The 57671-nt window shown below is 34.7% G+C and carries 55 protein-coding genes and 1 other annotated feature (2 of these 56 cut by a window edge); of the genes, 3 read left to right on the plus strand and 52 right to left on the minus strand.

From position 1 onward, the window contains the following. From BKP37_RS12055 to BKP37_RS12215, 33 genes are all read right to left on the minus strand, one after another. Nucleotides 1-511, minus strand: partial view of a TraR/DksA C4-type zinc finger protein gene (locus BKP37_RS12055; protein ID WP_071309839.1) — the 5' portion only. Its footprint begins 173 nt before the window's first position; 511 of the gene's 684 nt are visible here — the first part of the coding sequence; the start codon lies at nucleotides 509-511; the stop codon falls past the left edge of the window. A gap of 353 nt (nucleotides 512-864) precedes the next feature. Continuing rightward, the gene (gene ileS, locus BKP37_RS12060; RefSeq protein WP_071309840.1) at nucleotides 865-3624 is read right to left on the minus strand and encodes an isoleucine--tRNA ligase; all 2760 of its coding nucleotides are present in this window, start codon (nucleotides 3622-3624) and stop codon (nucleotides 865-867) included. Nucleotides 3625-4183: 559 nt separating this feature from the next. Then, nucleotides 4184-4452 (minus strand) — a binding site (T-box leader). A 56-nt stretch (nucleotides 4453-4508) separates the two neighbouring features. Then, a complete protein-coding gene (locus BKP37_RS12065; protein WP_071309841.1) occupies nucleotides 4509-5009 on the minus strand; it encodes a DivIVA domain-containing protein in 501 nt (166 codons plus the stop codon). Nucleotides 5010-5172: 163 nt separating this feature from the next. Further along, nucleotides 5173-5946 carry a YlmH family RNA-binding protein gene (locus tag BKP37_RS12070; protein WP_071309842.1) on the minus strand — a complete coding sequence of 258 codons (774 nt, stop codon included), beginning with the start codon at nucleotides 5944-5946 and terminating at the stop codon, nucleotides 5173-5175. 14 nt (nucleotides 5947-5960) lie between these two features. Further along, nucleotides 5961-6221: a YggT family protein gene (locus BKP37_RS12075; RefSeq protein WP_071309843.1), complete on the minus strand. Its 261-nt coding sequence runs from the start codon at nucleotides 6219-6221 to the stop codon at nucleotides 5961-5963. 26 nt (nucleotides 6222-6247) lie between these two features. Continuing rightward, nucleotides 6248-6679: a cell division protein SepF gene (locus tag BKP37_RS12080; protein WP_071309844.1), complete on the minus strand. Its 432-nt coding sequence runs from the start codon at nucleotides 6677-6679 to the stop codon at nucleotides 6248-6250. Nucleotides 6680-6753: 74 nt separating this feature from the next. Beyond that, nucleotides 6754-7431, minus strand: a complete 678-nt coding sequence (locus BKP37_RS12085; protein ID WP_071309845.1) for a YggS family pyridoxal phosphate-dependent enzyme — start codon at nucleotides 7429-7431, stop codon at nucleotides 6754-6756. 15 nt (nucleotides 7432-7446) lie between these two features. After that, nucleotides 7447-8265, minus strand: coding sequence for a peptidoglycan editing factor PgeF (pgeF, locus tag BKP37_RS12090; RefSeq protein WP_084034677.1), 819 nt, complete (start codon nucleotides 8263-8265; stop codon nucleotides 7447-7449). A gap of 175 nt (nucleotides 8266-8440) precedes the next feature. Beyond that, nucleotides 8441-8683, minus strand: coding sequence for a YlmC/YmxH family sporulation protein (locus tag BKP37_RS12095; protein ID WP_071309846.1), 243 nt, complete (start codon nucleotides 8681-8683; stop codon nucleotides 8441-8443). A gap of 284 nt (nucleotides 8684-8967) precedes the next feature. Next, on the minus strand, nucleotides 8968-9753 hold the full coding sequence (gene sigG, locus BKP37_RS12100; RefSeq protein WP_071309847.1) for an RNA polymerase sporulation sigma factor SigG: 786 nt from the start codon (nucleotides 9751-9753) through the stop codon (nucleotides 8968-8970). A gap of 148 nt (nucleotides 9754-9901) precedes the next feature. Then, nucleotides 9902-10621: an RNA polymerase sporulation sigma factor SigE gene (sigE, locus tag BKP37_RS12105; RefSeq protein WP_071309848.1), complete on the minus strand. Its 720-nt coding sequence runs from the start codon at nucleotides 10619-10621 to the stop codon at nucleotides 9902-9904. A gap of 60 nt (nucleotides 10622-10681) precedes the next feature. Beyond that, entirely contained in the window at nucleotides 10682-11608 is a 927-nt protein-coding gene (gene spoIIGA / locus BKP37_RS12110) for a sigma-E processing peptidase SpoIIGA (protein WP_071309849.1), read from the minus strand. 914 nt (nucleotides 11609-12522) lie between these two features. Further along, nucleotides 12523-13650, minus strand: coding sequence for a cell division protein FtsZ (gene ftsZ / locus BKP37_RS12115; protein ID WP_071309850.1), 1128 nt, complete (start codon nucleotides 13648-13650; stop codon nucleotides 12523-12525). Between the two features lie 52 nt (nucleotides 13651-13702). Next, the gene (gene ftsA / locus BKP37_RS12120) at nucleotides 13703-14986 is read right to left on the minus strand and encodes a cell division protein FtsA (RefSeq protein WP_071309851.1); all 1284 of its coding nucleotides are present in this window, start codon (nucleotides 14984-14986) and stop codon (nucleotides 13703-13705) included. 216 nt (nucleotides 14987-15202) lie between these two features. Further along, nucleotides 15203-15556 carry a small basic family protein gene (locus tag BKP37_RS12125; protein ID WP_071309852.1) on the minus strand — a complete coding sequence of 118 codons (354 nt, stop codon included), beginning with the start codon at nucleotides 15554-15556 and terminating at the stop codon, nucleotides 15203-15205. A gap of 1 nt (nucleotide 15557) precedes the next feature. Continuing rightward, nucleotides 15558-16250, minus strand: coding sequence for a DUF881 domain-containing protein (locus BKP37_RS12130; RefSeq protein WP_245712510.1), 693 nt, complete (start codon nucleotides 16248-16250; stop codon nucleotides 15558-15560). 6 nt (nucleotides 16251-16256) lie between these two features. Next, the gene (locus BKP37_RS12135) at nucleotides 16257-16958 is read right to left on the minus strand and encodes a DUF881 domain-containing protein (protein ID WP_071309853.1); all 702 of its coding nucleotides are present in this window, start codon (nucleotides 16956-16958) and stop codon (nucleotides 16257-16259) included. Then, nucleotides 16948-17718: a cell division protein FtsQ/DivIB gene (locus tag BKP37_RS12140; RefSeq protein WP_071309854.1), complete on the minus strand. Its 771-nt coding sequence runs from the start codon at nucleotides 17716-17718 to the stop codon at nucleotides 16948-16950. Before BKP37_RS12140 ends, BKP37_RS12135 begins: the two co-directional genes overlap by 11 nt. Before the next feature lie 816 nt (nucleotides 17719-18534). Continuing rightward, nucleotides 18535-19443, minus strand: a complete 909-nt coding sequence (gene murB / locus BKP37_RS12145; RefSeq protein WP_071309855.1) for a UDP-N-acetylmuramate dehydrogenase — start codon at nucleotides 19441-19443, stop codon at nucleotides 18535-18537. Between the two features lie 22 nt (nucleotides 19444-19465). Continuing rightward, nucleotides 19466-20557, minus strand: coding sequence for an undecaprenyldiphospho-muramoylpentapeptide beta-N-acetylglucosaminyltransferase (gene murG / locus BKP37_RS12150; RefSeq protein WP_071309856.1), 1092 nt, complete (start codon nucleotides 20555-20557; stop codon nucleotides 19466-19468). Between the two features lie 432 nt (nucleotides 20558-20989). Next, on the minus strand, nucleotides 20990-22090 hold the full coding sequence (gene spoVE / locus BKP37_RS12155; RefSeq protein ID WP_071309857.1) for a stage V sporulation protein E: 1101 nt from the start codon (nucleotides 22088-22090) through the stop codon (nucleotides 20990-20992). Between the two features lie 80 nt (nucleotides 22091-22170). Further along, entirely contained in the window at nucleotides 22171-23526 is a 1356-nt protein-coding gene (gene murD / locus BKP37_RS12160; protein WP_071309858.1) for a UDP-N-acetylmuramoyl-L-alanine--D-glutamate ligase, read from the minus strand. Beyond that, the gene (gene mraY, locus BKP37_RS12165) at nucleotides 23527-24504 is read right to left on the minus strand and encodes a phospho-N-acetylmuramoyl-pentapeptide-transferase (protein WP_071309859.1); all 978 of its coding nucleotides are present in this window, start codon (nucleotides 24502-24504) and stop codon (nucleotides 23527-23529) included. Between the two features lie 17 nt (nucleotides 24505-24521). Beyond that, the gene (locus BKP37_RS12170) at nucleotides 24522-25886 is read right to left on the minus strand and encodes a UDP-N-acetylmuramoyl-tripeptide--D-alanyl-D-alanine ligase (RefSeq protein ID WP_071309860.1); all 1365 of its coding nucleotides are present in this window, start codon (nucleotides 25884-25886) and stop codon (nucleotides 24522-24524) included. After that, complete coding sequence (locus BKP37_RS12175; protein WP_071309944.1) at nucleotides 25876-27354, minus strand: UDP-N-acetylmuramoyl-L-alanyl-D-glutamate--2,6-diaminopimelate ligase; 1479 nt, start codon at nucleotides 27352-27354, stop codon at nucleotides 25876-25878. Before BKP37_RS12175 ends, BKP37_RS12170 begins: the two co-directional genes overlap by 11 nt. 362 nt (nucleotides 27355-27716) lie before the next feature. After that, nucleotides 27717-29651 carry a stage V sporulation protein D gene (locus BKP37_RS12180; RefSeq protein ID WP_071309861.1) on the minus strand — a complete coding sequence of 645 codons (1935 nt, stop codon included), beginning with the start codon at nucleotides 29649-29651 and terminating at the stop codon, nucleotides 27717-27719. A gap of 81 nt (nucleotides 29652-29732) precedes the next feature. Next, nucleotides 29733-31952, minus strand: a complete 2220-nt coding sequence (locus tag BKP37_RS12185) for a penicillin-binding protein (protein WP_425424991.1) — start codon at nucleotides 31950-31952, stop codon at nucleotides 29733-29735. 289 nt (nucleotides 31953-32241) lie between these two features. Then, nucleotides 32242-32607: a cell division protein FtsL gene (ftsL, locus tag BKP37_RS12190; protein ID WP_071309862.1), complete on the minus strand. Its 366-nt coding sequence runs from the start codon at nucleotides 32605-32607 to the stop codon at nucleotides 32242-32244. Then, nucleotides 32600-33553 carry a 16S rRNA (cytosine(1402)-N(4))-methyltransferase RsmH gene (gene rsmH / locus BKP37_RS12195; protein ID WP_071309863.1) on the minus strand — a complete coding sequence of 318 codons (954 nt, stop codon included), beginning with the start codon at nucleotides 33551-33553 and terminating at the stop codon, nucleotides 32600-32602. The genes ftsL and rsmH overlap by 8 nt, the downstream gene beginning before the upstream one ends. A gap of 102 nt (nucleotides 33554-33655) precedes the next feature. Beyond that, nucleotides 33656-34087: a division/cell wall cluster transcriptional repressor MraZ gene (gene mraZ, locus BKP37_RS12200; protein WP_071309946.1), complete on the minus strand. Its 432-nt coding sequence runs from the start codon at nucleotides 34085-34087 to the stop codon at nucleotides 33656-33658. A 163-nt stretch (nucleotides 34088-34250) separates the two neighbouring features. After that, entirely contained in the window at nucleotides 34251-35882 is a 1632-nt protein-coding gene (gene bshC / locus BKP37_RS12205; RefSeq protein ID WP_071309864.1) for a bacillithiol biosynthesis cysteine-adding enzyme BshC, read from the minus strand. Nucleotides 35883-35972: 90 nt separating this feature from the next. Next, nucleotides 35973-36359, minus strand: coding sequence for a DUF3397 domain-containing protein (locus BKP37_RS12210; RefSeq protein WP_071309865.1), 387 nt, complete (start codon nucleotides 36357-36359; stop codon nucleotides 35973-35975). Then, complete coding sequence (locus tag BKP37_RS12215; protein WP_071309866.1) at nucleotides 36352-37278, minus strand: 2-dehydropantoate 2-reductase; 927 nt, start codon at nucleotides 37276-37278, stop codon at nucleotides 36352-36354. Before BKP37_RS12215 ends, BKP37_RS12210 begins: the two co-directional genes overlap by 8 nt. 404 nt (nucleotides 37279-37682) lie before the next feature. Between BKP37_RS12215 and BKP37_RS12220 the strand changes: the two genes are divergently transcribed. Next, on the plus strand, nucleotides 37683-38153 hold the full coding sequence (locus BKP37_RS12220; RefSeq protein ID WP_071309867.1) for an N-acetyltransferase: 471 nt from the start codon (nucleotides 37683-37685) through the stop codon (nucleotides 38151-38153). Between the two features lie 360 nt (nucleotides 38154-38513). On the opposite strand, the gene BKP37_RS12225 is transcribed toward BKP37_RS12220, so the two are convergent. The 3 genes from BKP37_RS12225 to BKP37_RS12235 form a co-directional block, all read right to left on the minus strand. Further along, nucleotides 38514-39098, minus strand: coding sequence for an RsfA family transcriptional regulator (locus BKP37_RS12225; protein ID WP_071309868.1), 585 nt, complete (start codon nucleotides 39096-39098; stop codon nucleotides 38514-38516). A 349-nt stretch (nucleotides 39099-39447) separates the two neighbouring features. Further along, on the minus strand, nucleotides 39448-39621 hold the full coding sequence (gene rpmF / locus BKP37_RS12230) for a 50S ribosomal protein L32 (protein WP_071309869.1): 174 nt from the start codon (nucleotides 39619-39621) through the stop codon (nucleotides 39448-39450). Between the two features lie 78 nt (nucleotides 39622-39699). Further along, entirely contained in the window at nucleotides 39700-40206 is a 507-nt protein-coding gene (locus tag BKP37_RS12235; RefSeq protein WP_071309870.1) for a YceD family protein, read from the minus strand. A gap of 260 nt (nucleotides 40207-40466) precedes the next feature. Here BKP37_RS12235 and BKP37_RS12240 point away from each other — a divergent pair, with 260 nt between their 5' ends. Beyond that, nucleotides 40467-41678, plus strand: coding sequence for a nucleotidyltransferase (locus BKP37_RS12240; RefSeq protein WP_071309871.1), 1212 nt, complete (start codon nucleotides 40467-40469; stop codon nucleotides 41676-41678). 130 nt (nucleotides 41679-41808) lie between these two features. On the opposite strand, the gene BKP37_RS12245 is transcribed toward BKP37_RS12240, so the two are convergent. Together BKP37_RS12245 and BKP37_RS12250 are read right to left on the minus strand one after the other, a co-directional pair. Continuing rightward, nucleotides 41809-42855 (minus strand): SepM family pheromone-processing serine protease, encoded by a 1047-nt coding sequence (locus tag BKP37_RS12245; RefSeq protein WP_084034679.1) that lies wholly within the window; start codon nucleotides 42853-42855, stop codon nucleotides 41809-41811. A 1-nt stretch (nucleotide 42856) separates the two neighbouring features. Beyond that, a complete protein-coding gene (locus tag BKP37_RS12250) occupies nucleotides 42857-43639 on the minus strand; it encodes a patatin-like phospholipase family protein (RefSeq protein ID WP_071309872.1) in 783 nt (260 codons plus the stop codon). A gap of 224 nt (nucleotides 43640-43863) precedes the next feature. Between BKP37_RS12250 and ylbJ the strand changes: the two genes are divergently transcribed. After that, entirely contained in the window at nucleotides 43864-45048 is a 1185-nt protein-coding gene (ylbJ, locus tag BKP37_RS12255; RefSeq protein WP_071309948.1) for a sporulation integral membrane protein YlbJ, read from the plus strand. A 376-nt stretch (nucleotides 45049-45424) separates the two neighbouring features. Here ylbJ and coaD read toward each other — a convergent pair whose 3' ends face one another. The 14 genes from coaD to BKP37_RS12325 form a co-directional block, all read right to left on the minus strand. Beyond that, complete coding sequence (gene coaD, locus BKP37_RS12260) at nucleotides 45425-45913, minus strand: pantetheine-phosphate adenylyltransferase (RefSeq protein WP_071309873.1); 489 nt, start codon at nucleotides 45911-45913, stop codon at nucleotides 45425-45427. A 162-nt stretch (nucleotides 45914-46075) separates the two neighbouring features. After that, nucleotides 46076-46627: a 16S rRNA (guanine(966)-N(2))-methyltransferase RsmD gene (gene rsmD / locus BKP37_RS12265; protein ID WP_071309874.1), complete on the minus strand. Its 552-nt coding sequence runs from the start codon at nucleotides 46625-46627 to the stop codon at nucleotides 46076-46078. A gap of 734 nt (nucleotides 46628-47361) precedes the next feature. Next, a complete protein-coding gene (locus BKP37_RS12270; RefSeq protein WP_071309875.1) occupies nucleotides 47362-47637 on the minus strand; it encodes a YlbG family protein in 276 nt (91 codons plus the stop codon). 83 nt (nucleotides 47638-47720) lie between these two features. Then, entirely contained in the window at nucleotides 47721-48167 is a 447-nt protein-coding gene (locus tag BKP37_RS12275) for a YlbF/YmcA family competence regulator (protein ID WP_071309876.1), read from the minus strand. A 57-nt stretch (nucleotides 48168-48224) separates the two neighbouring features. Next, nucleotides 48225-49187: a UV DNA damage repair endonuclease UvsE gene (gene uvsE, locus BKP37_RS12280; RefSeq protein WP_071309877.1), complete on the minus strand. Its 963-nt coding sequence runs from the start codon at nucleotides 49185-49187 to the stop codon at nucleotides 48225-48227. Between the two features lie 1711 nt (nucleotides 49188-50898). After that, on the minus strand, nucleotides 50899-52563 hold the full coding sequence (locus BKP37_RS12290) for a DNA repair helicase XPB (RefSeq protein WP_071309879.1): 1665 nt from the start codon (nucleotides 52561-52563) through the stop codon (nucleotides 50899-50901). 23 nt (nucleotides 52564-52586) lie between these two features. Then, a complete protein-coding gene (locus tag BKP37_RS12295) occupies nucleotides 52587-53009 on the minus strand; it encodes a hypothetical protein (RefSeq protein WP_071309880.1) in 423 nt (140 codons plus the stop codon). Nucleotides 53010-53067: 58 nt separating this feature from the next. Then, a complete protein-coding gene (locus tag BKP37_RS20780; RefSeq protein ID WP_281243059.1) occupies nucleotides 53068-53190 on the minus strand; it encodes a hypothetical protein in 123 nt (40 codons plus the stop codon). Between the two features lie 311 nt (nucleotides 53191-53501). Then, complete coding sequence (locus tag BKP37_RS12300) at nucleotides 53502-53741, minus strand: YlbE-like family protein (RefSeq protein ID WP_071309881.1); 240 nt, start codon at nucleotides 53739-53741, stop codon at nucleotides 53502-53504. Nucleotides 53742-54108: 367 nt separating this feature from the next. After that, nucleotides 54109-54588, minus strand: coding sequence for a spore coat protein YlbD (gene ylbD, locus BKP37_RS12305; RefSeq protein ID WP_071309882.1), 480 nt, complete (start codon nucleotides 54586-54588; stop codon nucleotides 54109-54111). A 114-nt stretch (nucleotides 54589-54702) separates the two neighbouring features. Then, on the minus strand, nucleotides 54703-55788 hold the full coding sequence (locus BKP37_RS12310) for a CAP domain-containing protein (RefSeq protein WP_084034680.1): 1086 nt from the start codon (nucleotides 55786-55788) through the stop codon (nucleotides 54703-54705). A 371-nt stretch (nucleotides 55789-56159) separates the two neighbouring features. Further along, nucleotides 56160-56588, minus strand: coding sequence for a CBS domain-containing protein (locus BKP37_RS12315; RefSeq protein WP_071309883.1), 429 nt, complete (start codon nucleotides 56586-56588; stop codon nucleotides 56160-56162). 93 nt (nucleotides 56589-56681) lie between these two features. Then, a complete protein-coding gene (locus BKP37_RS12320; RefSeq protein ID WP_071309884.1) occupies nucleotides 56682-57308 on the minus strand; it encodes a CAP domain-containing protein in 627 nt (208 codons plus the stop codon). A gap of 110 nt (nucleotides 57309-57418) precedes the next feature. Further along, nucleotides 57419-57671, minus strand: the end of a protein-coding gene (locus BKP37_RS12325; protein ID WP_071309885.1) for an alanyl-tRNA editing protein. Its footprint extends 917 nt past the window's final position; 253 of the gene's 1170 nt are visible here — the last part of the coding sequence; its start codon lies beyond the right edge, outside the window — the gene reads right to left on this strand; it ends in the stop codon at nucleotides 57419-57421.

Below are 57671 nucleotides of genomic sequence, written 5' to 3' on the forward strand. Positions count from 1 at the left end.
TAGAATCTTCAAACACCATCGAATTATCATTAAATTGTGCAACAGACTGCCATGCATCTTCAGCATCAAATTCGGTCTCTCGATAATTATTATCAAAGTTGAATTTATCGAAATTTTCTAATACATCTTCTTCTACTGGTCTTTCTCTGGCAATTTCATTCTCCTTACTGTATTCAATCACTGTACGAGCTGTTGGTAAAGCTTGAAGTCTCTCCAATGGGATTTCTTTCCCTGATACCTCACATATTCCATATGTTCTATTTTCAATTTTTTGTAAAGCTAATTCAACATCTTCAAGTTCTTGATGAACATGTTCATATAACGCAATATCTTTACCTCTCTCATACGTGTCTGTTGCTGTATCTGCAGGATGATTATCATATTGTGATAGTTCTCCTGTTGAAAAAGACATTGTTTCATCTAAGCCGTATCGATCAGTTTCCTTTAACCGTTCTTCTATTCGATTTTTTTCTGCAATCAATTGTTCTTTTATTTGATCATATTTACCCATCTCATTCGCCTCCTTTTGGATAAGAGGGTTTCAAATATAGTTTATCCTCCGTTTCTTTCCTTAGACGAAACAAGATTTACTAAAAAATATATGTTTTATTTAACAAACATAAAAATTCTATTAAATCAAGAAAAGCGCAAGCGCCTTGGTCACGAGCGATAGGCACTGGAAGGCCTTTGACAGAAGCCGCTCTTTGGCTTCCGAAAAGGTCTGAAGTGACCGAGCTCGTAGGCGCTGGAGCTAGACAGCTTCCAAGTTAGAAATTTATAAATTCTGATTAATTAAAAAAGCAAAACAGATTTGAGAAACCTGTTTTGCTTTCACCTTACAGAAAGAAACCTATTACTTTTCGTTTAATAATGAGCTTTTACAATGTCTGTGCAGCTCGAACAAAGCGTAGGATGTTCCTTATCTTTTCCAACAGTTTCAGAAACAACCCAACAACGTTCACATGTTTCACCTGTAGCTGGCTGTACGACAATGGCGATTGTATCAAAACATTCAGCATGTTCAGGAGCTGCAGCCTTATCTCCCGCAATCTCAGCTTTAGAAACAATAAATAATTTTTCTAATTCGTCAATTGACGAAAGCAATTGCTTAACTTCTGAATTCGGATAAAGACTTATAGCAGCTGTTAGTGATTTACCAATTTTCTTTGCATTTCTTGCTGTTTCTAATGATTTTAATACATCATCACGAAGAACTAGCACTTGATCCCATTTGCTTTCAATTTCATCATTATATACAGTCGTGTCCTCTTGAGGCATATCAGTCAATTGAACACTGTCACCATCCATACCTGGGATAAATGGCCACACTTCATCAGCTGTATGTGGCAAAATAGGTGCGACAAGTTTCGTTAACGATACTAACACTTCATACATAACCGTTTGGATTGAGCGACGATTTAAATGCTCTTTATGTTGAATATATAATGTATCCTTTGCAATATCCATATAGAACGAACTTAATTCAATCGTGCAGAAATTATGAACTTTATTGTACACCCCTGCGAATTGATAGTGATCATAGTTTGACTTCACTTCTTTAATAAGTTTATTAAGCTTAATCAAAATGTAACGATCTAATTGAGGTAAGTCATTCAATGCTACACGATCAGTTGTTGGGTTAAAATCGTGTAGATTTCCTAATAAAAATCGGAAAGTATTTCTAATTTTACGATATACTTCTGCAACTTGTTTTAAAATTAAATCAGAAACACGTACATCGGCTTGGTAATCTACCGAAGCAACCCATAGTCGAAGTATATCTGCACCTAATTGTTTCATTACATCATTTGGAACAACAACATTTCCTAATGATTTACTCATCTTTCTCCCTTCACCATCGAGAACGAACCCATGGCTTAAAACACCTTTATATGGCGCTTTACCTGATACTGCAACTGAAGTTGATAAAGATGAGTTAAACCAACCACGGTATTGGTCTGAACCTTCTAAGTAAAGATCAGCCGGACGTTGTAATTCCTCTCTTTCCACTAATACACCTTGATGCGAAGAACCTGAATCAAACCAAACATCCATAATATCAGTTTCTTTTGTAAAGATACCATTTGGACTTTGTGGCGATGTAAAGCCTTCTGGTAGTAAATCTTTCGTATCCCACTCAAACCAAATATTAGATCCATGTTCTCTAAACAAATTGGAAACATGCCCAATTGTTTCATCAGTAATAATTGGTTCATTATCCTCGCTATAAAATACTGGTATCGGAACACCCCAAGCACGCTGTCTTGAAATACACCAATCTCCACGATCTCGAACCATATTGAAAAGTCTCGTTTCACCCCAAGCTGGTACCCACTCTACTTCATTAATTGACGTTAAAAGTTGATCGCGAAAGTCTTTAATTGATGCAAACCATTGAGCTGTAGCTCTAAAAATAACAGGTTTTTTCGTACGCCAGTCATGTGGGTATGAGTGTGTCATAAAAGTTAGTTTTAATAAAGCACCTGCATCTTTAAGTTTTTCAGTTATTGGCTTATTAGCTTGATCATAAAATAGCCCTTCAAAACCAGGCGCCTCATTTGTAAAGTGACCTTTATCATCAACAGGACACAATACATCTAACCCATATTTTTGCCCAACAATAAAGTCATCTTCCCCATGTCCAGGTGCAGTATGTACACAACCTGTTCCAGCATCTGTTGTAACATGTTCCCCAAAGATTACTAATGAATCTCTGTGGTAAAGCGGATGAACTGCTTTTATATTTTCTAATTGTGCACCCTTTACTTTGTTTACAACTTCATAATTTTCCCACTCAAATTCTTTAACAAGTGTTTCTAATAGTGCTGATGCAACAATATATTTCTCGCCATTTACTGCTACTACAGAATACTCCAATTCAGGATGTAAGCATATTGCCAAGTTAGCTGGAATTGTCCAAGGTGTTGTTGTCCAGATAATGATTTTTTCATCACCTGTTATTACATCATTTCCTTCTTTTACATTAAAAGCAACATAAATGGAAGGAGAGCGTTTATCTTGGTACTCAATTTCTGCTTCTGCTAATGCTGATTCAGAAGATGGAGACCAATATACTGGTTTTTTCCCTTTGTAAATATATCCTTTTTTGGCCATCTCACCAAATACCTTTATTTGCTGTGCCTCATATTCTTTATGAAGAGTAATATATGGGTTTTCCCAATCTCCCCTTACACCTAAACGTTTAAACTGTTCACGTTGACGGTCAACCTGATCTAGTGCATACTCTTCACACAGTTTACGGAACTCAGCTACAGTTAATTCTTTGCGTTTAACTTTACCATTCTTTGTTAATGCAGTTTCAATTGGCAACCCATGTGTGTCCCAACCTGGAACATACGGCGCTTGGAAACCTGACATTGATTTGTACCGAACAATAAAATCTTTTAGAATTTTATTTAAAGCATGACCAATATGAATATCTCCATTGGCATAAGGGGGACCATCATGCAAAACATACAAAGGACGATCCTTGGTTCTTTCTTGAACTTTTGAGTAAATATTTACTTCATTCCATTTTTCTTGAATTTGCGGCTCACGATTAGGGAGGTTCCCTCGCATCGGAAATTCTGTCTTTGGCATTAATAACGTTTCTTTATAATCCATTCCACTTGCCTCCATCAATTTATTTCATATTAGAAAAACTTTGATTTCCGCAACATATAGCGGAAGCCTTTGTTTGACTATTTTTTCCTTTAAATGCTAATTTGCATTTCTAAAGTATTAGAAAACTTTACTTTTCACAGAAAGAGCGAAAGCATTGGTTTCACTTTTTCTTTTTCTTTTGATATCAAAATTGGTTTTTAAGTTTTGTAAAACTTGGATTTGGTTGAATAGCAAAATGCGTAGTTTTGCTTTCATTTTTCCATCCATTTAACAAAATTATTTAGACTATCAAGAAAAGCACAAGCGCCTTGTTCACGAGCGAAAGGCACTGGAAGGCCTTTTCGGAAGCCGCTCTTTGGCTTCTGCGTCTTCTAGCATAGCTTCGTAGCAAGCTTCCTCGAAGCAAAGCTGCATAAAGCTAATCGACGAAGGATCTCAAGCAGTAATTGAAGTCCGTTGCTTGACTGAAGTGACTAAACTCGTAGGCTGCTTGCGCTAGACAGTTTCCAAGTTAGAAATTTATAAATTCTGATTATACAAAAAAACCTTCTCATCCCTAAGTAGGGACGAGAAGGTTTACCCGCGGTACCACCCTGATAAACAGTTACATAACTGTTCGCTTAAAATTCGTAACGTGAATGATTCGTCACAGCCTACTAAAACACACTAACTATGTTACCACATATATGTAGAATTGTAGTTGGTATTATATTTCGGTGTGAGGCTCTAGGGTGATATTCCTTTATACAGCTATATATCAGGCTTTCACTGTCCCTAACTCGCTTTTAAATAGCTTGTAAAAAGTACTGTCCCTATCATTGCCTTTTTATGTTCAGATTAATACACGTATTATATGATAAAAAATAATTCAACGTCAAGCAAGTTTAGCCTTCTCTGACTAATTCATTTCTTTCATCTGAATCAGATTTTGTAATATCTTCCCAATCATCACTACCCAGCAATTCCAATTGGGCTTCAATGAGCATTTTAAACCTTAATTTATAAACTGAAGCTTGCTTCTTCAACTCCTCAATTTCTAAAGCAATTTTTCGTGATTTAGAAAGAGAATCATTAATAATTCGATCAGCATTTTTTTCAGCTTCTTTAATAATTAACTGCGCTTCTTTTTGAGCATTTCGTTTAACTTCTTCTGCTGTTTCTTGGGCAATTAAGATTGATTTATTAAGTGTAGTTTCAATATTTGAAAAATGTGCCAATCTCTCATCAAGATCTATTACTTTATCTGCAAGTTCTTTTTTCTCACGAAGAACTATTTCGTAATCCTTAATTACTTGATCTAAAAATTCATTGACTTCATCTTCATCATATCCACGGAAACCTCTATTAAATTCTTTATTATGAATATCTAATGGTGTTAAAGGCATATATGCCACCTCCAAATATTAATCACAAATCACAGAAAAACTAAGATGTTCGTTATTATTCGTGTACTAAATTTCTAAACTTTAAAGTTATGATAACTGTACTTTTATAGGCACACACTTAATCATTCGACAAAAAAGAATAAATACCTCTAGGAAATTACAATTATTTTCGTAATCCAACATCAAGTCGCCATTTATCTTTTTTGGTTTTACCTTGGATGGTTATTATTTTACTTCTCCCTAACCCACGAACAGATAAATAATCACCGTTTTGAAGTTGGTAAGCCGGATGCTCAATAATTTTCCAATTTACTTTTACTCTTTTGTTATCAATAAATGGTGTTATTTTCGACCTTGATAACTGATAAATTTCTGATAGAACAACATCAAGTCGGAGAGAACTAGCAGTGATTGTCCTTTCAAGCCATTCTTCAGTTTGTAATACTAATTTTGAAAGTGGAATACTGTCTAACTTAATAGAAGCTCGTCCAATAGTTTGAAGGTTAGCTTCAACATAGCTACTTATTTCAGAGGCAACAATTATCTGCACCTGATCTTGAAGTATATTTATATCACCAAACTTTTCCCTCTTTAAACCTAATCCCATCAAAGAGCCTAAAAAGTCACGATGTTCTAGCGTTAAAAACTTATGAGGATAATTGATTTGAAAAGCAGCTAACTGAAAATCCTCATCTTGTAGTTCAAGATAAGGTGGGAATAAAAAAGCTCTTTTACGCTCAGCTGTAATATTCCCACCGAAAAAAGCTAAACGAATATCTTCGTCCTGGCCAATAATTGTTTTCACAATTTGTTGTTCACGCGGATCTAAAAAGTCTGTTAACTTATGTACATAACGCTCTTTGACAGTTTCTTTCCACTCTAGTACTTGATCAATAAACGGACGTTCTTCCTTTCGAAAATGTTCATAAATACTCATTGTGTGAAACCTTATTAAAATATTGAGAACAGAGCATGAACACCATAAGTTGCAAAGTTTAAAGCAACGATAGCAACAATTGGAGAAATATCAATCATCCCAAGCGGTGGGATTATCTTCCTAAAAGGAGCTAAGTAAGGTTCAACTATTGATCCAATAAATTGACCAATCGAAGACTCTCTAGCATTTGGAAACCAAGACATTAAAATATAGGCAATGACAACCCAGGAATATAGACGTATTAGTTGAATAATAATACTTTCAATTGCACCCATTTTTACTACCACCTAACTTTTTATATTTATTCAGATATAATTTCTGAGATTGTACCTGTAACATCAACGTTATCAGGCGTACAAAGGAAAATGTTTGCACCCAGCTTTTGAATATCTCCTCCTATAGCATACACTGTTCCGCTTAAAAAATCGACTATTCGTTTTGCTTGGTCATGACTTATCCGTTGCAAATTAATAACAACAGCTTTTCTATTTTTTAAATGATCAGCAATATCTTGAACCTCATCATATGTTCTTGGTTCAATTAACATCATTTTTGCAGATTTTTGTACACTCTGTAAACTAACAATATTATTCTTATCAGATTTTTTTTCTTGTTTACGTGTTAAATAATCTTCTTCCATTACTTTTTGTTCGCTCTGAGTAGTTTCATATTCATACTCATATTGATCATCTTCTAACTCAAAAAAACGTTTGAATTTAGTTTTCATGCTCATTTCCGGCTCTCCTTTATCCATTTTCCCTTTATAGACGAATTTAGAAAATAAACCACTGATATTAACTTATTAATCTAGATTTCTTTTCCTACTAACGAAGTACCAAGTCTTATATATGTTGCTCCTTCCTCGATTGCGACTTGAAAATCGTTAGACATCCCCATAGATAGTTCAGCACAAGGTGCATAAGGAAGTTGTAGTGCTTGTACTTCTTTTTGAAGTTGTTTCAGGCTAGCAAAATATTTTCTTGTCACTTCTGGGTTTTCTACATAAGGTGCCATAGTCATTAATCCGACCACTTCAATAGATGGAAATTGATACAGCTCAGAAATAAAAGGAATAACATCTTTAATATTCAGCCCATGCTTAGTTGCCTCTTGTGAAATGTTCACTTGCACAAAACATTTAACCTTTTTCCTCGCTCGCTTTTCGATCTCTTTTGCTAGAGAGAGCCGATCAAGAGAATGAATATAGTCAAATTGCTCAATAATTTCCTTCACTTTACGAGATTGAAGTGTCCCAATAAAATGCCATGTCGCCCTACCATTTAAATTTTGCCATTTTCTCAAGCCTTCTTCTGCTCTATTTTCTCCAATATGTTTAATTCCAGCTTCAATTGCTTCCATTGCCCTTTCATCACTAACATATTTTGTAACTGCAATGATTTTTACATCTTCTACATTTCTTCCAACTCGTTGACAGGCGACTTGGATTTCATGCTGAATTTCTTCTAAATTTTCTTTTACTGTCAACGTAACTTACCTCCTTTACTTTCTACCAATATAACTCATCATTCTACCTGTTTGCTGATTACGACGATAAGAAAAGAACGTTTTTGAATTTTTGTATGTGCAGTAGTTTGATACAAAGATTTGCTCCTCTTTTATTCCAGTCGCCAAAAGTAGTTGCTTATTTAAAAGTTTTAAATCTAATAAATATTGATTGGTATTAACTTTTATATATGGCAATTGATATTCATCTACTATTACTTTGTTTACTTCATCAATAACATAATCATCAACTTCATAGCTTTCTTGCGAAATTGATGGGCCTATTGCAACATAAATCGAATCCAAAGAAACCTTTTCAACTTCCGTCCACATATGAACCATATTTGTTCCAATTTTCCCAACTGTCCCCTTCCAACCAGCATGCGCTAATCCGATTAGTGCATTTGAAGGAGAGTAAAAATAAAGTGGTACACAATCAGCATATAAACTTGCTAACAGCACATTCGCTTCTTTAGTATAAAGTCCATCAGCTCCTTTTATTACACTTGCAATATCCAAAGTTCCAGAGCCACAATCTTTTTGGGATATCTTTTTTATTTTGTTACTATGAACTTGTTCAGCAAATACCCACTTTTCTAATGAAATTTTCAAATCTTCTGCAACCTTTTCTCTATTTAATATTACTTTTTGTTCATCATCTTGAACATGAAGACCTAAGTTTAACGACTCATAAGGTTTTTTACTAACACCATTATTCCTTGTTGAAAATCCGACAATTAGTTTATCGTCAAACTTATTAAAGGGTTTTATTGTTAAAATACTACTATTTAACGGGATAAAATGTTCATTTTCCATCAACTTCACTTCCTTACTCAACCATTAGATACCTATGTAAAAATGGAAAGCCTCATTTATGTATAGAAGTAAGTATTAGATCTAAAATGAGACTAACCAGCATTTGTAAATGCGGAACATGTCAATCTTTTTTTATTCTAACATATTTTTCTATTTCCCAATAGAGTATCTCATCTTATTTATCTTCTAGCCTAACCAAAATTACATCAGAACCAATCTTAACGATATTCGCCCACGGAATTACTATTTCCGATTCCTTCCCCCCTAAAAATGTCAACATTCTACCTGTTCCACCAATGATAAGAGAATCAACTGTACCTTCTTCTAGGTTGATATCCAAATCCCCAATATGTCCTAACACCTTCCCGTTAGATACATTTACAATCTCTTTTGCCTGAATTTCTGATATTTTGATCATGCCCTCTCCTCCAATCCTTTTCATATATTATTTATATGTACGAGTGGGCAATATATTTACTTTTCCTTTCCCTTGAATAATCTAACAAAACCAATAAAGCTGAACTATGTAGAAGTTTTTCTTCATCACCACTGATTGTTAGGTTAACTAATCTCCAGGTCAAAGAATAAGTAATCAAAAGCTTTCACTGATGAAAGTTAATCGATCTATATCAGCAGTTAATCCACCGCCTAAACCTTAAACTTTCTTATAGTATAAAAAAAGAGGTAACCTTTTAGGTTACCTTAAGCTTTCGCATGTTTATTCATTTGTTGAATAGCAGCTTTCTCAAGTCTAGACACTTGCGCTTGAGAAATACCAATTTCATCTGCTACTTCCATTTGAGTTTTACCTTGAAAAAATCTCATATCTAAAATCATTTTTTCTCTTTCACTTAATCTTATCATTGCTTCTTTCAAAGCAATTTCTTCTACCCATTGTATATCTTTTTGTTTGTCATCACTGATCTGATCCATAACATAAATTGGATCCCCACCGTCATTATAAATTGGTTCAAACAGTGACACCGGATCTTGAATTGCATCTAGTGCAAATACAATATCCTCTTTTGGAACATTTAACACTTTGGCAATTTCTTGAATCGTCGGTTCTCGATCACGGCTTTTCTCACTCATTAAGGAATCTCTCACTTGTAAAGCCTTATAAGCAATGTCTCTTAATGATCTTGAAACTCGAATTGGATTATTATCACGTAAATAACGTCGAATTTCACCTATAATCATTGGTACTGCATAAGTGGAAAACTTTACATTTTGACTTAAATCAAAATTATCGATGGATTTCATTAGTCCAATACAACCTACTTGAAATAAGTCATCAACATACTCTCCTCTGTTGTTAAATCGTTGAATTACACTTAAAACTAATCGTAAATTTCCGTTAATTAGCTGCTCCCTTGCATAAATGTTACCACTCTGAAGATCTTCAAACAGCTCACGCATTTCTTTGTTTGTCAATACAGGCAGCTTGGATGTATCAACACCACAAATTTCAACTTTATTTCGTGTCAATTCTTTCCCTCCTTACAGGAGTTGTTGTACAAGTGTAAGTATCTCCTCAGGTGGGAAAAATATGCATTGACTTATGAGACTTAATCATAAAGATTATGTCTAATGATTGGTAAATAAGGGGTTTAACCCCAAATTTTTTTTTTTCTTATTAGACCATTTTATTAAACTCTTTTCTTAAGCGTTTAATTATCCTTTTTTCTAATCTTGATATATATGACTGCGAAATTCCAAGCATATCAGCAACGTCTTTCTGTGTTTTTTCTTCATCCCCTGCTAGTCCAAAGCGTAATTCCATAATTTGCTTCTCTCTATCATTTAGAGTATGAAGTGCTTTAACCAATAATTTACGATCTACTTTTTCTTCGATACCTTTAGTAATAATATCATCTTCTGTTCCTAAAACATCGGAAAGTAAAAGTTCATTTCCATCCCAATCAATATTTAGAGGTTCGTCAAAGGAAACTTCTGAACGTATCTTATTATTTCTGCGTAAATACATTAATATTTCATTTTCTATACACCTTGAGGCATATGTTGCTAGTTTAATTTTCTTCTCAGGGTTAAAGGTATTTACAGCTTTTATTAACCCTATTGTACCTATACTAATTAAATCTTCAATGTTTATGCCAGTATTTTCAAACTTTCTAGCAATATAAACAACTAAACGTAAGTTACGCTCGATTAACATTGATCTAACTGCTTTATCACCACTAGGCAATTTGCTTAAAAGATGCTCTTCTTCATCCTTAGAAAGCGGCGGTGGTAGAGCTTCACTACCCCCTATATAATATATTTCATCTGCCTTTAGACCTAACTTCATTAGTAGTTTGTACCAAATTAATGTTAGTTTTAATTTAAGCTTTACCATGTATGTACCCCCTTATTTCTATCTTAATAATCTACATCGACAAAAATAGAACTACTATGATTACGCTAAACGCTTCTTACCTTGAATTAGCATCTGCGGATGTAAAATACATTGGAAATCACCTTCTGAAGATAAATTCGTAAAATTTAGGCCGACGATTGCATTACTACAATCTAACTCCTCTCCACTTTCATCAGTAATCATAACTTTATTTGGCTTTATTCCAATAATAAATTGGTTTACTTGGCCAACACCTCTATACGGTATGATAGAAAGCTTTTCTTCCCATTCCTTTCCTATTGGAAAATTAGGGTCACCAATCATTTCTGGATTTTTTGCCAAGTGAACCATATTTTTAGGGAATTTATCTTGAAGATGACTCATATCTATTATCATAACAGGCTTCCTTGTTATAGGATCTTGTAGTTGGTTACCACTATCTATCAAACCTTTAATTGGTAAATAGTGTTCATTTATAAACAGGTCCACATGAACAATTTCATCATACTTGATTTTTCTAACTTCAATTTGTTCCAAGCGCTTCTTTGAGAAAATCCAAATTAACGGAAATCCAACAATCAGTAAAACCCAACTGATTGGAGTCCCAAAACCAGTAGATTTTGTTGTCACTACTCCATTCAAAATAACCATTTCGTTATTAAAGAAATAATGTAACGCTATTAATCCACCCCCACAAATAAAGCTAACGAAATAAAATGTAAGGAGATTTTGAATAAAATAAGAAAACCGCTTGAATCCAAAAGAAGTTACAACAATCACTATAGAAAATAACATTTTAAACATTGGGTGATAATAAAGTGTACTAAGTGGAGTCAGCACTAAGAAAATTACACTAGAAGCGACCATCGCTCCAGTAATCATACGCCACTTTACTAATTTTCTTTTTAAGACAAGACCCGTCAATAACAATAAAAAAAGATCAATACAGAAATTTAGAAACCATATGACATCTAAATATATCGCCATATGTGCTCCTTTCTTTTTGCTTATTATTGTGTAGTGAATTTGTTAAGCTAAACAAAAATACCTACCAACAATAACGATATTGTTGGGTGCATATAATGATTTAGCCAATAAATATATTTTGTTCATTCGTTCAATTCTTTAAGAATTTGAAACTAGTATATATCAGATCATATTTATAAGTCTGTCAGTTTATGCCGATAAAATTGCAGAAATTTTAGTTTTTTTTCAGTTAAATTGTCGTCTTCGTTTTCATAAATTTCCACGAAATTAGCTACCTGTAATTTAAAACTATTCAACGAAGCTTCAATTCACTATGTGCAGTGTAGTTACCGATGTAATAAATATTATTGAATAAAACCTTATATACATATATCTTTTTTCTAGCCTACAAGAAAAGTGTAAGGCGCCCGCCTATCGGCGACAAACACTGGAAGACCTGCTCGTAGCGGTCGGGTTTTTGACCGAAAGAGAAAGTCTGAAGTGATCGAGCCGATGGCGCCTGGAGCTAGACAATTTCCAAGTTAGAAATTTATAAATTCTGATACTACAAGAAAAACGCAAGCGCCTTGGTCACGAGCTGCTGCTCCTGTGACACTCTGTTTACTCAAGAGCAAAGCCGCTTCGTGGCAAGCTTCCTCGCAGCAGTGTTTTGTGCGACGAGTAATCGCAGGAGCAATTGTTTTTCGTGCGACGAGTAATCGCAGGAGCAAAGCTGCATGAAGTTAATCGACGAAGGATCTCAAGCAGTAATTGAAGTCCGTTGCTTGACTGAAGTGACCGAGCTCGTAGGCTGCTTGCGCTAGACAGTGACAAGTTTGAAATTTATAAATTATGATACTGCAAAAAAGGCTGATTCATAGGTGTCTTTTGCTAAGAAATAGACACTTATAAACCAGCCTTTTCATTTACTAAATTTAACGACTCCTACGATTTCTTAAAAAAGTAGGTATATCCAATGTATCAACCGACTCTTGCTGTCCTTGTGGTTGTCGTTCAACAAATGTATGTTCTTCTTGTTGCTGAGCAGTCGGTTTTTTCCCAAGGTTTGACTTTGGCTGTTGCTGCGGTTTTGGAGTTCCTATAGTATCTTGATCTTTAAAACCAGTTGCAATTACAGTAACAACAATTTCATCCTTTAGGTTTTCATTAATAACCGAACCAAAAATCATATTTACTTCTTGGTCGGATGCTGATGAAACAATTTCAGCAGCTTCATGTACTTCATATAAACTTAAATTTGTGCCACCAGTAATGTTCATAAGAACACCTTGAGCCCCATCAATAGAAGTCTCTAATAATGGACTTGAGACAGCTTTTTTCGCTGCTTCTGTAGCGCGATTTTCTCCAGTAGCAACACCAATTCCCATTAATGCAGAACCTTTATCACTCATAATTGTCTTTACATCTGCAAAGTCAAGGTTAATCAAACCAGGTGTAGCAATTAAATCTGAGATACCTTGAACACCTTGTCTAAGAACATTATCCGCTTCGCGGAAAGCTTCTAACATTGGTGTGTTTTTATCTACGATTTCTAACAGACGATCATTAGGTATAACAATTAACGTATCTACCTTTTCTTTTAAAGCTGAAATTCCACCCGCAGCTTGATTTGATCGCTTTCGTCCTTCAAAGGTAAACGGGCGAGTAACAACACCAACAGTTAAAGCTCCAATCTCTTTTGCAATTTCAGCAATAACGGGAGCCGCTCCAGTTCCTGTTCCACCACCCATACCAGCAGTGATAAATACCATATCCGCTCCAGTTAATATTCCTTCTAACTGCTCCTTGCTTTCTTCAGCAGCCTTTTTACCAACTTCTGGATTCGCCCCCGCACCTAAACCTCGCGTAAGCTTTCCTCCTAATTGTAATTTATGCTCAGCTTTGGATAAGTGTAGTGCCTGAGCATCTGTATTTACAGCAATGAATTCAACTCCTTGTAATCCGTTTTCAATCATTCTATTAACGGCATTACTTCCTCCGCCGCCAACTCCAATTACCTTAATCTTAGCTAACTGGTCCATATCCATTTCAAACTCTAACATATTAGGTCCCCCAATCAATCATGTCTCCACAATAAATACACTTCAATATTAACTACTCAAAAAACACTTTAAATAATTTCGAGAATTTCTTCTTTACTTCCTTGCTTTGTGAACCATCTTTCACTTTAGCAGGTACTTCTTTTCTTTCAGGCTTTTCCATTTGTTCAGGAAACATTCCTAAAGTAGCTGCAACTTCTTTCCCTTGAATTTTCCCATTACGATGAGCAAATTGAATTAAGCCAACACCAGTTGTATACTGTGGTTCACGTACACCAATATAATCTGGAATAGCAATTCTAACACTATTTTGAAGAACTTCTCTAGCCAATTCAAGTAAGCCTGGTATTTTTACTGAACCACCAGTTAAAACGTAACCACCCGGTAAATCTTGGTAACCAAGTCTATAAACCTCATTTTCTATTATTTGTAGAATTTCACCTATTCTGGGTTCAATGATATAGGAAAGTTCATATTGAGAAAATTCCTCTTTTAAATCACTACCAATTTTAGAAACTTTAAACGTTTCTTCTTTTGAAGATAATTCGATATAACAATGTCCATATTTCGTTTTCACTCTATCGGCCTCTTCAGAAGAAACCCTGAGTCCGATAGAAATGTCATTTGTAATATGATCTCCACCTACTGGAATTACAGAAGTAGCTTGTAGACTACCTTGCTCAAAAATTGAAACCGTTGTTGCTCCCCCACCAATATCGACAAGAGCAACGCCTAATCCTTTTTCATCCTTTGAAACGGCTACAGAGCCAGCGGCTAATGGTTGTAAACAGATATCTGCAATACTTAATCCTGCCCGTTCAACACATCGAAGTAAGTTATGTAAAATTGTTTTTGACCCCGTAATGATTGTTCCTTCCATTTCTAAACGAACACCAATCATACCTCTTGGATCTGTGATTTCATCTAAACCGTCAACAATGAACTGCTTTGGAATAACATCAATGATTTCTCGTTCCGGTGGTATAGAAAATACTTGTGCCGCATCAATGACTCTTTTAATATCTTCTTCACCAATTTCACGATCAGGGCTAGACACTGCAACTACACCATGACATAGTTGTAATTGGATGTGGTTACCCGAAATACCGACTATGACATTTTCTATTGATAAACCTATCATTCGCTCGGCTTGGTCCACTGCACGACGTATTGAACGAACAGTCTCATCAATATCAACAATAGATCCTTTTTTTATTCCTTCTGATTTTGCGTTACCGACACCAATGATGTTTAATGACCCGTTTGCAATTTCTCCAATGATTACACGTACATTGGATGTACCGATGTCTAAACTTACATAAGTCTCCTTGTTGTTCATTCTTTGGCACCTCCTTCAATAAATAAGCTTGTCTGTCTATTAGTTTCATTTTACCCCAATATAAGGAGCTAAACTTTAGGAAACATTAGGAAATAAAAAGTATTTCACTTAATTAAGATACTATTCAACAAATACTTTTCATTCCCTTTTTTTTTACAAAAATATTCTAATTATTTTTAAAAATTTTTAATAAATTGTAGATTTTCTACATTTCATTTATATTTTCTCCCGTTTGGTCGTCAATCTAGACAAAACAAGTCGCCTTATTACTGCAATATTATTAAATAAACGAACACCAAACGCGAAAATAGCAGCTAAGTATAAGTCTACACCAAGATGAACACCTAGAAAAGCTAAACTTGCAGCGAGAATAATATTTGAGAAAAAACCTGTCACAAAAACGATTTCTTCAAAAGTATTTTGAAGATGGGCTCTCATCCCTCCGAATAATGTATCAAGTGCTGCTAAAACCGCAATCGATAAATAGCTAGAATATGCATCTGGTATTCTTAATTCTGTCCAAAATCCTAAGAGAAGGCCTATAAGAAGCCCAAGGAATGGTAACCACATATTATGATTCCTCCTTTATTGGCTCTAAATACCGAACTCGTATTGGTTGGTCGTAACCAGGTAGTGTTGTAAAGTTAATGGGAGTAGAAGTAAGAGTTAAATTCTCAATAGCAAAATACTCTACAGACTGTGAAACGATCATTTCATGATGAAGCTTCTCAGCATCTGTTGCTAAAACCTTTATTTCTAATGGAATATTCGGTATTCTTCTAGCATTAATGTGTGTCACTCCATTAACATCCCGAATAGCAGAAGTCGAGATAATCCGCTGATTCCCTACAGCAATATCTGTTGCATTATAAATATTGAGCTCATTAATTAAAAACCTTAATAGATGAGGGGGAACTGTTTGCGGAACATAACTATAATCAGAATATATCGGTTTAATTTCTAAAATGATTCCTTCCCCACTTACCGTGGTTAGACCTGCATTCTTTTTCAAATCATTTAAGGCATCAATCATTACATCTTCTACATTATCTTGCTCAGTTAATTGATTTAACAATGATAATTGCTTTTCTATTTCTTGATTTAATTGTTGTTGACGCTCTTTTTCAATCCGTAAATCTTGCCTTAATTGTAAAATATCTCGGGTATCTCGAACTACTGGCTCTTTAGTTGTTTTAAATTGAATAGCAACCATAAAGCCAATAATTGTCGTTACTATAGCAAAAATAATCATTCTATCCTTCACAAAATCTCATCCTCTCTCTGATAAATAAGGATCCATCATAAGTAAATCCTTCTTTTCGATCTTCACTTCAATTTGATCAGAGAGCAATTGATCCCTAATACCACCAGGTAAATGCAAAGAGTCGAAAAGTTTATCAGCATCACCAATCGCAGTTATGACAAAGGGAGCAAAGGATGTATTTCCATCTATTCGAATAACCGGTCCAACACATTGAATATATGAGCCGTGAGAAATTCTTTGCCCATTAATAGCAATGGCTTCTGCCTGAGTTACTAGTAATTCGTGAATGACCTTTTGAATATGAAGTTCATGCACAATGTAAAAATTGGGGTTTTCTCCATCTGGAACATAATCTGCATCCCTTAAGGTTACTTCAATACCTGGCCCTTTTACCCCAACTGATCCTGTTACCATTCTCAAGCGTTCAAGATCTTCTACTAAATTAAAATACGTCCTTTCTTGGATTGCAATTTCCTCTTCAATGGTATTAATCTCAGCTTGAATTGCCCTTAATTCTTCAGACAAATTTCTATTTACTGATTGCTCAAAAAGAACTTCGTTTCTTAATTCATCTTCTTTTTTCCATTGCCCATCAGTAATAAATTGACTTTTTGGAATTTCATTCGCAAATTGATACGATAAAGCTATTATAAAGCCAGTAATAATTAAAATAAATGAGAGGATGACGTGATTGCCCTTAACCTTCAATTCCTTCTTCCTCCCCATTATCGAATTGTTCAAAATAAGGATTCATTCTCATATGAATAACACCTTTATTATTTGGATCTAACTCTCTAACTATAGCAGGATAAGCCGTTATTTTTTTGGAAAAACGGCGTATCGTTGAACTAACGTTAAATCCGTCGTTCATATAAAGAGAAATTCTTAGAGGATCGTTTTCAACAGGTGTATAATATATTTCTGATATACGCTGTATGATACTTTCTGGCAGCACACTTAGTTCAGCCGCCATTTCAGATAAGCCACCTTCTGTATTAAAGCCAATTAATAATGGCGCGTCTGAAGGAAAGTGGTTTATGGCATCCTCTAATATTTTTCCAGTATCTAAGATAGGGAAAAAATCCCCATCGACTGCTAAGTAAGCAACTCTAGTATGTTCTTTCACCTTGATTTGGATAGTACTAGGAAATTTCCTATTGACTATTATTTCGTTTATTTCATTTAGTGTGGTTAAATCCCCTACTATTTTTTGCTTATCAATTCCCCAAAAGCTTGTCCTATCATTTAGACCACTTATACTTATTATTTCTTTATCTGAAACATAGCGATTCCCTTCAACTACAATAACTTTCACATCACTTAACGGAGATTGGAAATATATCACAGTAAGTAATAGTATAAAAAAGATAGACAAATAAAAAATCAAACGCCTATTTGCTCTTTGCCTTCTCAATTCTTTAAGTTTAGGAATACGGTCTTCAAGAGTAATTACATTCTTCTCATCCATAACAAACCTTCCTTCATCGTATGCTTTGTTCCACAAGAAAGCGCAAACGCTTTGATCACGAGCAGCTGCTCCTGTGCCACTCCGTTTGCTCAAGAGCAATTGTTTTCCGTGCGACGAGTAACCGCAGGAGCAATTGTTTTCCGTGCGACGAGTAACCGCAGGAGCAAAGCCGCTTCGAAGTAATCCAAGTAGTAGCTAGTAAGTTTTATACTTTCTACCTTGTAAAACAAATGATAGTTCTACCGGTAATTTACATTATTGATCTTTCATATTGATAAAATTATCAACTACCATTTTAGGAGCATACTAATACAACAACTCATAATATTATCTTAGCTTCTCTTTCTATAGTAGACAAGTAAAAAGAACAGTTTTTGATAAACAAGAAAAGCGCAAGCGCCTTGGTCACGAGCAGCTGCTCCTGTGCCACTCCGTTTGCTCAAGAGCAATAGTTTTCCGTGCGACGAGTAACCGCAGAAACAAAGCTGCATGAAGCTATTCAGAGACGTTATTCAAGTAGTCATTGAAGTCAGTAGCTTGACTGCAGTAATCGAGCCGATGGCGCCTGGAGCTAGACAGTTTCCAAGTTAGAAATTTATAAATTCTGATTATGTTAGAAAAGCTTAACCTATCGCCAAGAACGGCATACGAATATATGCCGTTTCTTGTGCTTTTAACTATTAAGAGAGAACTCGTTCTAGCTTCGCTAGAACATCGGAAATTCAGATGGAGTCTCAACTCCACCTGAATGGAAGTTCCCACCTACGCTACGCTTAGAGGTGGGGGTCTATGACCCTTAAGTACAGATCAGTTTGATTAATTTCTATTTCCAACTAACTCGACTTCCGTTTTGAGCTTTACTTGAAATTTGTTATAGACAACGGTCTTAATATAATCAATTAATTCCAGGACATTTGTTGCAGTTGCACCACCGATGTTTACTATAAAGTTAGCGTGCATTGTAGAAACTTGAGCTCCTCCAATTGAATATCCTTTTAGTCCCGCATCCTCAATTAATTTTCCAGCATGATGTGGTAACGGATTACGAAAAACACTTCCACAACAAGGATAATCCCACGGCTGTGTTTGTTTTCGATATTCTTTGTTTTTTTGAATTTCAGCAATGATTTTTTCGCGATTACCACTTTTCAATTGAAAAAACGCTTCTAAACATATGCCATGATCTTTTTGCAAGCGAGAAGTTCGGTAAGAAAACTCCATTTGATCATTATTGTAACACTTTACAGTACCATCTTGGTAAAGGATTTTTGCTTTTGTTAATATAGTAGAAATGTCCGATCTATGCGCACCTGCATTCATAAATACAGCTCCACCTACTGAACCTGGAATTCCACCAGCAAACTCTAATCCAGATAAGCCTTTCTTACTAATAATTGTTGCAAGCTTAATTAGCGAATGACCTGCACCTACTCGAATTTCATCTCCATTTATCTCTAAATGGTCTAATACATCGCTTATTTTAATAACAACCCCATCAATTCCTTTGTCAGAAATCAACAAATTTGAACCTCTTCCGATAATAAATACACCAAGACCACTTTCTTTTGTTAAAGAAAGTGTTGTAACTAAAGATTCAATACTGTTTGGTATAATTAGTACATTAGCCGGACCACCAATTTTCCAAGTTGTATGATTAGCCAAAGGTTCATTTACTTTCACTTGGCCTACGTTTGCTTTTCGAAGTCTTTCAATTAATAAATCCATAACATCCTCCCGCCGTTCCTAATTATTTCATAAGCTGTTTCATTAGCTCATAAATCTCTTTTGCTGCATCTGGTTTACCTAGTTTCAAAGCAGAGTTATGCATTTTTTCCCATTTTTCTTCATTTAACATTAGTTGATCAATTTCTTTAAGTAAGATTTTTCCAGACATCTCTTTTTCAAGCTTCAACACAGCCGCCCCATGTTCACTTAAAGCTCTAGCATTCTTTTCTTGATGGTTGTTTGTTACATATGGACTAGGGATTAAAATACTAGGTAATCCAATAGCTGTTATTTCTGCTAATGTTGTCGCTCCTGCACGTGCGACAATCAACTGAACATTTTTAAGTACTTCAGGCATATTATGAATAAATGGTTCAATTTTTATATTTACTGGATTACCGAGTTTTTTCACTTCAGCCATAACGTGATCGTAATGAACATCACCTGTAACGTAGAGAAACTGATAGTTTCTGGTACCAGCATCCTTTAATACTTCTAAAAATGCGTCGTTAATAGGTTTTGCCCCACGACTCCCCCCAACAATAAGAACTGTTTTTTTGTTTTTATTTAATCCTATTTCGGCAAGGCGGTCTTTTACATGAACTAACGCTGCTTCAGTAGCCCTTGGATTACCTGTAAATACAACCTTTTCATTTGGAAAGAACGAACGAGAGTCTTCAAAAGAAATAGCAACTTTATTTACGTACTTACTTAAAAATTTATTTGTAAGTCCTGGAACACTGTTTTGTTCATGAATTATTGTAGGTATTCTCAGTTTTGTAGCTGCAAATACTACTGGTCCACAAACATACCCACCTGTACCAATCACAACATCCGGACTAAAGTCTTGAATAATCTTTTTTGATAATGAAACACCTTTTAAAAATCGCAAAACAGTTTTAACATTGTCCACAGAGATTTTCCGTTTAAAACCAGTAATATGAATCGTTTTAAAAGGAATGCCCTCTCTGGTTACTAACGTACTTTCCAATCCTTTTTCTGTACCGATATATAAAAATTCTGCCTTAGGCTCAATCTTTTTTATTTCGTTAATTAGGGCTAATGCAGGGTAAATATGTCCTCCTGTACCTCCGCCACTAACAATAATTTTCATAATAACCAAACACCTCCGTAGAAATACGAAAAGCATAAGCGCCTTGATCACAAAGCTACACTGTAACCATTTGACAGAAGTCGCTTTTGGACTTCCGAAAAGTGGTTAAGTGACTAAACTCAAATGCACTGACGCTAAACAACCTTCTAGCTTAACAAATATTATACTTACTTACCTCAGTGAATTTTCATAACTACATTAACCTGCCTGCCACATTAAGCTAAATCTAATTAACTTGTGGTGGGTAAGATCAGTACTATGAATTCCCTTAACCATTATAATGCTTTTCATCTCTCCATTATATCTTAATTAAGAGACAAATATCACTATAATAATAGAATAAAGCCCTTTTATTTTAAAGGGCTCTATCCAAAAATATCGTAGTAAGCCGAGCAGCTTATTTTATAAAAACCATTAATTTTATTTATTGTTTTAATACCGAGCATATCGACTTATATTTAACAACACGCCTACGGCTACGAGCATTAATGTTAGGGATGATCCACCATAACTTAAAAACGGTAGTGTAATTCCTGTAACAGGCATTAATCCAATTACTACTCCGATGTTTATCATAACTTGAATGGCTATCATTCCAATAATTCCAATAGCAAAAAGGCTACCAAATAAATCCGGGGCGCCAAGAGCTATGCGTATCCCCCTCCATAGTAAAACACTAAACAAAAGGATCACAAACGTTCCACCAATAAATCCGAGTTCCTCTGAAAGAATCGCAAAAATAAAATCAGTCTGAGGTTCAGGTAAATAGAAAAATTTCTGTCTACTTTCCCCTAACCCTAACCCCATTAATCCACCTGGACCAATCGCATATAACGATTGGATTATTTGAAAGCCACTTCCCAAAGGATCTGACCAAGGGTCTAGAAACGATGTAATACGCTTAATACGATAGGGTGCAGAAATGATCAACGCTGCAAAGCCAACTACCCCTATCATTCCTAAACCAATAAAGTGACTTATCTTTGCCCCAGATACATAAATCATAACAATACATGTACCTACCATTACGGCACCAGTTCCTAGATCAGGTTGGAGCATGATTAACCCAAAGGCAACCATGACAAATGAAAGTGATGGTAAAAGGCCTTGCTTAAATTTTGTGATCTTCTTTTGATTTTCTGATAAATATTTTGCTAAAAATGCAATCATTGCAAATTTCATAAATTCAGAAGGTTGAATAGAAAATGCCCCAACCCCTAACCAACTTCTGGCACCACCTCTTACTAACCCCACCCCAGGGATTAATACCACGATAAGTAAAATAAAACAAACAATGATAATCAGTTTTGAGTGTTTACGCCATGTCCAATAATCAACATTCATTATAATAAACATAGCTAAAACACCCAAACCAGCAAAGAAAAGCTGCCTTTTAGCAAAAAAGAAAGCATCATCAAACTTATAAGTTGCCCAAACAGCACTAGCACTATAAACCATAATCATCCCTATTGTTAATAAGGCGAGTGTTGTCATAATTAATATAAAGTCTGGTGTTGATTTCGTTTTAGGCAAAGTGGAACACCTCATTCATTCTTGAATTTGGGCAAGCCCCTATACCTATGTGTATGCACTCGAAAAGAAAACATGTCCATTTATTTTTCTAAGTTATGTACCGCCTCAATAAATGTATCGCCTCTTTGTTCAAATGTTTTAAACTGGTCCCAACTCGCACATGCTGGAGATAATAAAATGACATCGTTCTTACTTGAGCTATCGTACGCTTCATTCACCGCTTCATTAAGATTATTGACGGTTTTAATGAAACTCAACCCTGCTTTTTTGGCTGCATTCGCAAGCTTTTGTGCCGTTTCACCATATAATACTACACCTTTTACTTTTTTAAGTGTAGGAATTAAATCATCAAATTCATTTCCACGATCTAGGCCACCCGCTATTAAAATTACAGGATCACTAAAAGCAGAAATAGCAACCTTTGTTGCAAACATATTTGTAGCCTTTGAGTCATTATAAAATTTTCGTTCATTAATAACTGTTACAAATTGGGTTCTGTGCTTCACTCCAGCAAATGTCGAAAGAACTTCAACTATTCTATTATTTTTTGCCCCTGCAAGTTTAGCTGCACATATGGCGGCTAATATATTTTCTAAATTATGTGCTCCAGGAAGAACGATTTTGTCTAAAGAAATAATTTTTTTATTTTGAAAATAAATAGTGTTATTTTCGATATAAGCCCCGTTTTCTACTTTCTTTTTCACCGAAAATGTCACTCTATTTCCCGTTACTCCTTCAGATAATCTAACTACATTTGGGTCATCTTCGTTTATAACGTAGTAGTCTTCTTTTGTTAAGTTAGCAAAGATTTTCGCTTTCGCTTCGCCATAAGCTTGTTTTGTTCCGTGATAATCTAGATGTGAATCAAACAAGTTTAAGAATACTGAAATTTTAGGATGAAAATTTTCAGTACCCATTAATTGAAAGCTCGAAACCTCTGTTACAAGAACATTATTTTTAGTGGCAACTTGAGCTACCTCACAAGCTACAGTTCCTATATTACCAGCTAGTAAAGGTTTTCTTTCACTTTCTTTTAACATTTCAAAAATAAGAGTAGTTGTCGTAGTTTTTCCGTTTGAACCTGTTATCGCGATCATTTCCGCTTCAGATATGATGGAAGCAATTTCTAGTTCAGTAATTACGATTATCCCTTTTTCCAACGCCTTTTTTATTAAGGGATTCGTATATGGAATCCCTGGATTTTTAACAACGAGTTCAAAATCTTGATCTAGTAGTTCCAAAGGATGTCCGCCACATATTACTTCAACTCCTAACTCTTGAAGTTCACGTGCTTGAATATTCTCTTCGATAGGTTTTTGATCGTTAACAACGACTTTAGCTCCTAGTTTATGGAGAAGTTTACTAACTGCAACCCCACTTTTAGCTAGACCTACAACGAGCACCTTTTTTCCAGTGTAAAATTGTATATTTTTCATTTAAATCCACACCTCTAAGTAAATTCCTAGTACAGCAAATACTAGACCAACAAGCCAAAATGTTACTACTACACGCCATTCAGACCAACCCGATAACTCGTAGTGATGATGTAGAGGGCTCATTTTGAAGATACGTTTGCCCCTAGTCTTAAAAGAAATTACTTGAATAATAACCGAAAGAGTTTCAATAACAAATACACCGCCAATAATAACAAGTAAAATTTCCATTTTTGTTAAAATAGCAACAGCTGCAATGGCTCCCCCTAATGCAAGAGAACCTGTATCTCCCATAAATACTTTTGCTGGATGTGCGTTAAAGACTAAAAAACCTAGAACACCTCCAACAACAGCTGCGCAAAACATAGCAATGTCCATTTGTTCAGCGTTAAAAGCAATTACTGCATAAGCACCAAATGCAATTGCTGCCGTTCCCGCTAACAAACCGTCTAAACCATCTGTTAAATTGACTGCATTTGATGCGCCTACCAACATAATAATGATTAACGGTAAATATAAAATTCCAATGTCAATTCCCAAATCTGTCCCAGGCACATTTATAACAGTAGAGAACTCTAGTTTCTTAATTACTATATAAAAGATTGTAGCAATTATTAATTGACCAAGAAGCTTTTGTTTTGATGTTAAACCTAAGTTACGTTTTAACACTACTTTAATAAAATCATCTAAAAAGCCTAATAGTCCAAATCCTAAAGTAACGAGTAATAATAAATAGATTTCAACTGTTAAAGTTAAAAATTGACCAATCATAAACACAGTTGCAATAGCAATTGCCCCTAAAATCATTACACCACCCATTGTAGGGGTTCCACTCTTTTTTTGGTGCGATTTCGGCCCTTCTTCCCTAATACTTTGACCAAATTTTAATCGTCGCAAAAACGGAATAATGATTGGTGATAATATGACTGATACTAAAAATGCAGTAATTAACGTAAAAAATAATAGCTTTTCTGCTGGCATTTTTTTATCCCCCTTTCCTACATATATAGGGATGTAGCAATCGTTTCAAGCTTCATACCACGAGAAGCTTTAATAAGGACGATACTGCTATCATTTACTATATTTTTAAGGTTTTCTAGTAATTCTTCTTTTGATTTAAATGAACTTATTACAATGTTATCAGTGTTTCTTTCTAACAATGCTTCACTGATCCAATTTCCTTTTTCACCAACCGTAAAAAGATGAGTGATCGGTGAAGTTATACTTTCACAAACAGAACGATGTAGGTTTCGTTCATCTATTCCGAGTTCATACATATCACCAAGCACAAGAATTCGTTGATCAAATTCACCTAAATCTTTAACAGTTTCAATTGCTGCCTTCATAGAAGTAGGACTTGAATTATATGCATCATTGATTATAATAGATCCATTGATCCCTTGCTTTTTTTCCATTCTCATTCCAGTTAAAATACAATTATTCAACCCTAATTGTATTGTATGTTCACTTAGTCCTAAATATTTTCCTACAGCTATTGAATATGTTGAATTTTTTACATTATGCTTCCCTAAAAGTGGAAGAACAAAGTCATATTTGTTATTTAAAGAAAATTTTGAACCGCTGGCAGTTTGTTCTAGGTTTGTAATTATATAATCGTTAGTATCATTATAACCACACTTTATTTTATTTAAGTCAACGTGATGACTATTCAAAAGCGGTTCGTCTCCATCATATATTAAAACACCATTTTCTTTTAATCCATGAATAATCTCAAACTTAGCTTGAGCAATTCCGTCTCTACTCCCTAATTGCTCGATATGCGATTCACCAATATTCGTAATAATAGCAATGTCTGGTTGAGCAATATTACTTAATAGAGAGATCTCTCCAAAATGATTCATTCCCATTTCAAGAATCGCGACCTCACAATCATTAGGCATCGCTAGAATCGTTAAAGGAAGCCCTATATGATTATTAAAATTCCCTTGTGTTTTATGAGTCCTAAAGGTAGTGCAAAGTACTGCTTCAAGTAAATCTTTAACCGTCGTTTTTCCATTACTGCCTGTAACACCAATGACTTTAGGACTAACCTTTTGTAAGTAATTTTTAGACAAATTTTGTAGAGATTGCAGGGTATCTTTTACATAAATTACCAGAAATTCAGATTCAAGACCTTCCGGAAGTGGTTTACTCTCATCCCATAATGTAGCAACCGCTCCACTTTCGATAGCTCCAAACAGAAAATCATGCCCGTCAAAACGTTCCCCGATAATTGGAATAAACAGCCCATTTTGCACTTTGTTTCGGCTATCGATAAATACAGACTCAATTATTGTTTCGTCGTTCATCTCCCCTCTAAAATTAGAGGAAATTCCTTTTAGCATATTTATTTTAAAACTCATTATTTAACAGCTCCTTAACAGCCTCTTTGGCAACAAGACGATCATCAAAGTAGATGGTTTCATGACCAATTGTTTGATATGTTTCATGACCTTTACCCGCAATAATAATAACGTCATTTTCTTTAGCATTTTTTATTGCGTGTGTTATCGCTTTTTTTCGATCGACAATAGTAGTATTTAAACTATGTTCAGTTAAACCAACTTCCATATCTTTTATAATTTGATGCGGATCTTCACTTCTAGGGTTATCAGACGTTAATACTACATTATCAGCTAACTCACTAGCAATTTTCGCCATTAATGGTCGCTTTGTCTTATCCCTGTCCCCACCACAGCCGACTACGACACAAATCTCTCCTGAAGCAAATTCCTTCACTGTTTTTAATACATTGTCTAAACTGTCTGGAGTGTGTGCATAGTCAACAATAATCGTAAATGGTTGTCCACCATCTACTGGTTCAAATCGTCCGGATACACCTTGTACTGTTTCTAGAGAATTAAGGACTGCTTGAATAGGTATACCATCTACTAGACATGCCGCCATTGCTGCAAGAGCGTTATATACACTAAACTTACCAATCATTTTTAACTGAACTGTAGCTTCTTTTCCAAAAGCATTGACGTCAAAAGAAGTTCCTTGAGAAGTTATTTTAATGTTTGATGCCCGTACATCACATTCTTGGTCAATACCGTACGTGACGATTTCGGCTGCAGTCATCTTTTCGTATTCACTTGATGCAGGATCATCGATATTGAGAACTGCAATTTTTCTTTCTTTGTTCAAATATGTATTACCTAATTGAGCAAACAATAATCCTTTTGCATTTTGGTATGCTTCCATTGTTTTATGATAATCAAGATGGTCTTGTGAAAGATTTGTAAAAACTGCAATATTAAAGTCACATCCCCTCACTCTACCAAGATGAAGGGCATGGCTTGAAACTTCCATAACAGCAGATTGTACACCATGGTCGACCATTTTTTTAAAGGTTTGTTGTAATGAAATAGATTCAGGGGTTGTATTTTTTGTTTCAATTGTTTCATCAGCTATTTTCATGTACATCGTCCCTATAAGACCTGTTGTAATACTTGCATCCCTTAATATTTTCTCAATTAAATGTGTGGTCGTAGTTTTACCATTTGTTCCCGTCACTCCAATTAATGACATTTTGCTAGTTGGATGGTCATAAAACACATTTGAAATAATAGCCATTGCACGCTTTGTATCTTTAACTAGTACTACTGGCACACCTACATCTAGTGGCTTCTCAGCTAAAATCGCAACCGCCCCATTTTCAACAGATTGCTTGGCAAAATCATGTCCGTCAACTGTATATCCATCAATACAAATAAATAGACTACCGCTTTTTACTTGTCGGGAGTCCATCTCTACTGATTTGATAACTGGATTTAGAGAACTGTTTTTTTCATATTGATACAAACAGCTAATAAGATCATCTAGGTTCATCATTTTAATTCCCTCTCATTCGTTTACTTACTACCTAGCGTAGCATATAAAACTAATTTTTAAACTTCCAATTTGGATGTTGCATCGTTTATTTTTATAAAAATAAACGATGCAACATTCAACTTCTTTATAAAGAGGATGCAAACGCAACATTCATTACCTGCCATCCTCTTTTGATTGTAATCATAAAGCTGAACTTCTATCGATGAGAGTTTTCCTTCATTCCCCACTGATTGTTAGTTTAACTTATCCGCCCTTAATGGGCAGTTAATCTTCCACCTAAACTTTTCGATTTTCTTACGTTTTGAGGTGGAGGTCTTACTGGTCCTTAAGAGCGGGATAAATAAACACATAGATTTATTTTAATCTTCACTTTCTGTTTTGTCACCTAATAAAATTCGTATTGTAGAGTATTGTTTAACCTTTATCCCTGGATCAGGTGACTGTGCTAATACCATATCTCCTTTTCCGCTTACATCTAACCTTAATTCGTAATAGGCTTCATTGATATCTTGTCTCGTTCTCCCAACTAAATCTGGAACCTCAATTAATGGTTCATCGGTCCACAGACGTTCTTTTTCAATTTGATCCTGTCTTTTTTCTACGTTCATCGCTCTTAAACTGTCTCCGATAATCTTCCCAACAATTGGTGCCGCAACAACTCCACCAAACTGAACAGTCCCCTTTGGATTATCAATAGCTACATAAACAACAATTTGCGGATCATCTGCTGGAGCAAAACCGATAAATGAAACAATATGGTTATTCTCTAAATAACGACCACCTTGGGCTTTTTGAGCAGTTCCAGTTTTTCCACCAACACGATAACCATCAACAAACGCACCTTTTCCTGTCCCTTTTGCCACAACATGTTCGAGTGCATAACGGACTTGTTTGCTTGTTTCCTCAGAAATGACCCTTCGTTTAAGTGTTGGTTCAGTAACATCTAAAGCCACATCAGTAACTGGGTCAATCCACTCTTTGGCAATATAAGGTGTATATAAATACCCACCATTTATTGCCGCAGAAACTGCAGCAACTTGCTGTAAAGGTGTAACAGAAACCCCTTGACCAAAGGCGGTAGTAGCTTGCTCCAACGGTCCAACTCGGTCCCTGGTAAAAAGAATTCCCTTCGCCTCTCCTTGGAGGTCTATACCGGTCTTTTCCCCAAAACCGAAGCTTTCTATATAATCAAAGAGCCGTTCTTTACCCAATCGTTCCCCTAAAACTACAAATCCAGGGTTACAGGAATTCTGTACGACTTCTAAGAAAGTTTGATGTCCATGACCACCCTTTTTCCAACAATGTAACCTGTGACCAGATACTTCAATAAACCCGGGATCATTAAATGAATCTTCCAATAAATCAACCTCCCCTTCTTCAAGTGCCGCAGCAAGGGTAATAATTTTAAAGGTTGAACCTGGTTCATATTGCATCCATACAGGTTTGTTTTGGTTATATATTTCTGGAGGAACATTGCGGAAATTTTCCGGGTCATAATCAGGCCTGCTTGACATCCCTAAGATCTCTCCAGTATTTGGATTCATTGCAATAGCAATCGCCCCGTCCGGATTGTAAATAGCTTCAGCTATATCAAGTTCCCTTTCAATAATGGTTTGTACATTTGTATCGACTGTTAATCTTAAGTTTAAACCATCAACAGGTTCTTGATATTCATCAGCTAGATTCGGCATTCTCCTACCTTTAGCGTCAGAAAAAAATGAGACGTACCCTTTTTGACCACTTAGTTTCTCATCGTAATATAATTCAATTCCAGTTAAGCCTTGATTGTCTATTCCGGCAAAACCAAGTACATGCGATAGGTAATTTCCAAATGGATAGTGTCGTTTGTTATCTTCAGCTATATAAACCCCTGGTATCCCTAACTTCCTAACCTCACTAGCTAGTTCATTGCTAATCTTTCTACCTTCAGGATTTATTCTAACGATGGATTCTTTTTTTGTTAACAAACTATAAATCTTTTTTTGATCCATCCTTAAAACATTTGCTAATTTCTCAGAATCTTCAACCGCATTTTTTATTTGCCTTGGTACGATTAATACTGACGGTGCACTTACATTAGTCGCTAAGGGCACACCATTCCGATCTATAATTTCTCCACGTTCCGCTTCAAAAGGAATATTTCTACTCCATGAATCCTCTGCACGATCTGTTAATTCATTACCTAAAGCAAACTGCACATAACCGAGTCTGATGACAATTACTAAAAAGAATAGTAAACCGAAAGTCAAAACGAAAACTAATCGTCTCCGTACAGTAACATTTGAAACACGCACAACTACATCCCCCTTATTAGGTCACATTTGTAGGCTTGTTTCAATGTATGCTTGTACGTCAATAATTAGACCTTTATCTCACTAATCTATTTGGACTCCCTCTTCAGTTTCCTCTATTTTTTCAGCTTCAACTTCCTCATTGTAAAATACATTTTCAGTAACTCCATTTGGTAACGCAAGTTCAATGGCAATGTAATCACCTTTTTCAACAGTGTGATTACTAGGAATACTTTGTTTCGTAACAAAACCAGATCCAATAAAGTTCGCATTTAATTCTAAAATGGTTGCTAATTTCATTACATCGCGTAAAGACCATCCCTTAATATTGGGCATTTTATAAGTGTTACTATCAGTAGCAATCATTACCTTTTCACCAGGGATAAGCATAGTACGGCCAATCGGCAGTTGTTCCTCAACCTTATCACCTGATCCTAGCACAATTGCCTCTACTCCAATTTCACGAAAATGCGCCTTTGCACTTTCAATACTTTCACCTACATAACTCTTAGTAAGGACACCTTCCTCCACGACGAGATCATCTTGACTAACTATAGCACCAGGAGATATATTTAGGTACTGCAAACTATGTTTCATTATAGTAGTGAAAATTTGCGATACTGGGGCTGCTCCCGGCTCATGTAGGTCTAATTCAGGACGGTCAACTGCTACATATACGATCAATTGAGGATCTGATTTAGGTGCCACCCCCAAAAAAGAATAAATATATTGTCCATGCCCACTTAAATAGCCTCCACCATTAGGATTAGGAATTTCAGCTGTGCCTGTTTTCCCAGCTATCTCAAACCCCTCTATGTAGTATGGTTTACCTGTACCCGCTGGAGAATCTACAACAGATTCCATTAATTCAAGCACTTGAGTTGCCGTTGTACTTGAGATAGGTTCACCCACTATTTCAGGCTCAGTACTTTCAATAATTTCTCCTGTATTCGGATCAATAATTCTATCTATGACGAAAGGTTTCATCATTTTTCCACCATTAGCAATAGCAGTTACTGCTTGGATTTGTTGAATAGGTGTAATAGCTGTTCCTTGACCAAAAGCTGTGGTTGCAGCATCAATCAAATAGGAATCCGCGACGAGACTATTTACTTCATTTGGTAGGTCAATTCCGGTAGTATTACGGAATCCAAATTCATTAATGTAATGAAAAAGTCGATCTGGTCCTAATTTTTCTAACGCGAGTATTGAATAAGCTACGTTAGATGAACGTTGGAAGCCTTCATCAAACGGAATTTGCCCCCATCCCATTCCTTGGTTATGGTCACGTACTCTTCTACCACCAATCTGATAACTACCTGACTGATAATATTCATCACCTACATAAACCCCTTCTTCAATTGCTGCAGCTAATGTAAAAATTTTCATTGTCGAGCCAGGCTCAAACCTAGAAGAAACCGTAAAGTTTGTGTAATTTGTAATTTCTTCGTAAAAATTCGGATTAAAACTTGGACGATTACTCATAGCAAGAATTTCACCAGTCTTAGGATCTGCAACTACAGCCATAATCCTTTCGGGATCATATTGTTCTTCAACTTGAGACATCACTTGTTCTAAGGCCATTTGGATATTAGAGTCGAGTGTTAAATATATATCAAACCCATTCTTCGGCAATTCGATAATTTCATCAATATTAGGTAGTTTAATCCCTTTACGATCACTTAAGTACTGAATAAATCCGTCTTCTTTTACTAAATAATTATTTAGACTACTTTCTAAACCCATTCTAGCCTTGGACATATCCCTCTCAGTGTAGCCAATTACATGTGAAGCAAATGTTTGTTTCGGATAATACCGACGTGGTTCTTTTCTGAAGTTAATACCTTGTAAATTCAGTTGCTCTATTTCCCTTTTTTTCTCTAAACTTATATTTTTAGTCCCAGGACCAAGTTCTACTTGAAAACGTCCTTCATGAGATAATAGTCGCTCTAATTCTACAACAGATCTATCTACAATTGGAGCCAACTTTTCAGCTGTCATCCGTGGGTCTTCAACACGATTTCTTGAATTCACATCTAAAATTGCTTCGATTGTATAGGACGGGATTTCTTCAGCGAGCGCATCCCCAAACCGATCATAGATTGTACCCCGTTTACCCTCAATCGTTTGTTTTCTTGTCCATCGATCTTCCGCTATAGCTTCGAGCTCATGCCCCTTTACTGCTTTTTTCATTTGTATGTATCCGACCCTTGTAACCATAACAGAAAAGATCAATAAAAAAACAATTAAAACTACCACTGCTCGAACGTTCATTTTATTTAATTTACTTACAGCCAAGATCATCACCTTTATTTTCTTAATTTAACTATAGCGCAAGATAGTCACTTTAGTTTGATATTTTCTTTACGTATTTAACAATACTAATGAAAAACAGATTCGTCATTAGAAATCTTTTCCATTGGTTATTACTATTAAAAGTACACCATTGCTGTGTTTATACCTTACCGGATTAAAGTATTTCTTTTCAGAACTATAGATACCGCTAAGATTACCCTTTTCCTATTGTTTTCGTATTGAAGTAGGGGAATTACTATTGGTGAACTAAAATGAAAAACTAGTCCAAAATACCGAACTAGTTTTGCACAACCTTTACATTTTTATCATTTAAAGACATTCCAAGCTCGTTAGTAGCAATATGTAGTATTCGATTCGGAGCTGAAAGCTCTGTCACTTGTAACTGGAGAGCTTCGTTATTAGTAACTTGAGCACTTATAGATCTTTCAAGAGTGTGAATTTCGCTATTGACAATATAAATTGACGCGAAAGTAGAGATAACTAAGTACGAGGCAAAAACTAAACCAGCTACAGTCGAAAAATATAAAAACTTTTCCCCTGATGTTATGCGTAGTTTTCGCTTTATCTGAGGTTGATTTTGTTGTTGATATTCTGTAGTATCATATACCTTTTTTCTTTCTAATTTTCTAGCAAGATTATTCATTTGACGTTACCTCCTTTTGTTTTTCAGCAATACGAAGTTTGGCAGATCGAGAACGTTTATTCATTTCTACCTCTTCTTCTGATGGAATTATTGGCTTTCTTGTCATTAACTTTAGAATAGGTTCATAACCTTCCGGAATAATGGGAATATCCCTAGGTAGTTGCGGGCCAGTACTTGCTTCTTTAAAGATTGTCTTACAAATACGATCTTCTAAAGAATGGAACGTAATTACTGATATTCTACCGCCTTTAGCAGTAATTTCAATTGCGCTGTGCAATGCATCTTCAAACGCTCGAAGTTCATCATTAACGGCAATTCTTATCGCTTGAAATGTTCGTTTCGCCGGATGCCCTCCCGTCCTTCTCGCGGGCGCAGGTATAGCATCTTTAATAATTTCTACTAACTCTCCAGTAGTTTTAATACGTTGGTTTAAACGGTAGGCTTCAATTTTTCTAGCTATTTGTTTAGCGAATTTTTCTTCCCCATACCTTGAAATAATCCTCATCAAATCATGAAATGACCATTCATTTACAATTTCCTCAGCAGTCAATGGAGAGGATTGATCCATTCTCATATCTAACGGGGCATCATGATTATAGCTAAACCCACGCTCTGCCTCGTCTAATTGGGGAGATGATACACCTAAATCAAATAATACGCCATCAACCTTATAAACCCCACGCAACGACAACTGCTCTTTTAAATGACGAAAATTACTTTTAACAATAGTAAACATACCATCATATTTCTTAAGTCTCTCTTCTGCATGTTTAATTGCAATTTCATCTTGATCAAAAGCAAATAAATGCCCTTCACTTGAAAGTTTGGACAAAATTAATTCCGAATGACCGGCTCCTCCAAGTGTACAATCAACATACACTCCATCTTCTTTTATATTTAACCCTGCTACGGCTTCTTCTTTTAATACCGTTATATGTTCGAACATATTAACACCTTCTTACTATTTTGTACTTCTTAGGTTGTGACAAATAAGAACTGTTTATCCAATCGTCTAGAAACCTAAATTTTTCTGTTTAATATTGGAAGTCTACAAATCAAAATCAACGATCCCTTCAGCAATTTCACTAAAAGATTCCTCTGACTCAGCAAAATATTCTTCCCAAATCGACTTACTCCAAACTTCCACACGATTAGAAACACCTATTACAACACATTCTTTTTCTAATTTTGCGTATTGCCGGAGTGGGGCGGAGATATTTACCCTACCTTGTTTATCCAAATCACATTCAGATGCTCCTGAAAAGAAAAAGCGCGTAAATGCTCTAGCATCTTTTTTTGTAAATGGTAAGCTTTTCAATTTTTCTTCTAGTTGTTTCCATTCACTTTCAGGATAAGCAAATAAGCATTGATCTAGCCCTCTGGTAATAACAAAGTTGGAGCCTAGACCTTCACGAAATTTTACAGGTATTATCATCCTACCTTTTTCATCTATCGTATGATGATATTCTCCCATAAACATGTGAAGTTCCTCCTCCCCCCACTTTCTACCTCTAAAATACCACATCCCCCCACTTTCTACCACTTTATTTTTAAATTCTTTCAAACAAAAAAAAATCCTGCTTCATTACAGGATTTTCTTTCGTCATATTTTTTCCATATCAAAATAAATTCTACTATTTTTGTCACTTTAAATAGATTAATTTGTGTTTATCATTCAACTCTAATTTTAATTCTGTCATTCTTTCAACAAAATCAAGACCATGTTCATTTAAATAACGCAAGATGTTTAAACTACGTTCTTGAAAACCATTATTTGGAAACAGATTAGCATCGATAAGAGCAAACTTAAGCAGTTGCTGCTCATATTTTTGTTGCAGACTTTTTTCAATTTTTCTCGCTAAGAAAGTAAGTTCTCTTTTTATGATTAATTCATTTTTAAGAGCAAGAGCTTCTAATCCTTTGTCATATCTATTAACAAGATCTTTTAGTGGTTGATGGAGATCTTCCACTTCATCTAAAACTTCGTGAAGAGTCTCATTAATTTGATCTTTTTCATCCCAGAGAGTCAATTCATTTCGCCTTTTAGAACTACCATTAGTAATAGCGTCGATTGCAGATATGTTAAATTCCTCTAGCAATTTATTTACTTGCGGGCTAACAATCGTCATTGATAGGCGTGGAACAACGGGTGGCATTTTTAGTCCAAACAAATGAAAAACTTCTTTTAGTGTAGCCCAGTAAGCAATTTCCCCCGGTCCACCTACAAATGCTAATACAGGCAAAAGGAGTTCCTGCATTAGCGGCCTAGTCACCACATTATTACTAAAGTTTTCTGGTTGTTTTTCAACTAGCTGCAAAAGATCTTCTTTAGAAAACTGACAAATTCCTTTTTTGTCACTAAACATATTAGCATCAATTCTTTCTAACAATAGGCGACTCCCTTTGTGGTGGTAAAATAAATGTGCACTATTCTCCCCACGCTCAATAGGTTCGCCATAACCTTGATTATATAGGGCATTTGCACTTTGTAAAAACTTATCATTTATCTGCTCATTATTCAAAATCATTTGTTTCAAATATGGAATTTCTAATTTTCTAAGTTCCGGATTGTGAGAATCAAGTAAAACGATTCCACTATTTTTAAATAATCTATGAACAAGAAAACTGAAAAAATCTACGTAATTCTTGCTTTTCGCAATAATTTTGTTAAGCTCTGATAATAACGTATTTGTCACAGAAGTTTCTATACCATCCAGAAAAACTTCCTTAACAAAGCTGAGAACCTCATTTTGTTCAAGGTGCAAATCAGAAACCGATTTTTTTGCATTATTTTGTTGATCTACTTTACGCTTGTGCAACTTACTATCACGACGAATGCTAAAAATATGATTAATTTCTTCAAAATCATGATCTTCACCGGCTATCCAAAATATTGGCACTACAGGCACAGAGAGTTTTTCTTCCTGTTGTTTTGCTAACTTTATAATAGTAATAATTTTATGTATTGTATATAGTGGGCCTGTTAATACCCCTGCCTGTTGTCCACCTACAACCACTACTGATTTAGGATCTAATAACTTTTTAGCATTGTGAACAGTTTCATTTGAACAATTATATTTTTTATTAAATTTTAATAAATGCTCAAACAGACAACCTCTTTGAAAGTGTAACTTTGATAACTCATTATACCGTTGTGTATATGGATTATTTTGATAAGAGTAGTCAAAAAAAGACTGAACAAATTGATCATTAGATTCATTATATTGTTCCATTAACTTTGATTGATTTTCCAATAAACATTCTACGATTTTCATCAGACCTACACCTCCTTTTTTGCAAATTTACTTAAATAACTTAGAGTATAGCAGACCATTTTCATTTATTCCAATAATTTCCCTTATTTATCATGTAATCATAAATATGCGTGAAAACAACCCGTAAATGCTAAGTAAAAAATATACGATCAAGAAGAGAAGAAAGTTTAATCGCCATATTCCTTTTATCAATTTCTTCAATTCAATGTCTTTATATAATTTCCAATGTATAATAGTAAAAATGATTGCAACTATTAAGATAGCTATTAATATTAACCAAAATAAAGAAAAAGCCCATAATTCATATGCAATGTAGTAGACAGCAAAAATAAATAGTATCGTCGTTACATCAACGGCTAATTTTATCGAACGTCTTTTATTTTTGGTAGTTTTAACCGAAATAATATAAACAAAATAAAAAGCTAGTAATGGTAACGTAACAAAAGTTGCTACTATCCAAGCTAAAGCGTTACTCATAGCCCCCCTCCTCTCTTTGCAATTCCATACCTTTAATACTGTTATAAAGAAATTGATTATAGGGTAGGTGAACACCTGATTTTTTTGCCTTATCTAATATAACACCCGTAATTGCTTCTATTTCAGTTGTCCTACCATCTTCTAAATCCTTAAGCATAGAAGAACGATTTTGACTAGTTTTATGACAAATTTCAATTATTTGTTGCCAGTCTTCTTCTGTGCACTTGTAAATTGATGAAATTTCTTCAAACAACAACTTCATCGTTTCAAAATAATAATTATTTGTAAGTAACGAGCCATTTGTTACTTTATAAATAGCTGTAAGAGGATTAATAACACCATTTACAACAAGTTTTTTTTCCATAATTTCCATCCAATTATCATGAACTTCCGTCAGGAAACCTACTTCTGATAACCTTTTCCAAATATGTACAGGGCAGTTTCCATTTTCATTTTGGAAATAACAACCTATTTTCAAAACTCCTATGCCCGTATGTTTCACATCCGTCGGAGTCTTTTTTAATGCACCATGCTCAACAATTCCAACATAAACATTATCAGCTTTACTAATAAGTTTATTTAAATCCTTAATATGACTCATCCCATTTTGCATAAAAACGACTGTACTAACCTTCCCTTTTAAATTTTGTAGCGTAGACAAAACTTCGTTTAGATTGTATTGCTTTACCGCCAAAAAAAGAATATCATCATTGAATTCCTTTATTTTTGAAAATGTAACACTTTTTACACTAACCCTCGTCAGACTCATTCCACTTTCGAGAGTAACCCCCATTTTATTTATCTTGTTTGCCTGTTCATCTGTTTTTGTATAGATTGTCACATGAAAACCACTTTTTGATAAGTAACTGGCCAGAAGCAGCCCTACCGATCCACCACCTACAATTCCTACTTTCTCCAAAGAATCTCCACCTTATTGATGTAATATCTCAATATTAGCATATTGACTATCAAGAAACCGAAAGAAAATGACATGATTTTTCTGATATATTAATATATTTTTTAAAAGGGAAAACGAGTGAATAAAACTATTCCAATAACTTGGCCAAAGAGAACTCGTTAGCTTCGCTAGAACATCTGAAATTCAGATGGAGTCTCAACTCCACCTGAATGGACGTCCCCACCTACGCTACGCTTAGAAGTGAGAGTCTATGACCCTTAAGTACAAATCAGTTTGATTAAACTACACCTTTACGGGATGAATTAGTTCTATGAACTTCATTAACTAATACCTCACTCTATTGTAAAACAAGAAGGTCAAATTTTTCTACAGTAAATCTTAAAATGTTATGGAGGGAGTTAAGCATGGAGCACTTTGAAGTTAAACGTTTACTCATCAACTATAAAACATTAGAGGAATTCGAAAACTTTAGAGAGTATGGGTCCCAAGAATTATCAATGAAAGAAGATTTAAGAGCTAATATCATTGAGAACGATAGCGAATCTCCTTTTTACGGTATTTATTACGGAAAAAAACTTGTAGCGAGAATGAGCGTTTATCGTATAGACCAAAAATATAACCGTTATTTCAAACCAGCTCAAGATTATTTAGAGTTATGGAAACTTGAAGTTCTTGAACCATATCGAGGTAGGGGGCTTGGAAAAATTTTGGTGAACTATGTAAAGAGTTTTAATTTACCAGTAAAAACTAATGCCCGCCAACGTTCTGATGAATTTTGGGTAAAAATGCATTTCCAACCTCTAACATACAACGAGGAAAGAGACCGAGGAGAAAATCCTTACGTTTGGTTCCCAAAAGGTGTTTCAGAACAATAAGAGGCGACGAGGAGAGTCTAAAGTCGTTAGAGCAATAGAGCTACCCTTCTTTCTAACATCAGAATTTTATACTTTTCCTTTTAATAAAAACATGAAACAAGGATGACCATTTTAACGTCATCCTTGTTTCATGTTTTTATTAGACAAGTACTTTGATCAGGAGCAGTTTTTGTGCGACGAGTAACCGCAGGAGCAAGTTTTTTTCCGTGCGACGAGTAACCGCAGGAGCAATAACGCAAGCGATACTCCAAGGAGCTTTTTCAATTAGTAGGGAAAATTAGTACCTCGACTAAACGACAGAGCTACTAAACGCCTAAAGCTAAACAATTCCAACTATATAAAATGAAACTTTTCTAAATTTTAAGTAACTGACATTTTTTTCGCACGATCCATAATATCAATTAATAGCTTGTAATCTTGTTTCATTACATCATAATCACTTACAAGTTTTGACAATTCACTCGTAATTCTTTCATTTTCACTAGTTAGCTCAGTTATCTTTTCCTTCAACTTTTTATTTTCTTCAGCCAAACTCTGATTTGATTCGAGTGCCCCTTTATGTGAAGCTAGAAATTCAATAACATCTTCCATACTCATACTTAAAGGTTGTGGCACAACCTCTTGTGCCTCACTTTCAAATCCCGACACCGACACATCAGAAATTTCAGTTGATATTTCTTCACTGAATTCTTGGATACTATCCTCTAATTTATTTTTCTTTAAACTTTTTCTTTGCTTTTTTGCAATGGCGATAGCAGCCTTATATTTCTTTCGAATACTTGAATTCCATCTAAAACCACAAGCAGCAGCAGTTCTTGATAATCGCTCTCCTACTTCTTCAAAAGCAGCCAATTGGGTACTACCTTCACGAATATGTCTTAAAACGACTTCAGCTAACACTAAATCCTCATCATTAGTCCAGGCGTCTTGACGAACGATAGACATCAAATCCCTCCAATAAAAAAATCCTTTTTACTATCTTTATGCAAATACTAGATAAGATAGACTCTTTTACCTTTTTATCTATTAAAGAATTATTACCTATTTAACGGCATTTATTCAGAAGGGATCCCGCTCTAAATACGAGTATTAAATCGTTATCATATTCAAGTTTATTTATCCTACTCTTAAGGGCAGTAAGTTAAATTAACAATCAGTGGGAGATGATGGAAAAACCCCACTGATTGAAGTTCAGCTTTAGAGCTCAACTATAAATAGTAAAAAGACAGGAAGGGATCCCTTCCTGTCTTTTATCGTAGCGTAAATAAGCTTCACATTTGTTCACTTAAACTTATTATTTACTTACAACTTCATTTCCTTTATAAGACCCACATTCTTTACATACACGGTGAGCAAGTTTTAATTCACCGCACTCTGGGCATTTTACCATTCCAGGTACTTCTAATTTAAAGTGAGTACGACGCTTGTTTTTACGAGTTTTTGATGTTCTACGAAAAGGTACTGCCATTATTCCCACCTCCTTAAACTGTTATTAAATATGTTAAAACGAAGGCCGGAATTGCCGGATACTTCTTTTTTAAACACATTACTTGTCGTCAAAGAACTTGGCTAAATCTGCTAAACGCGGATCGATCCGTTCTTTTTTGTTTTCTTCTGTCAAAAGTTCCCAATCATTCCCTGATTGTGGGGCATCTCCTTTTAAACCTTCACTAAAAATTTGTAAAGGTATCTCTAAAAGGATTGCTTGTTTGATATAAGGTAATAAGTCAACTATATCATTCTCAAGCTCATGCACATCGTCGTCACCTTCGAATCCTATCCAATCGTGTAACTTAAATGTTTCAATTGTTTCAACTTGAAAAGGAAAAGGTACATCTGCAAGTGTTCTTGAACAAGGTAAAACCATCTCTCCCTTAATTGATAGAGAAAAAGTAATCGAATGATTAGAAAAATTTCCTTCACCTTTAACATGTACGAGTGAAATATCTTGAATATCGTTATTAGTCTTTTTTAAATCACTAACGTCAACCATTTCATCGATATTTATACCCTTATTCTTTAACGTGTTCAGTTGCTGAACTGACCATTTCATCATTTTCACCTCAAGACAACAAAGGTAATTATAGCCTTCGAAAAGTATTTTGTCAACCTTTCTTCTTTACACTACTTCTCTTTATTTATTATAGTTTTTTCTGTTAATTATACACAAAAAACCACCAACGAGAATTTTATCATATTATACTACAATTTTTAAGACTTATTTTAATTTCTATAGTTGAATTTTTTATAAGTATTAGCTTTATACTATTTATTTTCGTATAATTTTAGACAAAATAAGAAAGGGGTGTAAGAATGAATGTTACTGGTGTTGTAGTTGAATATAATCCCTTCCATAACGGTCATAAGCTTCATATAAATGAAACAAAACAAATTACCGATGCAGACCTAATTGTAGCAATAATGAGTGGGAACTTTTTACAGAGGGGAGAACCTGCACTTATATCTAAATGGGCGCGAACGAAAATGGCGTTGAATCAAGGTGTAGATATTGTTTTGGAGCTTCCATATGTTTATGCTACTCAGCATGCTGAGTTATTTGCTAACGGCGCGATATCAATATTGAATGGATTTGGCGCTAATTCTATCTGTTTTGGTAGTGAATCTGGAGATATAAAAGATTTTCATAGACTTATTACATTTATTAATGAGAATGAAACTACATATAAAGAATCTATTCGCGACGCATTAAAAAAAGGGAATAGTTACCCAAAGGCCTTATCCTTTGCATTTAAAAAGTTAAAAAATCACAATCAGGTTTTAGACTTATCACTTCCCAACAATATTTTAGGTTACCAGTACGTGAAAGCGATTTATGAACAAAAAGCAAATATAAAACCATTTACTATCAAAAGAAGAGAAGCGCAATATCATGATAAAGAAATTCCAAAACAATCTATTGCCAGTGCCACTAGCATTAGAAAGAAGCTAGTAAAAGAACAAGATCACCTTAATTCTATTAATCATGTTGTACCTTCAACTACTTACGATGAATTAGTTCAATATCGTAAAATGTATCATAACTTTCAAGACTGGGAACGATTATTTCCTTATTTAAAGTATAAAGTACTTACATCTTCACCCATCGCTTTGGCTAACATATACGAAGCTGAGGAAGGCCTTGAAAACCGATTATCACAGACCATAAATGAAGCAACAAGCTTTCAAAGCCTCATGGAAAAAATAAAAACAAAACGCTATACATGGACCAGACTACAACGTTTCTGTTTACATACGCTTACAAATTCGACCAAAGAAGAAATGAGTGCCATTAATGATACTACACCTTATATACGCGTATTAGGAATGAATCAAAAGGGGAGAAAATATATTAGCAGCCAAAAGAAGTATTTAGAGCTACCATTAGTATCAACAATTTCAAAGATAAATCACCCTTTTATCGACATTGAAAAAAGAGCGACTTCTTGCTACTCACTAGGCTATAGCCCGATTATCCAAGCAAAATTAATAAAAGAGGAATATGCCCACCCACCTGTCATTATTTAAAAAAAGCGCAAGAAACCTGTAGCTAGACCGTTTTCTAACTTCAGGAATTTATTCTTATTATTAAGAATAAAGAACCTAGAGTATCGAAATAAACTTTTCAACGTTTATTTCGACTCTAGGTTCTTTATTATTATTTCGGGTCAAGGTTTTCTAAGAATGTGATGGCATCCTCAAATGAGTCAATAGGTACGATTTCCATTTTACCATTTATTAATTCAGATGCTTCTAGTGCTTCTTGATAATTAGAAGTCGTTGAGTTAAACTCATTAGGCGCAAAGAAAAAATCAGCACCTACACGCTCCGCTGCAATCACTTTTTGTTTTACTCCACCTATACGTCCAACTTCCCCTTCTTCATTAATTGTTCCAGTTCCCGCGATGTTATAGCCTTTTGTTAAATCTTCTTCAACTAATTGATTATAAATCTCTAGACTAAACATAAGCCCTGCAGAAGGACCACCAATTTTTTTAGTATCTATTGTAACATTCGGACTAATAATTAGTTCCCTTTTTGTAATGGGGCTTGTGATCCCAATTCCCAGCCTTTTTCCTGTTGGATCTACTTCCTCAGGAAAAGAAGTAACAAATAGTTCAACTACAGATTTTTGTTCATCCCGAATAATGGTTAATGATACTTTATTATTTTGTTCTTGATCACCAAGTTGTGCAAGCAATTCGTCAACGGTCTTAACCTCGGTATCATTAACAGCAACAATCAAATCCCCTAATTCTAAAAGGGCATAAGCAGGCATATCTTCAATCATCCCTGTTACTAAAACACCATAATTTTGAAAGTAAGCTTCTTTACCTGCCTTTTGATAAGCTACGATCGTCGCAATATCTTGTGAAGAACTCATCATCAATATTTGTCTTTGGTGATATTCCTGATCTGTTTCACCACTTCTAAGGATGAATTCCTCATGAATCAACTCTCTAGTATCGCTTATCTGAGCCCACAAATAATTTACTATATTTGCCTTCCCCATACGTACAGTTGTCAGCATAAAAGTCCCTTCATCTTCATATCCACCCTCTACTTCAATAATGGTATTTAGTACGTTTGCATCACCAGGTTTTGAAAAGTAATATGGCAAATGGTAAAGATTTAAAAATAGTATGAAAAACAAAATAATAATCCATCGTTTTTTTATGAAGGGGGGTTTATTAATAGTTGACATATTATTTCTCCTTCCAGTTCTCTATCAACAATTGAATTTCAGGGAGTTTCGTTTTTGCAGCTTCCACACCTTCTTGAATAATTTGATCAACATTTGTGAAAGCTGTAGAACTATATTGATTTATCATTGGTTTTATCATAATATCACTATCTATTTCATTAATGCGAATCATTTCTTGCTCCATTATTTCCATACTTCGCATGATTACATCGAAAATAGAGGTTATTTCAGGCTCAACTTCTAAAAAAGATACATCGACAGCAATAGTAATGTCTACATCCATTTTTTTAACTTCCGTTACTGGAACTCTATCTACTACCGCCCCATCAACTAACAGTCTACCATTACTTTTTTCCGGAACAAAAATACCTGGAATTGAGATACTTGCTCTTACCGCCTCAGAAATATCACCATGAGCAAACACAACTTTCTCCCCTTTTAATAAATCAGTGGCAACAATTCGTAAAGGTGGTGTAAGCTCTTCAAGTGTTTTACCTTTCGATAAAATTCTAATTAATTGTTTTACTTTATCACCAGAAATAAGTCCCATTTTCGGAACAGTAAAGTCCACATAATATTTTCTCCTGAAATGAAGGGCCATTTTTGCCATTTGTTGAGGGGTGTACCCACATCCGTAAAAAACTCCCACTAATGCCCCCATGCTACTCCCCGCAATACAATGAATTGGCACTTTCGCTTCTTCAAGTACTTGAAGGACTCCTATATGAGCGAAGCCTCTAGCACCACCTGAACCCAATGCTAAACCAATTTTCGGCTCGGCCAATTTACCTTCCTCCAATCTCGCCAAAAAGCATTTATTTTTAAATGATTATTTCTTTTTATTCGCACATAATCATGATTTATGAAATTATAAATCATCTTATAAAAATCATATGGTCTAAATTAATCTCCTATACGTATATTGAATAATAGGACATGTACTAACGTAAAAAATAAAGGGAGGCAAGGCCGTTGAACGCCTCAAAGTTAAAAACTATTATCCTAGCAATGAGCGCAACCATTATGGCTGCGTCTTTAATGGCTTTTCCAAAAGAATCATTAGAAGCATCAATTCGAGGACTTACCATGTGGTGGGATGTGGTTTTCCCATCCTTACTACCTTTTTTTATTGTTTCAGAATTTTTAATAGGCTTTGGAGTAGTTAGTTTTATCGGGAGCTTACTCGAGCCACTAATGCGTCCTCTTTTTAGAGTTCCAGGTGTAGGAGGGTTTGTTTGGGCCATGGGCCTAGCTTCAGGTTACCCTGCTGGTGCAAAACTGACAGCTAGACTTAGACAGGAAAATAAACTTACAGCCATTGAAGCAGAAAGGCTAGTATCGTTTACAAATTCATCAAACCCATTATTCATTTTTGGCGCGATAGCCGTTGGTTTTTTTAAAAACCCTGCTTTAGGGATTTTATTAGCAATTTCTCACTATTTAGGCAACTTCTGCGTAGGTCTATTAATGAGGTTTCATGGCAGAAGTAAAGAAAAAAAAATGACGAAACAAACAGCAAATAAACACCCTTTGAGGACTGCTTTCCATTTACTACATCAAGAACGCTTAAAAGACGGACGACCAATCGGTAAAATTTTAGGGGATGCGGTTCAATCATCTGTTGCCACCTTATTAATGATTGGTGGTTTTATCATCTTATTTTCTGTTCTTAATCAATTACTATCACTGTTGGATATTACAGCATTTTTATCAATATTCATTACAGTTATTTTTACTTTTTTCCAACTTCCAAGCGAACTTAGCTTACCGTTTATTTCAGGTATTTTTGAAATCACATTAGGAAGTCAAATGTCTAGCCAAACAACGCAAGCAACACTTTTTCAGCAAGTAGTTGTTACAAGTTTTATTTTAGCTTTTAGTGGTTTTTCTGTTCAAGCGCAAGTTGCGAGTATTCTTGCCGAAACAGATATTCGTTTTAAACCTTTTTTTATCGCAAGGCTGTTCCATGGGACTTTTGCTGCTTTTTTCACGGTTATGTTATGGGAAACATTATATGTCAATCAACAAGCTAAACTAGATAGTCATGCAATCCCTGTTTTCCTACAAACAGATACGTATTCATCCTTAAATAAAGGTTGGGAGTTAATCGTCCAGTATGGTTCACTATTTACCCTGTTTATGTTAATGGTTTATATCTTGCTTACCGGTAAGAAATTACTACAAAAAGTCTAGTTAGTCTCACTAAGAGAAAAGAAGCGCTCTTCACCTTCCGATAAGGTATGAAGTGAACGAGCTCGTAGGCGCTGAAGCTAGACAGTTTCCAAGTTAGAAATTTATAAATTATGATTATAATAAAAAAAGCAGGCTAAATTTTCTATAATAAATTCGCCTGCTTTTTTATAGTATTTTTCATAATAAATTCTTGCCCCGCATAAATTTAGCACTTTACTCAGTTAATCTAAATTTATAGTATCCCACTCTTAAAGGTAGAATATGCCCCAACCAAAACGAAGAAATCAATTCCTTTAGGCGAGGGAGTAACTAACCTAAAGGTCGGATAAGTTAAACTACCAATTAGTGACGGATAATGGAACCTCCACTGACTGACCTATTTTATAGTTATGTATTTTTCTTTCAAAGCATTTTCAACAACCTCAGGAACTAAGTCTCCTACCGGTGCATGATACTTTGCAATTTCTTTAACAATACTTGAACTTAAATACGAGTATTTGTTATTAGTCATCATGAAAAAAGTTTCAACACTCTTATCGAGCTGTCTATTAATTGAAGCCATTTGCATTTCATATTCAAAGTCAGAAACAGCACGTAACCCTTTAATGATCGCACTAGCTTCCTTCTCCTTAACATAATCAATTAAAAGACCGTAGAAAGAATCGACCTCTACATTCTCAATATCCTTTGTCACTTCTTTTAATAACTGTACTCTTTCATCTACCGTAAATAACGGTTGTTTACTACGATTATTTAGTACAGCTACAATTACTTTATCGAAAACCTTTGCACCTCTAGTTATTATATCTAGGTGCCCGAGTGTAACTGGGTCAAAACTCCCCGGACATACTGCAATACTAGCCATCTTAGTAACCCCTTTGTATTATTTTATCTGTTATTCAACATTTGACCTTTTAAGGCAGTTCTCCTCCACCTAAGTTCCCTTTAAGAAGTTTTGAAGCGAGGACTTACAACTCATTAAAATTTGGCTGCAAATTAATTAGTATTATAAACTACATGGCCTAACTTACATCATTTTATAGATAGTAATCCCTGTGTCTCCATAATGCTCCTGTCGATAACACGAAAGATTATCTATTGATGAACTTAAAGATACATTAGCATCATGTTCAGTAACTATGATCCCGTCCTGAGATAATAAATCATTTTTGGCAATAAAGTCGATTTCATCTTCTAGACGTTGCTTCGCATAAGGGGGGTCCAGGAAGATGAGGTCAAACTTTAGTTTTCTTTTTGCGATTGCCTTCAGCGCTCTCATAGCTTCATTTCGATAAACCTCTACTTTATCTTCAAATCGACAATTTTTTAAGTTAAGCTTAATAATTTCAACTGCTTTTGGATTTTGATCAATAAAAATGACGTTATCAGTCCCACGACTTAGTGCTTCAATTCCTAATCCACCACTACCTGCATATAAATCAAGAACCTGTCCACCTTTAAAGTAAGGGCCTATGATATTAAAAATAGACTCTTTCACTTTGTCTGTGGTAGGCCTCGTCAAGGTTCCAGGAACCGCTTTTAAAGGTCTTCCTTTACATGTACCAGATATTACTCTCAATGAATTTCACACACCTTATACACTTACGTTTTACCATATCTTTCCCCATCCTAACATAAAAGATGAAAAAGCTTAACAAAATTTTAAGAATCAATAGCTATTTAATGAATTTCATGAATCATTAATCAAACTGATTTGTACTTCAGGGGCATAGACCCCCACCTCTAAGCGTAGCGTAGGTGAGAACTTCCATTCAGGTGGAGTTAAGATTCCATTTGAATTTCCGAATGTTCTAGCGAAACTAGAACGAGTTCTCTTCTCACAAGTAAGTATTATATCTTCTTGCGTTGAACTACGTAACTAGAAATAAATTTATGTAGCTCATATTTGGAATTATGAAATACAATCAATTGAAAGAAAATTGCAAATAAATTTATTGGAGGTATATAACAATTCCTATTGGTCATAATAAAATTAGCAACGTGATTAACTCATGTTGCTGACAACCGCGGAGAAGACTTACGTTTCCCCATAAGTTCTTCCTCCGGTTTCTCCTCTCCCATAGCCTTGTGCAAAAACAAAATTCAATAGCTGATTTTTGTTTTGCCATTAGGCACCTCGTAGGTAATCCTACGAGGATTTTTTTATAAGATAGGGAAAGCTAAAATTTTTGAAGTTGGAAAGGTGTTTAGCTCTCAAGCATTAAACGTAAAAAATAGTTAGATAGGTGATAACACCAGCGCTAAACAAATAAAGACTGCCCACTACTTCTGGCCAGTCTATTTTCTAGTATATTAAATACCCATTTTATAATCGTATTCTTTTGCTTTATCAGGTCGGGCATTTTGAAACTCAGTTTTTAAATATGGTCGCATCGATTTACTAACTAATTTAACATAATGGAGCGACTGAAGACGTTCAATCGTATCATCGATTGTCGACTCATCACAATATAAAACAACATACTTCATGCGTTTAGATGAATAGTGGACATTTCCATATTTTCTCATTTGCCTTACATATTTTAATGAGTGTAGCCAGACTGCTAGACCGATTCGGTTTCCTGTCATTTCCATTACTCCTTTTTTTTCACATCAACCAATTTTAGTCTAACATGACTCCTTTATTACTTCAACATTATCTTACATATTTCCTACTTACAACCACAACTACCACCTGCGCCACAACCACCACCACCACCACAAGACATCGAGTCAAAAAATGGGTTTCCTGTAGGCACTTTTATTTTATCTGAAACCGCATGCGCGATCATCAAACTAATTTCATTTAAAAGCTCCTCAAGCTGCTTTTCGGCTTTTTTAAAGCTTGCAATTGGATCGTATAAGTCCAATTTCCGTTTCATTTCTCGTACTTCTTTTGATAAAGTGGCGTAATCTGGATGATACTTACCAAAGCGTTGTACTTCTTCAAATTTATCTTTTAGCTTATTAAACTCCCAGATCATTTCTTCTGCAGTAAAATCCATTTGGAGAGCTTTTTTTGTTGATTTATACTGGTGATACTGTTCTGATTGTAAGATCATATCTGCTAAAGTCATTGAGTCAGTAATTATTTCTGTATGTGTAGCAACTTTTAACATAACAACCCTCCTCAAAGATTAGATTATAACACGTTTCATAATTGAAAGCGAATAAGACTATATCTTAATACAAGCTTTGTTTATTAATGTACAATCATCACGCTCTTCTAGGTCTTTCATCAATTGTATAAGTGCTTCATCTTTCTTCTTCGCTTCAATCATTACATCGATGTGTTCTACACTTCCTTTTACCTCATTTAAAAATCTCATTAATCTTTCTATATTAATATAATCGTGATGACGTTTGTCATTTTCATTTTCTTTTGGTGAAGATATATGAATTTTTAAAGGAAGTGGGCTATGTTCCCAAGTTTGAACAACACGGTCCCAAATTTCAAGAAAAGAAAAAGATTCTGGTTGATTGATATCATGATGATGAAGATCTAACACAACAGGGATTTGTAATTTCTCACCTAAGTAAAGAGCATCTTCTATATGATAAACGGTATCATCATTTTCAATAATAAGCATTTGTTGCAAAATTTTAGGTATTTTTTCGAAGTTTTGTATAAAATCTTCTAAGCCGTTAACTTTCCCAACTTTTGCTCCACCTATGTGAAGAACACAACGATGAACAGGGTTAATATTCATACCCTTTAACAATTTATAGTGATAAAGTAACGTTTCAAGAGAGCGTTTCAGAAGCTCCTCATCTAGATTATTAAGTACGACAAAATGGTCAGGATGAAAACCTAACCTCATATCATATTTATGTATAAAGTCACCTAATTCTTTTAACATTGGTAGTATGGCCTTTTCAAATTTCCATCCTTGTGTATTAGGGTGGTTAACTAATGGGACAAGCTTTGAAGATAAGCGAAAAAAGGTAATATCTAGAGATAAATTATGTTTTAGCAGACGTAAACAATTTTCAAGATTTGATATCGCAATTCTTTCTAGTTTTCGAATGGCAGCATCTTTATCTTTAATTTGTTCAAATTGCTTTACAGTCATTGTTTGGGATGGCGAAGCATTTTTTAATTGCACACTCATAGCTACATATCCAAATCTTACGTACACATTAAAAACCACCTTTTAATAATAAGTATCTCTAATCAAAGTCCTAGTGGATGTACAATTGCTAGTTTAGAAATAGAGGAAAAGCTTACATAATCATTTTCATTTGATTTAATTTCATATGTTCCATTCTTAATACAAAGTTTTATTGGGAATAGTTTTATTTTATCCTCATTTGTTAATTGTATTTGTATTGGTAATTTTAAAACGATCGCTTGTTTTACAATCCTTTGTAAAACTCTTTCTTCGTAAGCAGTTAATCTAAACCATTGCTTAGGTACTTTCTCTATTTCAGGTAGGGTAGTACTCATTTGTGGAAATTCATTTATTATAACCAACTCTTTATTCTCACTATATATTGGTTTACTTTTGTTTGAATTCACAATCACTACCGATAATTCTTTTAATAAGTTTTCAAACTTTACTTCCAAATCCTTTTCTATAAGGATCCCCTCTTTAGTTAAAAGGATCCAACCAGACCATTTTTTTACAATATAACTCCNATAGAGCTTTTCGGTTACCGCATAAAAAATAATATTTTCCTTTTTGTTCACTAGTTTCTCTTTTTCTTTCCATTGCACCAAAAAATGTCTCCAGCTTTCCACTGTTATTTTTGGTAGATACTTTTGTAAACACTCAACGAGAACTTCAATATCACTTTCTTCTTGTAAGGAATGACGTATCGTTTCTTTATTAATAATAATTTCAGCCATTGACTCCCAATCTCGAATTTCTCCCCAATAACAAAATGTCCAAAGATCACTGTTATTTACGTAAATAGGTATAAGAAACTGCAATATTCCACTTTCTATCCCCTTGAAATCACTCATATGACCGATGTCATCATTTGACAAATATACTTTTTCCTCATCAATAGTAATAACCTGAAATAACTTTAACTGCTTTAAAACATCATAAATACTATCAACAATTTGAATATCATTTTGTTTTAAGTATGAAACTATTTCACGAATAGGTATACCTTTCTCGTTAGAATAACGAAAGATAACCCAGTTTATAAACATTGCACTAAATGAATTTTTAAGTAATGATATAATGAAAAAACGAGCAATTTTCTGCTTGATCTCCATATTCGCTTGCTTAAAAAAACGTGTACAACTTTCTTCAACAATGAAGTACTGATTATTTTCTTTTTTCACTAAACATTCATCCTCAATAAAACCAAGTAGTAGTGCCCAATCCACGCCTTTAAATTCTTGTTTTTGTATGTTATGTAAGTCCGCTAACCGTTTCACCTTTTTTTCCTTGATCAATAATAGCAATTCCAAAATGTAATAAAGGTATTTTTTCGTACTTAAGGTACTTTTTGAATATACAATATCACCTGTGTTGTGGAATGTACTCTCAAAGTAACTTTCAACAACTTCAATTGGCATAACAAAGCTTTGTTCATGCTTTTTTATGTCAACTTTAAACAATAAACCTTTTTGGCGTAACAAAAGAAGAGCAAGCTTCTCTTCAGCTGTTTGCTCTTCCTTTTCGGTAGTACACAAATATGCATTGTACTTATTGATGAAAGAAATCATATATTTCTTTTCAAGGTCACTACACGACTTTAACAAATTTCTTCTATAGTCCTGATTCAGTAACCGTTGATCCAAGTTATTTGTTGTTGTAATTCCGATTAAAATTTCATCTTGCTTTTTAATTATATTGTCTTTAACACTACTACTTAATTTTTTTAAGCATTGTTCTAATGTAATGATAACCACTCTTCCACCTCATATGTGTATCCTTGTTCTAACATAAAGAGTTGACGCCGACTAGAGCATTCCTCTTCTTTCGTATTTCGCGTTACAATAGAATAAAAGTAAGCTTCGTTTGTGTTCTTTTTTGGTCGTAATACTCTACCGACTCGTTGTGCTTCTTCTTGTCTAGATCCAAATGCCCCGGATATTTGTATAGCTACTTGAGCATCAGGTAAATCTACTGCAAAATTCGCTACTTTGCTGACAATAAGTACTGGTATATCCCCACTACGGAATTTATCGTATAAAATCTCTCTTTCCTTTTGTGGTGTCTTTCCAGTAACCATAGGTAAGTCAAGCACCTTAGCCACATTTGTTAGCTGATCAATATATTGTCCAATAATAATTGTTGGTTGTTCTTTGTGTTTTAATAACAATTTATTAATAACTTTAATTTTTAACGGATTTATTGCTGCAATTTTAAATTGTTGCTGCTGGTTACTTGTGACATATTTTTGCAATTCATCCTCAGAGAAATCAATTCGAATTTCTTTACATGCAGTTCGTGCAATCCAGCCATGATTTTCAAGGCCTTTCCACGCCACTTCGTAATATTTTGGGCCAATTAAGCTATACACCTCCTCTTCTTTACCATCTTCTCGCACAAGAGTTGCTGTCAAACCTAGCCTACGTTTCCCTTGAATACTAGCTGTCGTCCGAAAAACTGGTGCAGGAAGGAGATGAACTTCATCATAAATGATTAATCCCCAATTCCGTTTATTAAATAAAGGTAAGTGAATAAACTCTTCTGTTTCATGATCTTTATAAACCATCATCTGGTAGGACGCAATTGTAATAGGCTTTACTTCTTTACGCGAACTTGAATAAAGTCCAATATCAACCTTAGAGATGTTGGTTTTTTCTATTAGCTCCCTCTGCCACTGTTTCATTGAAGTTTCACTAGACGTAATAATCAAAACTTCTTCTTTTACTTTTTCAATAATTCCTAAACCTACTATTGTTTTACCTGATCCACAAGGCATAACAACAATACCTTTTCCACCTATTTTCATACCATCTTTATAGAAGTGCTTAACTGCTTCTTTTTGATAAGGACGTAATTTTATCGAATGTAACATATCAATCTTTAAGTCCTCACCTTTATCAAATCCAATGGTATCATTAACAAAATATCCATTTGATAAGCATATAGACTTAATATTTCCTCGGTGCTGCTCATTAAAAACATATTGATTTTTTTTACTAACATATTTCTTTAGTAAAGATCTAAGACTCGAAGTTTGTAACAACAAATCTTCATCTTTTTGGTAAGAAAATGTGAGTACACAATCACCGTCTATTTTTTCCATACGAATGGAATTTGACCGATAATAATGATCTTCTACATACTTCACAACTTTTTGTGCTAATGGATATTTACAGTATTCATTCAAGAAATTAATAATTTCAGTAACTTGAAGTCCTTGGGACGCAGCCGACCAGATTGAATACGGAGATAATTTATACGTATTAGTTGAAAGAGTTGCTTTCTCTAATGTTGCCATTTGCGATAGTATAGGTTGAATGATTGGTAGTTGTTTATGGTTTGTTTCAACAATGATTGTTCCATCACTCTGAACAACTAATGGATTTTCATAATTAAAAAGCATCTCTCGCCCCTCTTTCGACTTATTTACAATGTAATTTCAAATTCTTCATGAACTCCATACGGCGTATAATCATTGTGTATGAGTTCTAGCCTTATTTTATACGTTCCACTAGGTAAGGATTTAATTACAAAAGATGATCGGAAAATAGAATCTACTTTATGCTCGTTAATGTATAGTTGAATATGCCCCTCTCCTTCTTTTTTAATCGTTCCAATATCATCTTGATTAAATAAGAAATCTTTAACTTTACACTCAATATAAATATCTTTTTCTTTCAATTCATAATGAACACTTAATCGTTTATCCTCTTGATCTTTTTCTTCTACTTCTGATAAAAAGTGTTCATATCGATTTTGAATAATATATTCCTGTGAAGGGTTATGCGATAAACTTTCGTATGTAAGCCCCCCCACCACTACTAACATTGCAAAAAATAAGTTAATCAAATACACCACCACTTCCTAAAAATTAATCATAGCTAAAGTTTTACCTAAATAGTTGCTATTATCCATTAAGAAATGGTGTTTTCTTACTATCATCAAGAAAAGCGTAAGCGCCTTGGTCACGAGCAGCTGCTCCTGTACCACTCCGTTTACTAAAGAGCAAAGCCGCTTCGAAGTAATCCAAGTAGTAGCTTCACTGGGGCGGCCTTTGACAGAACCCGCTCTTTGGCCTCTTACATTTACATGCTTTTAGCGTCTTCTAATATTGCTTCTTAGTAAGCGCCTCGAGCAATTGTTTTTCATCCGACGAGTAAACGCAGGAGCAAACTGTATGAAGCTATTCAGAGACGTTATCAATGTAGTTATTGAAGTCAGTTGCTTGACTGAAGTGACAGAACTCGTAGGTTGCTTGCGCTAGACAGTTTCCATGTTAGAAATTTATAAATTCTGTCTGATTAATTTAAATAATAAAGGCAAGTGAGCCCTTCACTTACCCTACTTTGACGCTCCAAATCCTCTTGCCATCTCTAAAAGCATCATTGCCATATTTAAATTTGAATGAAACCGTTCTAACTTTTGAGGAAATGTTCTACCATAAAACTGTTTAACTTCGCTTTCAAGTTGAAGTAATGCTTGCGGATCTCTAGATAAATATCGATACCATACCGGGTGATTTCTTACATATTGCTTTAATTCTGGGCGTTGGTTTAAATACATCCGTACTTCTTGTCTCATAACTATGACAGCCCCTTTTCTCTGGTTACCTATTAATAAGCGACCTAATTAAATTATATTTTCATGAAGCAAGAAAAGCGCAAGCGCCTTGGTTACGAGCGAAAGGCACTGGAAGGCCTTTGACAGAAGCCGCTCTTTGGCTTCTTACATGCTTTTAGCGTCTTCTAGTACTGCTTCGTAGTAAGCTTCCTCGAAGCAGTGTTTTGTGCGACGAGTAAACGCAGGAGCAAAGCTGCATGAAGCTAATCAACGAAGGTTTCAAGAGGTCAGTTGCTTGACTGAAGTGACAGAGCTCGTAGGCTGCTTGCGCTAGACAGTTTCCATGTTAGAAATTTATAAATTCTGATTAAATAAAAAATAAACCAATCTAAAATTGTTTGAAATTAAATGGATGTTGCCCTTGATGATTTTGCTGCATTTGCTGACCATGTGAAGACTTCGATTGTTCGCTTGAGGAATTCGATTGAAATGATTGTAATAAACCTTGAATAGAAGCAACCATTCCACTAATGTTTTGTATATGGCCTTGAATATCATTTAAATTTACCGACTTTAACAGAGCTAATAAATCCCCTATTTGGGAACCTTGCTTCTCAGATTTATCTTCTTTTTCTGTCTCAGTTTTTGCTTCTTCATCAACTTCGTCTTTTATTTCCCCTGTATCCTCATCCGTGGTTTTTTTATACTTTTCCCAAAGTTCATCTTTTTCTCCTAGAATAGTCCATTCCTCATAAAAATCCTGTAGCGACTTATTCCCTTTTTTCACTTCTTTTAACAGTAATGGATGCTTCTTTACAAATTGTTTAAACCGTTGGACAGATGGGTGTAATTTATTTGTTTTACTCAAAAGGGACACCTCCTCTTTTGCAATTACAGCTGCTTTATTACATCATACAAATGTGCCCAGCGATATGTGCGCCCATTTTTAGGCTGAAGAACAAGCGCTAGTATTAGGATAGCATTACCATGGTGTCATAAAATTTTGAGTATAATACCGTTCATAAACACCCACTCCTAGATGAGTAAAATCCTCATGAAGTAAATTTACCCGATGGCCTTCACTATTTAACCAACCTTCAACAGCAGCGATAGCATCAATATAATTAGCCGCTATGTTTTCTCCAGCAAACTGAAATAAAATTCCCTGCTTTTTCAACCGGTCTTTCAACTCTCCCTCATTTGGTGAAGTATGGGAGAAATAGTCATTTTCTTTCATATCCTCACTATGGTTATAAGCAACTATCGCAGTTTTATCATCCCATTTCAATTTTGTAAGATTATGCCTTTTTCTAATTTCATTAGTTATCTGCAAAATTTGTAAAGCTGAGCCAACTTCTACGTCTCTCCACTCGTCTGATGTTAATGGTTCAGGTTCGATTAACTCTCCACGATATACAACAGAATATGGTCGTTTTTTTACAAGAGCAGTTGCATCAAGATAACGAATACTAGACAACTGATTTGTAAATACGTCAAAATATAACTGTATGAAAATTCCATCTACTGAAATTAATGGCCTTGTTTGTAATTCTTCATCTGTTAATGAAAATTGATAAGAGTTGTTCATTATATTTAAAGAAACCACTTTGGTAAATGGAACGATGGACTCTAGTTCACTATAAGATACATTTAATCGATATGGAGCAGTAGGTAAATCTTCTCCAATCCCGTAAATAGTAACTACTTTTTCGTTCTCAATGCCTACTTGTAAATACCCTGTTGAATAAACTTTCGGATAGATCCACCATTCATAACCATAAGAAGATAAGTCGATCCGTTCTGGTTCCCCATATTTCTCTAAAATAAAGTTACTGCCTTTTCCAATTAACCTATGTAATCCATTTTCTTCAAGAATCTTAGGATGACTAGCTATTTGATTGGTCGTACTACTGACTTCAAAATTTTTATCTTCGACCGCAACACTATTACTCTCTTCCATATATTGATCCTTATCGTTACCTAGAAGGTTGTCCACTAAAAAAGAAAAATAAAATGTTATTCCTATAAAAGAAACTATAATAACAATGCCAAATCCTAATTTTTTCATAAAACTCTCCTTTCACATTTACCTTTCATTTTTATCTTAAATAATTAGGGATTTTTTTATAGCCCTTTTCTGCAAACTTTTTGTTCTAAAAACATCTTCTTCTTTTATATCTATTATCCTGTTAAATGATTATGACAAATTATTATAGAAATTCTAAACTTTCGTCATGAAAGTTAATACGTCTCGTTGAAGTACTAAAAATTGTATATACATGCCTCTTTGTAATAAATATTCCTTATGTTAAATGAAGGTGCTATCTACTCGCAGACTTCTTGCGCTAGACAGTTTTCAAGTTAGAAATTTATAAATTCTGATTATAAAAAAAGTCTGCTAATCCTTATTTTCGGATTAACAGACTTTTTTTAAAAATATTAATGATGAACTTGAGGACTTTCTGAGATCTCAGATAAAGCATAGCCCGCTTCATCATCAGTACCATCATGTATCGCTAAATCACCTAATGAGCATATCCCTACAAGACGATTATTTTCAACGATTGGAAGTCGTCTAATTTGATGTTTAGCCATTAAATTAGCAGCATCATCAATACTCATTCCCGGATCTGCAGTGATTAAGTTTTCACTCATGATATCCGTTACTCTAGTGGAGTTTGGACGTTTTTCTGCAACTCCTCTAATTACAATATCTCTATCCGTAATCATTCCTAGTAAATGTTCATTTTCACAAATAGGAATTGCACCTACATCTAACTGTTTCATTTTCACAGCAACTTCATACACATTATCTAAAGGTGTACAAAAATCAACATCTGTTGTCATTACATCACGAATATGTTCCAAAATATTACCTCCCTTTTAGAAATTCAGTTATAGTATGTCCATTTGGATTAACATTATCATTTAGTTAACTTAAATATTTTAAAAAGTATTTATTCATTGAATAAACATTTGCGTCCAATAATGTCTACCAGTTCCTCCTTTTGCGTAACCTACTCCAATTGTCGTCATTTTTTTATTTAAAATATTTTGTCGGTGACCTGGGCTGTTCATCCAACTTTTTAATACAACATCTGGAGTCGTTTGCCCTTGAGCAATATTTTCCGCTCCACCATCAAATGTAATACCAAAATCTCTAATCATATCAAAAGGAGAGCCATAAGTAGGAGAAACATGTGAAAAATAATCATTATCTCTCATATCATTTGATTTATTTCGAGCAACTTGAGACAATTCCAAATTAGGTTTAAGTGGAGCCAAGCCAAATTTTGCTCGTTCTTGATTAGTTAACTCGATTACTTTATGTTCAATTTTTTTAATCTGATCATAATAGGGAATCTTTAGCCTCTGATTTGGATAAATCAAATTTGGATTTGAAATTTGTGGATTTAATTCTAATAATTCAGTTAAGCCAACGTCAAAAAGCAAAGAAATATTCCATAATGAATTTCCAGGTTGTACAATATAGGTTTTGGTATTACCTTCAGCAAAGGAATCACTTGGAATAAAAATAAAAAAGAAAAGCACAAAAACAACAAAAACAACGCCATTTTTTCTTTTCAATTCTATCTCCTCCTAACATAACTCATTCAAGAATAGTTTGACCAAAAAGAAAAAAGTTCATCATTTCCTGATGAACTTTTTTCTATGTTCGACTTCAAACCTAAAGCAATTTACGTTAATATTTTTAATTGTTTTTTTACTGTTTCCCAAATTTCAGTGTCTATATTGCCTGTCCATTGTCCGAAAACAGGGTTACCACCACCACTTCCACCTATCAAATCCTTTAATGTTTGAATACATGTTGATACATTAAATAATTGAGAAGAGGAAGAGGCAAAGATCCATGTTTTTTGGTTTTGGTTCTGAAAAAATACAACTTTATCCCCAGATTCAATAATAATTTTTGCTAAGTCTTTCATTTCT

It is taken from the genome of Anaerobacillus alkalilacustris (assembly GCF_001866005.1).
Lineage (GTDB): Bacteria > Bacillota > Bacilli > Bacillales > Anaerobacillaceae > Anaerobacillus > Anaerobacillus alkalilacustris.

Bases quoted from the DNA above. Each gene is read 5' to 3' on its own strand.
- ileS (WP_071309840.1), bottom strand. From the start codon at position 3,624: ATGGATTATAAAGAAACGTTATTAATGCCAAAGACAGAATTTCCGATG.
- BKP37_RS12065 (WP_071309841.1), bottom strand. From the start codon at position 5,009: ATGCCTTTAACACCATTAGATATTCATAATAAAGAATTTAATAGAGGT.
- BKP37_RS12070 (WP_071309842.1), bottom strand. From the start codon at position 5,946: ATGAGTATTTATGAACATTTTCGAAAGGAAGAACGTCCGTTTATTGAT.
- BKP37_RS12075 (WP_071309843.1), bottom strand. From the start codon at position 6,221: ATGGGTGCAATTGAAAGTATTATTATTCAACTAATACGTCTATATTCC.
- BKP37_RS12080 (WP_071309844.1), bottom strand. From the start codon at position 6,679: ATGAGCATGAAAACTAAATTCAAACGTTTTTTTGAGTTAGAAGATGAT.
- pgeF (WP_084034677.1), bottom strand. From the start codon at position 8,265: ATGGAAAATGAACATTTTATCCCGTTAAATAGTAGTATTTTAACAATA.
- BKP37_RS12095 (WP_071309846.1), bottom strand. From the start codon at position 8,683: ATGATCAAAATATCAGAAATTCAGGCAAAAGAGATTGTAAATGTATCT.
- sigE (WP_071309848.1), bottom strand. From the start codon at position 10,621: ATGGTAAAGCTTAAATTAAAACTAACATTAATTTGGTACAAACTACTA.
- spoIIGA (WP_071309849.1), bottom strand. From the start codon at position 11,608: ATGGCGATATATTTAGATGTCATATGGTTTCTAAATTTCTGTATTGAT.
- ftsZ (WP_071309850.1), bottom strand. From the start codon at position 13,650: ATGTTAGAGTTTGAAATGGATATGGACCAGTTAGCTAAGATTAAGGTA.
- ftsA (WP_071309851.1), bottom strand. From the start codon at position 14,986: ATGAACAACAAGGAGACTTATGTAAGTTTAGACATCGGTACATCCAAT.
- BKP37_RS12125 (WP_071309852.1), bottom strand. From the start codon at position 15,556: ATGTGGTTACCATTCCTTGGGCTTCTTATAGGCCTTCTCTTAGGATTT.
- BKP37_RS12140 (WP_071309854.1), bottom strand. From the start codon at position 17,718: ATGGATGAGAAGAATGTAATTACTCTTGAAGACCGTATTCCTAAACTT.
- murB (WP_071309855.1), bottom strand. From the start codon at position 19,443: ATGGATTTATTAATTGAAAGACTTCGAAAAGCAAACGTAGGCCAAGTG.
- murG (WP_071309856.1), bottom strand. From the start codon at position 20,557: ATGAAAATTATTGTTAGTGGCGGAGGTACAGGAGGACATATTTACCCT.
- murD (WP_071309858.1), bottom strand. From the start codon at position 23,526: ATGAAAAATATACAATTTTACACTGGAAAAAAGGTGCTCGTTGTAGGT.
- mraY (WP_071309859.1), bottom strand. From the start codon at position 24,504: ATGCCAGCAGAAAAGCTATTATTTTTTACGTTAATTACTGCATTTTTA.
- BKP37_RS12170 (WP_071309860.1), bottom strand. From the start codon at position 25,886: ATGAGTTTTAAAATAAATATGCTAAAAGGAATTTCCTCTAATTTTAGA.
- BKP37_RS12175 (WP_071309944.1), bottom strand. From the start codon at position 27,354: ATGAACCTAGATGATCTTATTAGCTGTTTGTATCAATATGAAAAAAAC.
- BKP37_RS12185 (WP_425424991.1), bottom strand. From the start codon at position 31,952: ATGATCTTGGCTGTAAGTAAATTAAATAAAATGAACGTTCGAGCAGTG.
- ftsL (WP_071309862.1), bottom strand. From the start codon at position 32,607: ATGAATAATCTTGCTAGAAAATTAGAAAGAAAAAAGGTATATGATACT.
- rsmH (WP_071309863.1), bottom strand. From the start codon at position 33,553: ATGTTCGAACATATAACGGTATTAAAAGAAGAAGCCGTAGCAGGGTTA.
- mraZ (WP_071309946.1), bottom strand. From the start codon at position 34,087: ATGTTTATGGGAGAATATCATCATACGATAGATGAAAAAGGTAGGATG.
- bshC (WP_071309864.1), bottom strand. From the start codon at position 35,882: ATGAAAATCGTAGAATGTTTATTGGAAAATCAATCAAAGTTAATGGAA.
- BKP37_RS12210 (WP_071309865.1), bottom strand. From the start codon at position 36,359: ATGAGTAACGCTTTAGCTTGGATAGTAGCAACTTTTGTTACGTTACCA.
- BKP37_RS12220 (WP_071309867.1), top strand. From the start codon at position 37,683: ATGGAGCACTTTGAAGTTAAACGTTTACTCATCAACTATAAAACATTA.
- BKP37_RS12225 (WP_071309868.1), bottom strand. From the start codon at position 39,098: ATGTCTATCGTTCGTCAAGACGCCTGGACTAATGATGAGGATTTAGTG.
- rpmF (WP_071309869.1), bottom strand. From the start codon at position 39,621: ATGGCAGTACCTTTTCGTAGAACATCAAAAACTCGTAAAAACAAGCGT.
- BKP37_RS12235 (WP_071309870.1), bottom strand. From the start codon at position 40,206: ATGAAATGGTCAGTTCAGCAACTGAACACGTTAAAGAATAAGGGTATA.
- BKP37_RS12240 (WP_071309871.1), top strand. From the start codon at position 40,467: ATGAATGTTACTGGTGTTGTAGTTGAATATAATCCCTTCCATAACGGT.
- BKP37_RS12245 (WP_084034679.1), bottom strand. From the start codon at position 42,855: ATGTCAACTATTAATAAACCCCCCTTCATAAAAAAACGATGGATTATT.
- ylbJ (WP_071309948.1), top strand. From the start codon at position 43,864: ATGAGCGCAACCATTATGGCTGCGTCTTTAATGGCTTTTCCAAAAGAA.
- coaD (WP_071309873.1), bottom strand. From the start codon at position 45,913: ATGGCTAGTATTGCAGTATGTCCGGGGAGTTTTGACCCAGTTACACTC.
- BKP37_RS12270 (WP_071309875.1), bottom strand. From the start codon at position 47,637: ATGACAGGAAACCGAATCGGTCTAGCAGTCTGGCTACACTCATTAAAA.
- BKP37_RS12275 (WP_071309876.1), bottom strand. From the start codon at position 48,167: ATGTTAAAAGTTGCTACACATACAGAAATAATTACTGACTCAATGACT.
- BKP37_RS12290 (WP_071309879.1), bottom strand. From the start codon at position 52,563: ATGCTTTTTAATTATGAAAATCCATTAGTTGTTCAGAGTGATGGAACA.
- BKP37_RS12300 (WP_071309881.1), bottom strand. From the start codon at position 53,741: ATGAGACAAGAAGTACGGATGTATTTAAACCAACGCCCAGAATTAAAG.
- BKP37_RS12310 (WP_084034680.1), bottom strand. From the start codon at position 55,788: ATGAAAAAATTAGGATTTGGCATTGTTATTATAGTTTCTTTTATAGGA.